60 protein-coding genes and 2 tRNA genes (1 of these 62 running past the window's edge) are annotated in these 57,671 nt (G+C 38.7%); 37 read left to right on the top strand and 25 right to left on the bottom strand.

What is annotated here, in order from left to right; all coding sequences use genetic code 11:
* Both ACW6QP_RS08265 and ACW6QP_RS08260 read left to right on the top strand, forming a co-directional pair.
* A protein-coding gene (locus ACW6QP_RS08265) for a hypothetical protein (protein WP_457910395.1) crosses the window boundary here: on the top strand, positions 1-1,217 show its 3' portion. It extends 85 nt beyond the left edge of the window; 1,217 of the gene's 1,302 nt are visible here — the last part of the coding sequence; the start codon falls outside the window, past its left edge; it ends in the stop codon at positions 1,215-1,217.
* Between the two features lie 274 nt (positions 1,218-1,491).
* On the top strand, positions 1,492-1,713 hold the full coding sequence (locus tag ACW6QP_RS08260; RefSeq protein ID WP_457910394.1) for a hypothetical protein: 222 nt from the start codon (positions 1,492-1,494) through the stop codon (positions 1,711-1,713).
* Between the two features lie 330 nt (positions 1,714-2,043).
* On the opposite strand, the gene ACW6QP_RS08255 is transcribed toward ACW6QP_RS08260, so the two are convergent.
* Both ACW6QP_RS08255 and ACW6QP_RS08250 read right to left on the bottom strand, forming a co-directional pair.
* The gene (locus ACW6QP_RS08255) at positions 2,044-3,315 is read right to left on the bottom strand and encodes an L-lactate MFS transporter (protein ID WP_457910393.1); all 1,272 of its coding nucleotides are present in this window, start codon (positions 3,313-3,315) and stop codon (positions 2,044-2,046) included.
* Between the two features lie 112 nt (positions 3,316-3,427).
* Positions 3,428-4,009 (bottom strand): C40 family peptidase, encoded by a 582-nt coding sequence (locus tag ACW6QP_RS08250; RefSeq protein WP_457910392.1) that lies wholly within the window; start codon positions 4,007-4,009, stop codon positions 3,428-3,430.
* A gap of 108 nt (positions 4,010-4,117) precedes the next feature.
* Between ACW6QP_RS08250 and ACW6QP_RS08245 the strand changes: the two genes are divergently transcribed.
* The 9 genes from ACW6QP_RS08245 (at position 4,118) to ACW6QP_RS08205 (ending at position 11,592) form a co-directional block, all read left to right on the top strand.
* Positions 4,118-5,386, top strand: a complete 1,269-nt coding sequence (locus ACW6QP_RS08245; RefSeq protein WP_457910391.1) for a chloride channel protein — start codon at positions 4,118-4,120, stop codon at positions 5,384-5,386.
* Between the two features lie 183 nt (positions 5,387-5,569).
* The gene (locus ACW6QP_RS08240; protein WP_457910390.1) at positions 5,570-6,430 is read left to right on the top strand and encodes a helix-turn-helix domain-containing protein; all 861 of its coding nucleotides are present in this window, start codon (positions 5,570-5,572) and stop codon (positions 6,428-6,430) included.
* A 192-nt stretch (positions 6,431-6,622) separates the two neighbouring features.
* Entirely contained in the window at positions 6,623-7,390 is a 768-nt protein-coding gene (locus ACW6QP_RS08235; protein ID WP_457910389.1) for a nuclear transport factor 2 family protein, read from the top strand.
* Positions 7,391-7,401: 11 nt separating this feature from the next.
* On the top strand, positions 7,402-7,905 hold the full coding sequence (locus ACW6QP_RS08230; protein ID WP_457910388.1) for a YybH family protein: 504 nt from the start codon (positions 7,402-7,404) through the stop codon (positions 7,903-7,905).
* Positions 7,906-8,115: 210 nt separating this feature from the next.
* Positions 8,116-8,418, top strand: a complete 303-nt coding sequence (locus ACW6QP_RS08225; RefSeq protein ID WP_457910387.1) for a hypothetical protein — start codon at positions 8,116-8,118, stop codon at positions 8,416-8,418.
* A 168-nt stretch (positions 8,419-8,586) separates the two neighbouring features.
* Positions 8,587-9,192 carry a hypothetical protein gene (locus ACW6QP_RS08220; protein WP_457910386.1) on the top strand — a complete coding sequence of 202 codons (606 nt, stop codon included), beginning with the start codon at positions 8,587-8,589 and terminating at the stop codon, positions 9,190-9,192.
* 195 nt (positions 9,193-9,387) lie between these two features.
* Positions 9,388-10,389, top strand: coding sequence for a thioredoxin-like domain-containing protein (locus ACW6QP_RS08215; protein WP_457910385.1), 1,002 nt, complete (start codon positions 9,388-9,390; stop codon positions 10,387-10,389).
* Positions 10,390-10,440: 51 nt separating this feature from the next.
* On the top strand, positions 10,441-10,965 hold the full coding sequence (locus ACW6QP_RS08210; protein ID WP_457910384.1) for a hypothetical protein: 525 nt from the start codon (positions 10,441-10,443) through the stop codon (positions 10,963-10,965).
* A 135-nt stretch (positions 10,966-11,100) separates the two neighbouring features.
* Positions 11,101-11,592, top strand: coding sequence for a DUF6252 family protein (locus tag ACW6QP_RS08205; protein WP_457910383.1), 492 nt, complete (start codon positions 11,101-11,103; stop codon positions 11,590-11,592).
* Between the two features lie 151 nt (positions 11,593-11,743).
* On the opposite strand, the gene ACW6QP_RS08200 is transcribed toward ACW6QP_RS08205, so the two are convergent.
* Positions 11,744-11,820: transfer RNA gene (locus ACW6QP_RS08200), tRNA-Arg, on the bottom strand.
* A gap of 186 nt (positions 11,821-12,006) precedes the next feature.
* Here ACW6QP_RS08200 and ACW6QP_RS08195 point away from each other — a divergent pair.
* Entirely contained in the window at positions 12,007-12,978 is a 972-nt protein-coding gene (locus tag ACW6QP_RS08195) for a type I phosphomannose isomerase catalytic subunit (RefSeq protein ID WP_457910382.1), read from the top strand.
* A gap of 13 nt (positions 12,979-12,991) precedes the next feature.
* Here the strand turns inward: ACW6QP_RS08195 and mgrA are convergent, their stop codons facing one another.
* The 7 genes from mgrA to ACW6QP_RS08160 form a co-directional block, all read right to left on the bottom strand.
* Positions 12,992-13,984 carry an L-glyceraldehyde 3-phosphate reductase gene (mgrA, locus tag ACW6QP_RS08190; protein WP_457910381.1) on the bottom strand — a complete coding sequence of 331 codons (993 nt, stop codon included), beginning with the start codon at positions 13,982-13,984 and terminating at the stop codon, positions 12,992-12,994.
* 15 nt (positions 13,985-13,999) lie between these two features.
* Entirely contained in the window at positions 14,000-14,887 is an 888-nt protein-coding gene (locus tag ACW6QP_RS08185; protein ID WP_457910380.1) for a serine hydrolase, read from the bottom strand.
* A 45-nt stretch (positions 14,888-14,932) separates the two neighbouring features.
* Positions 14,933-15,631, bottom strand: coding sequence for a purine-nucleoside phosphorylase (deoD, locus tag ACW6QP_RS08180; protein ID WP_457910379.1), 699 nt, complete (start codon positions 15,629-15,631; stop codon positions 14,933-14,935).
* A 9-nt stretch (positions 15,632-15,640) separates the two neighbouring features.
* Positions 15,641-16,279 carry a deoxyribose-phosphate aldolase gene (gene deoC / locus ACW6QP_RS08175; RefSeq protein WP_457910378.1) on the bottom strand — a complete coding sequence of 213 codons (639 nt, stop codon included), beginning with the start codon at positions 16,277-16,279 and terminating at the stop codon, positions 15,641-15,643.
* 73 nt (positions 16,280-16,352) lie between these two features.
* Positions 16,353-16,586 carry a hypothetical protein gene (locus ACW6QP_RS08170; RefSeq protein ID WP_457910377.1) on the bottom strand — a complete coding sequence of 78 codons (234 nt, stop codon included), beginning with the start codon at positions 16,584-16,586 and terminating at the stop codon, positions 16,353-16,355.
* Positions 16,587-16,634: 48 nt separating this feature from the next.
* Positions 16,635-17,078: a GNAT family N-acetyltransferase gene (locus ACW6QP_RS08165; RefSeq protein ID WP_457910376.1), complete on the bottom strand. Its 444-nt coding sequence runs from the start codon at positions 17,076-17,078 to the stop codon at positions 16,635-16,637.
* Between the two features lie 95 nt (positions 17,079-17,173).
* Positions 17,174-17,821 (bottom strand): fasciclin domain-containing protein, encoded by a 648-nt coding sequence (locus ACW6QP_RS08160; protein WP_457910375.1) that lies wholly within the window; start codon positions 17,819-17,821, stop codon positions 17,174-17,176.
* A gap of 224 nt (positions 17,822-18,045) precedes the next feature.
* Here ACW6QP_RS08160 and ACW6QP_RS08155 point away from each other — a divergent pair, with 224 nt between their 5' ends.
* Positions 18,046-19,311, top strand: coding sequence for a carboxypeptidase-like regulatory domain-containing protein (locus tag ACW6QP_RS08155; protein ID WP_457910374.1), 1,266 nt, complete (start codon positions 18,046-18,048; stop codon positions 19,309-19,311).
* Here ACW6QP_RS08155 and ACW6QP_RS08150 read toward each other — a convergent pair.
* On the bottom strand, positions 19,308-19,730 hold the full coding sequence (locus tag ACW6QP_RS08150; RefSeq protein WP_457910373.1) for a hypothetical protein: 423 nt from the start codon (positions 19,728-19,730) through the stop codon (positions 19,308-19,310). The two genes, ACW6QP_RS08155 and ACW6QP_RS08150, sit on opposite strands and share 4 nt — an antisense overlap.
* Before the next feature lie 18 nt (positions 19,731-19,748).
* Complete coding sequence (locus tag ACW6QP_RS08145; protein ID WP_457910372.1) at positions 19,749-20,123, bottom strand: hypothetical protein; 375 nt, start codon at positions 20,121-20,123, stop codon at positions 19,749-19,751.
* 199 nt (positions 20,124-20,322) lie between these two features.
* Between ACW6QP_RS08145 and ACW6QP_RS08140 the strand changes: the two genes are divergently transcribed.
* The 11 genes from ACW6QP_RS08140 to ACW6QP_RS08090 all read left to right on the top strand — a co-directional run bounded on the left by ACW6QP_RS08140 (position 20,323) and on the right by ACW6QP_RS08090 (position 33,029).
* A tRNA-Pro gene (locus ACW6QP_RS08140) sits at positions 20,323-20,396 on the top strand.
* Between the two features lie 252 nt (positions 20,397-20,648).
* Complete coding sequence (locus ACW6QP_RS08135; protein ID WP_457910371.1) at positions 20,649-21,851, top strand: site-specific integrase; 1,203 nt, start codon at positions 20,649-20,651, stop codon at positions 21,849-21,851.
* A 716-nt stretch (positions 21,852-22,567) separates the two neighbouring features.
* A complete protein-coding gene (locus ACW6QP_RS08130) occupies positions 22,568-26,182 on the top strand; it encodes a PAS domain S-box protein (protein WP_457910370.1) in 3,615 nt (1,204 codons plus the stop codon).
* 183 nt (positions 26,183-26,365) lie between these two features.
* The gene (locus tag ACW6QP_RS08125) at positions 26,366-27,085 is read left to right on the top strand and encodes a hypothetical protein (RefSeq protein ID WP_457910369.1); all 720 of its coding nucleotides are present in this window, start codon (positions 26,366-26,368) and stop codon (positions 27,083-27,085) included.
* Complete coding sequence (locus ACW6QP_RS08120) at positions 27,086-27,457, top strand: response regulator transcription factor (protein ID WP_457910368.1); 372 nt, start codon at positions 27,086-27,088, stop codon at positions 27,455-27,457.
* Between the two features lie 3 nt (positions 27,458-27,460).
* Positions 27,461-28,489: a HEAT repeat domain-containing protein gene (locus tag ACW6QP_RS08115; RefSeq protein ID WP_457910367.1), complete on the top strand. Its 1,029-nt coding sequence runs from the start codon at positions 27,461-27,463 to the stop codon at positions 28,487-28,489.
* A gap of 8 nt (positions 28,490-28,497) precedes the next feature.
* Entirely contained in the window at positions 28,498-29,958 is a 1,461-nt protein-coding gene (locus ACW6QP_RS08110) for a glycosyltransferase family 2 protein (RefSeq protein WP_457910366.1), read from the top strand.
* Between the two features lie 122 nt (positions 29,959-30,080).
* Positions 30,081-30,794: a LytR/AlgR family response regulator transcription factor gene (locus ACW6QP_RS08105; RefSeq protein WP_457910365.1), complete on the top strand. Its 714-nt coding sequence runs from the start codon at positions 30,081-30,083 to the stop codon at positions 30,792-30,794.
* Between the two features lie 198 nt (positions 30,795-30,992).
* The gene (locus tag ACW6QP_RS08100; protein WP_457910364.1) at positions 30,993-31,250 is read left to right on the top strand and encodes an STAS domain-containing protein; all 258 of its coding nucleotides are present in this window, start codon (positions 30,993-30,995) and stop codon (positions 31,248-31,250) included.
* Positions 31,251-32,276: 1,026 nt separating this feature from the next.
* On the top strand, positions 32,277-32,492 hold the full coding sequence (locus ACW6QP_RS08095) for a hypothetical protein (RefSeq protein WP_457910363.1): 216 nt from the start codon (positions 32,277-32,279) through the stop codon (positions 32,490-32,492).
* 174 nt (positions 32,493-32,666) lie between these two features.
* On the top strand, positions 32,667-33,029 hold the full coding sequence (locus ACW6QP_RS08090; RefSeq protein WP_457910362.1) for a PH domain-containing protein: 363 nt from the start codon (positions 32,667-32,669) through the stop codon (positions 33,027-33,029).
* Positions 33,030-33,358: 329 nt separating this feature from the next.
* Here the strand turns inward: ACW6QP_RS08090 and ACW6QP_RS08085 are convergent, their stop codons facing one another.
* From ACW6QP_RS08085 to ACW6QP_RS08060, 6 genes are all read right to left on the bottom strand, one after another.
* Positions 33,359-33,781 (bottom strand): hypothetical protein, encoded by a 423-nt coding sequence (locus ACW6QP_RS08085; protein WP_457910361.1) that lies wholly within the window; start codon positions 33,779-33,781, stop codon positions 33,359-33,361.
* A complete protein-coding gene (locus ACW6QP_RS08080) occupies positions 33,765-34,184 on the bottom strand; it encodes a GreA/GreB family elongation factor (RefSeq protein ID WP_457910360.1) in 420 nt (139 codons plus the stop codon). The genes ACW6QP_RS08085 and ACW6QP_RS08080 overlap by 17 nt, the downstream gene beginning before the upstream one ends.
* Positions 34,185-34,285: 101 nt before the next feature.
* Complete coding sequence (locus ACW6QP_RS08075) at positions 34,286-35,566, bottom strand: Glu/Leu/Phe/Val family dehydrogenase (protein WP_457910359.1); 1,281 nt, start codon at positions 35,564-35,566, stop codon at positions 34,286-34,288.
* Between the two features lie 12 nt (positions 35,567-35,578).
* Entirely contained in the window at positions 35,579-35,740 is a 162-nt protein-coding gene (locus ACW6QP_RS08070) for a hypothetical protein (protein WP_457910358.1), read from the bottom strand.
* Between the two features lie 171 nt (positions 35,741-35,911).
* Complete coding sequence (locus tag ACW6QP_RS08065; protein ID WP_457910357.1) at positions 35,912-37,228, bottom strand: sigma-54-dependent transcriptional regulator; 1,317 nt, start codon at positions 37,226-37,228, stop codon at positions 35,912-35,914.
* Positions 37,228-38,325, bottom strand: a complete 1,098-nt coding sequence (locus ACW6QP_RS08060; protein ID WP_457910356.1) for a sensor histidine kinase — start codon at positions 38,323-38,325, stop codon at positions 37,228-37,230. The genes ACW6QP_RS08065 and ACW6QP_RS08060 overlap by 1 nt, the downstream gene beginning before the upstream one ends.
* Before the next feature lie 257 nt (positions 38,326-38,582).
* Between ACW6QP_RS08060 and ACW6QP_RS08055 the strand changes: the two genes are divergently transcribed.
* Both ACW6QP_RS08055 and ACW6QP_RS08050 read left to right on the top strand, forming a co-directional pair.
* Positions 38,583-39,128, top strand: coding sequence for a hypothetical protein (locus tag ACW6QP_RS08055; RefSeq protein ID WP_457910355.1), 546 nt, complete (start codon positions 38,583-38,585; stop codon positions 39,126-39,128).
* 39 nt (positions 39,129-39,167) lie between these two features.
* Positions 39,168-39,677, top strand: a complete 510-nt coding sequence (locus ACW6QP_RS08050; RefSeq protein ID WP_457910354.1) for a gamma carbonic anhydrase family protein — start codon at positions 39,168-39,170, stop codon at positions 39,675-39,677.
* A gap of 2 nt (positions 39,678-39,679) precedes the next feature.
* Here ACW6QP_RS08050 and ACW6QP_RS08045 read toward each other — a convergent pair whose 3' ends face one another.
* The 4 genes from ACW6QP_RS08045 to ACW6QP_RS08030 form a co-directional block, all read right to left on the bottom strand.
* Positions 39,680-40,678, bottom strand: a complete 999-nt coding sequence (locus tag ACW6QP_RS08045) for a DNA adenine methylase (protein WP_457910353.1) — start codon at positions 40,676-40,678, stop codon at positions 39,680-39,682.
* Between the two features lie 23 nt (positions 40,679-40,701).
* Entirely contained in the window at positions 40,702-41,334 is a 633-nt protein-coding gene (locus tag ACW6QP_RS08040) for a hypothetical protein (RefSeq protein WP_457910352.1), read from the bottom strand.
* Between the two features lie 300 nt (positions 41,335-41,634).
* Positions 41,635-43,119: a S41 family peptidase gene (locus ACW6QP_RS08035; RefSeq protein WP_457910351.1), complete on the bottom strand. Its 1,485-nt coding sequence runs from the start codon at positions 43,117-43,119 to the stop codon at positions 41,635-41,637.
* 129 nt (positions 43,120-43,248) lie between these two features.
* Positions 43,249-43,632, bottom strand: a complete 384-nt coding sequence (locus tag ACW6QP_RS08030; RefSeq protein ID WP_457910350.1) for a hypothetical protein — start codon at positions 43,630-43,632, stop codon at positions 43,249-43,251.
* Between the two features lie 246 nt (positions 43,633-43,878).
* On the opposite strand from ACW6QP_RS08030, the gene ACW6QP_RS08025 reads away from it, so the two are divergent.
* Complete coding sequence (locus tag ACW6QP_RS08025) at positions 43,879-44,310, top strand: hypothetical protein (RefSeq protein WP_457910349.1); 432 nt, start codon at positions 43,879-43,881, stop codon at positions 44,308-44,310.
* A 10-nt stretch (positions 44,311-44,320) separates the two neighbouring features.
* Here ACW6QP_RS08025 and ACW6QP_RS08020 read toward each other — a convergent pair whose 3' ends face one another.
* Positions 44,321-45,511: an acyloxyacyl hydrolase gene (locus ACW6QP_RS08020; RefSeq protein WP_457910348.1), complete on the bottom strand. Its 1,191-nt coding sequence runs from the start codon at positions 45,509-45,511 to the stop codon at positions 44,321-44,323.
* Between the two features lie 259 nt (positions 45,512-45,770).
* Here ACW6QP_RS08020 and ACW6QP_RS08015 point away from each other — a divergent pair, with 259 nt between their 5' ends.
* Positions 45,771-47,051 carry a Kelch repeat-containing protein gene (locus tag ACW6QP_RS08015; protein ID WP_457910347.1) on the top strand — a complete coding sequence of 427 codons (1,281 nt, stop codon included), beginning with the start codon at positions 45,771-45,773 and terminating at the stop codon, positions 47,049-47,051.
* Between the two features lie 426 nt (positions 47,052-47,477).
* On the opposite strand, the gene ACW6QP_RS08010 is transcribed toward ACW6QP_RS08015, so the two are convergent.
* Complete coding sequence (locus tag ACW6QP_RS08010) at positions 47,478-48,134, bottom strand: LytR/AlgR family response regulator transcription factor (RefSeq protein ID WP_457910346.1); 657 nt, start codon at positions 48,132-48,134, stop codon at positions 47,478-47,480.
* Positions 48,135-48,194: 60 nt separating this feature from the next.
* Complete coding sequence (locus tag ACW6QP_RS08005; RefSeq protein ID WP_457910345.1) at positions 48,195-49,271, bottom strand: sensor histidine kinase; 1,077 nt, start codon at positions 49,269-49,271, stop codon at positions 48,195-48,197.
* A 213-nt stretch (positions 49,272-49,484) separates the two neighbouring features.
* On the opposite strand from ACW6QP_RS08005, the gene ACW6QP_RS08000 reads away from it, so the two are divergent.
* The 9 genes from ACW6QP_RS08000 (at position 49,485) to ACW6QP_RS07960 (ending at position 57,529) form a co-directional block, all read left to right on the top strand.
* Positions 49,485-49,895 (top strand): hypothetical protein, encoded by a 411-nt coding sequence (locus tag ACW6QP_RS08000; protein ID WP_457910344.1) that lies wholly within the window; start codon positions 49,485-49,487, stop codon positions 49,893-49,895.
* A gap of 62 nt (positions 49,896-49,957) precedes the next feature.
* The gene (locus ACW6QP_RS07995; protein WP_457910343.1) at positions 49,958-51,280 is read left to right on the top strand and encodes a serine hydrolase domain-containing protein; all 1,323 of its coding nucleotides are present in this window, start codon (positions 49,958-49,960) and stop codon (positions 51,278-51,280) included.
* Between the two features lie 488 nt (positions 51,281-51,768).
* On the top strand, positions 51,769-52,821 hold the full coding sequence (locus ACW6QP_RS07990; RefSeq protein WP_457910342.1) for a DNA cytosine methyltransferase: 1,053 nt from the start codon (positions 51,769-51,771) through the stop codon (positions 52,819-52,821).
* Positions 52,821-53,879, top strand: a complete 1,059-nt coding sequence (locus ACW6QP_RS07985) for an HD domain-containing protein (RefSeq protein ID WP_457910341.1) — start codon at positions 52,821-52,823, stop codon at positions 53,877-53,879. The genes ACW6QP_RS07990 and ACW6QP_RS07985 overlap by 1 nt, the downstream gene beginning before the upstream one ends.
* Positions 53,863-55,629, top strand: coding sequence for an ORC-CDC6 family AAA ATPase (locus ACW6QP_RS07980; RefSeq protein ID WP_457910340.1), 1,767 nt, complete (start codon positions 53,863-53,865; stop codon positions 55,627-55,629). Before ACW6QP_RS07985 ends, ACW6QP_RS07980 begins: the two co-directional genes overlap by 17 nt.
* The gene (locus ACW6QP_RS07975) at positions 55,613-56,572 is read left to right on the top strand and encodes a hypothetical protein (protein ID WP_457910339.1); all 960 of its coding nucleotides are present in this window, start codon (positions 55,613-55,615) and stop codon (positions 56,570-56,572) included. Before ACW6QP_RS07980 ends, ACW6QP_RS07975 begins: the two co-directional genes overlap by 17 nt.
* Before the next feature lie 56 nt (positions 56,573-56,628).
* Positions 56,629-56,877, top strand: a complete 249-nt coding sequence (locus ACW6QP_RS07970) for a reverse transcriptase domain-containing protein (protein ID WP_457910338.1) — start codon at positions 56,629-56,631, stop codon at positions 56,875-56,877.
* Positions 56,852-57,301 carry a reverse transcriptase domain-containing protein gene (locus ACW6QP_RS07965; protein WP_457910337.1) on the top strand — a complete coding sequence of 150 codons (450 nt, stop codon included), beginning with the start codon at positions 56,852-56,854 and terminating at the stop codon, positions 57,299-57,301. The genes ACW6QP_RS07970 and ACW6QP_RS07965 overlap by 26 nt, the downstream gene beginning before the upstream one ends.
* A gap of 75 nt (positions 57,302-57,376) precedes the next feature.
* Complete coding sequence (locus ACW6QP_RS07960) at positions 57,377-57,529, top strand: hypothetical protein (RefSeq protein ID WP_457910336.1); 153 nt, start codon at positions 57,377-57,379, stop codon at positions 57,527-57,529.
* Positions 57,530-57,671 lie beyond the last annotated feature (142 nt).

The raw sequence follows: 57,671 nt of genomic DNA, 5'->3' as shown, positions 1-57,671 counted from the left end.
CCGATTATTCCATAGAATCCAGTGATTATTTCCAGATTATTAGTACTTATTCGAACGGCTGGATAAAAGAGGCTAAACATATAGACAGCCAGGACCAACCCGATGATGAGTTCGAATATTACGAAAACGGGTATATAAAATCGGCTAAAATCTATTCCAGCACAGAGCAGCAGCATTTATATATGGAAGTAAGCCGAAGTGAAGACAATAAACCTCTTTGGTCCAAATATTATACCCGCGAAGGTGATCTTTGGTTTGAAACCGAATATGAAAATGGCCTGCCTTCAATAAAAAAAGTATATAGCGAAAAAGGCACCTCTGTATTTGAATATGAGGAAGGCGACCTGGCCGCTGTAGAATTTACCAGGACCGATAATAGCGCATCAAGTTTAACTGTTTTTGATAAAAATGCAGACACCAGAACAGTTAGCATCAAAAAAGACGGGGTGATTATTCTGAACCAGGTCTATCCCTATACCGAGGCTGTGGGTACCGGAATACTAACGAGCAACCAGGTTCCGCTGGCTAACCCATTTGATAATCCCGAAGGGAACTATCGTGAGATAGACGAATCTTTTTCTCATAATCCAAGCTGGCAGTACGATGCAGACCCTGTTGAGGAGATTCCGGTTTATAGGTATTTCTCTGACTTTTATTACGATCACTCCACTTTTGCAACGAAGTTCGCAGTAAACACAGAGCTCTACCAATCAATTATTGAGCAGTATCCGGTTACCGAAGATGAAGTTCTTACTTTAAACTATAAGTATAAGAAGGGCAGCAATTCTTTCGTTCCTGCACTCGAAGAGAGTCAAAGCCTTACTGAAGAAAGGGAGAATGATTCATCTCTTTTTGAATTAAAATACGGAAATGAGTACGTTGAGGAAGTTTATTACGGGAAAGTCATTTATATGATAGGAGCATTACGAAATATGCCTACCAATGAAAAAGCAGCCGGTGAAATTAAAAACCTGGCCCGGAAGAAAATGGGCTTTATCATAGACGGCAAAGATCAGCTAACAGCCGAAGAGGAGGAAGTATTAGACAAGGTGTGGTTTGAAGTGAAATTTTTCTCCACCTTGAAATCGCATCGCAACGGAATTGTATTGAATAATAACCTGGATTATAATGCAGTTATTCAGGAATTTCAAAATGCAGAATCTTCGATTATTCAACTGGAGTATGCCCCGTTTGAAAATTTATTTACTGGAAATTAAAATCAAAACTCTAAGCTATAAAAAAAGTCACCTTTCTGGTGGCTTTTTTATTTTAAATAAGCAACGAAGTACGAATAGGAAATTAAAAAAGATTTCTTCAGCAACATACATTGGTATTAGAAGGGCTTTTAGATTAGGTTCTGTACTAAAAAGTATAGTTTCTTTGAGAAGAATGAATTGGAATTTAATTGAGCCAGTATTTTAAACGATGAAAAGAATTTCCACTAAATAAGTTAGGAGAAGACTTCTTATTTTTGTTAGAAATGATAAGAGAATGAATATTCAAGCGGAGAAAATAGAATTGGCAAAAATGTTATTGAGTACTAACGATCCCAGGATAATTCAGTCTATCAAAGAAATTTTGAAGAAGGAAATAAATACTGATTTTTGGGAGGAGTTAACTTCCGATCAAAAGGAAGAAATCAAGCTTGCCAAAAAACAAATAAAAGAAGGCAAATCTTCAAACTACGAATCGTTTATGCGTCAACATAGATAATGAGTAGAAAGGTAATTTTTTCTCAATAATTTATTTACTCACATTTTTTGATACACGACAAAATCCGAAAAGTTTAAATAAAGATTTATTATAAGAATAAGGTTTTAAAAATGATAAGCACGCAAGACTTTATAAAATCAGAGCCCATATTTTTAAAGCTTATTTATTTGATCGGTTTAGCCTTGCTTGTAACAAATCTAATCCTGGCATTTATTTTTGATGTAAGGATAAATCCTCTGCGTTATACCGTTTATAGTATAGTAGTGCTATATTTCTTTAGAAAATATTACCGAGACCGCAAAGAAAAGCGCCTGGATCATAAGAAGTAATTTAAACCCTGACCTCATCGTTTTCCAGAGCTTGTTGTTGTTCTTTTTGAATTTTCCGCACATCTTTCTTTAGCAATAATGCGATTATAAATGCCAGAATAATGAGGCCGGTGAATACGTGGAAAACGGGAATATAGCTCCCGGTAAAAGCGTGGATCTGTGCCACCAGGGTTGGACCAATGAGTCCGCCCAGAGACCAGGTGGTTAAAAGATAGCCGTGTATGGCTCCGAGTTCTTTAGTGCCAAAAAGATCGGCGATAAAAGCCGGAAGATTTGAAAATCCGCCGCCATAGCAGCTTACCACCAGGAAGATAAGGATTTGAAAAAGCAGGGCGCTGGAGATATTAGGCAGACTTATAAAAGCCACCAGCTGAATCACAAAAAATATGATAAATACTACGGGCCGGGAGAGGTAATCTGAAGCCGCCGCCCAACCCAGGCGACCGGCTCCATTGAAAATTCCCATCAAGCCCACCATCACTGCCGCCGCAGCTGCAGTCATCCCGCCAATACTTTGTGCCATTGGGGAGGCCACCGAGATCATCATAATTCCGGCGCTGGTATTGATTAACATCATTGCCCAAAGCATCCAGAAATGTTTGGTGCGAACCGCTTTTCTGGCGCCAAGGTAAGCCAGGTCTTTGATTCTTTTTCCGGGGCCCGGGCCTACTGTCTCTTTCCAGCCTGCAGGTTTCCAGGATTTGGGTGGGGGTGCAATATACAGAGCCCCAAACATCATCAGAAGAAAATAACAGGAACCCAGGATATAAAAGGTGGTTGAGATGCTTAAAACATCCATCAAATAGGCCGCTACCGGCGCAGTGATAAGCGCTCCGGTCCCGAAGCCCAGTACAGCCATTCCGGTGGCCAGTCCGCGGCGGTCGGGAAACCATTTAACCAGGGTAGAAACCGGGGAGATATAACCTATTCCCAGTCCAACCCCACTTAGAAATCCGTAGTTAAAAATAAACAGGGGTAGAGAATCCAGGGAAACAGCCAGGCCCGAGCCCGCCTGGCCCAGTCCGAAAAGTATTGCCGCCAGGATAGCCGATTTCCTAGGTCCGCTTCTTTCTACGAATCTTCCGAAGACCGCAGCAGAGGCTCCGCCGAGAGTCATCATCACTGTAAAAGCCATAGTCACCGAAGCAACGCTCCAGTCCAGGGATTCAACTAAAGGAATTGTATAAACGCTATAGGCATAAGCTGCGCCAATGGAAAGATGAATGCAAATGGCCGACAGGGCGATCAACCATCTGTTTTTAGTAGTTTTCATAAGTAGGTTTAATAGAGATAAAGCAAAATATTTGTTTCAGCTTAATGATTGCCAAAAATTTTAAAGCTTAAGTACTTAATATTTTCCTGATTATCCTAATAATTTGAGAAAACTATAAATCCTGAAGTACCCGAACGGCTTTTACAAATCTCCGGATATAGGTGGGACTGGAGAGGCTGGTAGTAATCACTTCCATAGAATTACCCGAAGAAGCGTGAATAAATTCACTTGCGGTGCCATTCGCTTTTGTGACGATCCCAATATGGCCAATCGCGTTTCGGGTGGGACTTAAGAATAGCAACAAATCGCCTTTTTCGACTTCTGCAATCGGGATTTCCTGTCCAAAATCTTCGTAACCCGAAGTGCTTCGGGGAACTTCGATATCGAAATACTGATAAACATAGTAGACATAGCCGGAACAGTCAAAACCTTCAATTCCATTTCCCGCCGTAACATAGGGCGTGCCTAAAAGATCTTCACTGAAATCCACCAAACTGTCTCTAAGGCCGGGTTTAGATGCTACAGTAGTCATTTCAGAATCAGTTTCTTTAGGTTCCACTGTTGATTGAGGCATTGCCTTCTCAGGTTTGACTTCGGCTTCTTCTGTATCGAAATAAGTGATATAACCTACAGCAGAAAACAGCAGAATTAAAAAAATGATTTTGCCGGTATTTTTGAGCCTGTGTTTTTTCATCTGTTTAAATGTAGGTTTTTCCAGAAAAAATGAGGCAGGGCCGTTAAACTTTTGGTTCAGCAATTAATCTGTAAATTGCGGGCTTTAATCGAAAATTAACCCCGGAACGTGAAATTGCGACAAAAAAGAAGGCTGATAACTTATCTAAATATTCTGGATCAACCGATACGAATTAATCCATTTGTTTTTAGCCGAAGTTTTTTCCTCTGGGCTTTGCTGGGGTTGATCGGGGGGGTGATTGCCGGAGTCTACTGGATTATTCTAGAATATCTCACTCACAGTTTAGCTTTTTTTGAAGGCTGGCTGTTGATTCCGGTGATGGCAATCGCAGGACTCCTGGCCGGACTTATCATTCATTTTATTGGAGACCCGGGCGAGATACATCTCATAGTCAACAATATTCGATTTAATAAAGGCAGGCTGGATCCAAAAAACAATCCCTCTATGATTTTATCTTCCCTCTTATGCGTGGCATCGGGGGGAAGTTTGGGGCCAGAGGCGCCTCTGGTGCAGGTTACCGGCTCTACCGGCACATGGCTGGGAAAAGTTTTCAGACTGAAAGGAGAGGAATTAAGGTCTTTGAGCATCGCAGGGATGGCTTCGGGTTTTACGGCACTTTTTGGTGCTCCCCTGGGCGGAAGCTTGTTTTCGCTGGAAATTCTTCATCACAAATACGCGGTGGAATACTTTAAGGCAATTATCCCCGCCTTTGTAGCCAGCTCTTTTAGTTACCTCATTTTTGCCATTATAATTCATCTGGGACTTGGTCCCATTTGGGATCTATCGGCTTATGAATATTCAGGGGTTTTCGATTTTGGATATGCTGTATTTTTTGCGGTAGTAGGAGCCCTATTTGGATGGGGATTTATTTTTTGCACCAAATTCTTTAAAAGATTGTTTGAGCATCGCCCTCTCCCCATTTACATTAAAACCCTGATCGGCGGAATTCTATTGGGAATTATTGCTTTTTATCTTCCCATCACCCGTTATTTTGGTCATCACGAGATCAATGAACTTTTAAATTCAGGTTTTTCACTGGAATTTTTGATCGCGATTCTCATTTTTAAAATTATCGCCATATCTATCACGGTGACTTCGGGTTGGAGGGGTGGATTTATAATCCCGCTATTCTTTGTAGGAGCAAGCCTGGGGCTGATATTGCATCAACTTTTTCCCGGGATAAACCTGAGTCTGGCTATAGTGAGTTGTATGGCTGCAATCAATGCCTGTGTTACCCGCACGCCTATGAGTACCACGATCCTGCTGGCTACACTTACCGGTTTCGGGCATTTTATTCCCATACTTTTTGCAAGTCTCACCGGATACTTCCTGGCGCCCAGAATTCCGTTTATAGGCTCCCAACTAAAGGGAGAATAGCCCGGCCACCTTTAAAACCCAAAACTTTAAATTTTCCTATCTTGTAGGGCAGGCAGCTTAAGCCTATCCCGGCTGCTTAATAAAATACCCTGTTATCCCGGGTGTTTTAATGATAATGGGAGGAAAAATAGGGGGTGAAAGGCGTTGGGCACAAGGCAAAAAACGACTAAACGAAAATCAAAATTGAAAGAAAAGATTCAAAAATATGACTTTAAAAAAGGGCTTCCACAGGAGTTTGAAATCATAAAATTTGATTTACTTTTCAACGAGTTCTCTGAAGAATTAAAAAAACCTCATAGAGCGGAATTTTATCAAATATTTTGGTTTCAAGAAGGTAGTCCAACTCATATTGTTGACTTTAAACCAATAAAAGTCAATCACAACTCTTTATTATTTATCAATAAAAACAGTGTTCAACTTTTTGACACCAAAACAAAGTTTAAAGGAAAAGGAATACTGTTTACTGACAATTTTTTCTGCAAAACAAACTTTGACACACAATTCTTAAAAAGCACAATTCTCTTTAATGATTTGCTTTCTGTTGCTCAAATCAATATTTCAGATTCGATAATTGAGACAATATTTAGTCTACTTGAAACAGAAACAGAAAATCTAAAAGATGCATATCAAGCAGATATTATTAGAAATGACTTGCGAAATCTCTTATTGCATTCTGAAAGGGAAAGAAAAAAGCAAGGTTTTGTCGAATTAGAAAAAGACACGAATTTAGAGTTTGCCTTGATTTTTAAAGACCTTTTGGAAAACAATTTTATCGAACACAAAAATGTAGGTTTCTACGCAGACAAAATGAATATTTCTACAAAAAGGTTGAATCAAACGACTTCAAAGATATTTGGAAAATCGCCTAAAAATATCATAGACGATAGAGTTTTACTTGAATGCAAGCGATTATTGGTACACACCAATAATAGCATCAAGGAAATAGCTTATTTATTGGGATTTGAGGAACCAACCAACTTTATCAAGTATTTTAAGAAGCACACAGGCGAAACACCAAATTCCTTTAGCGAAAAATACGTTTAGGCTCAAAAGTATCATTCAAAGGCGTTTCTGTATCGCCCCTTTTCTTCTTCTTTGCCGCAACTTTGCAGTATCAAATTAAAGTCAATAAAAATGAAACAGATACTAATAAGTGCAACAGTAGTTTTAACAATGGGCTAGACTTCTTGTAATGGACAACAAAAACAAAATTTAGAAACTAAAAAAGAAGAAAAAATGGAAATTTCCAACAAACAAAAAGTAGTTGCTCTTTTAAAAAGCATTGAAACAGGCGAGACAGAACCTATTGGTTACATTAACCCTGACAAATATATTCAGCACAATTTAGGTGCCGCAGATGGGCTTGTGGGGTTTGGTGCATTATTGCAACAGTTACCGCCCAATTCAGCAAAAGTAAATACTGTTAGGGCATTTCAAGACGGAGATTATGTCTTTACTCACACCGATTATAATTTTTTTGGACCGAAAATCGGGTTTGACATTTTTCGCTTTGAAAACGGAAAAATTGTAGAGCATTGGGATAATTTGCAAGAAACCCCTGCAAATCCAAATCCAAGTGGACACACTATGATTGACGGTGCAACCGAAATCAAAGACCTTGACAAAACGGAAGCAAACAAAACCTTGGTTAGAAATTTTGTTGACGACATTTTAGTAAACGGAAGAATGGAAAAACTTTCCGGATATTTTGACGGAGATAACTACATTCAGCACAATCCAAATATTCCTGACCAACTTTCAGGACTTGGTGCAACACTTGAAGCCTTAGGAAAACAAGGCATCTTTCTGAAATATGACAAAATTCATAAAGTGCTTGGCGAAGGTAATTTTGTTCTCGTTGTTAGTGAAGGACACTTCGGAAAAGATTACAACGCTTTTTACGACTTGTTCCGAGTTGAGAACGGAAAAATTGCCGAGCATTGGGACGTAATTGAACCAATGACACCAAAAGAGAATTGGAAGAATAACAATGGTAAATTCTAAATCTTGCAGTTATGGAGAAGCTACTAGTAAAATTCATTGTAAGTATTATAATTTTTGGAACCTACGGCATTCAAAGTTTTGGGCAAACTTCCAATGAAGATGCTGAAAGAGATGCCATCAAAAGGGTACTTGATGACTATATGATTTCCATAAACGAAGCAGATACTGTTTTGGGAAGCAAAGTTTTTCTTACGAGTGAAAAGGTTAATTTTATTCATCCCCGCAAACATGAAATGGGATGGGAAAATATCAAAAGTGGTATTTATGGGATGTTTGGCAGTAGATTTTCTAAGCGGAATTTGAAGAGCACTGAAGAAATTATAACCTTCTTTGATGATGTGGCAATTTTGGAGTTCTACTGGGTTTTTGATGCCATATTTAACGATGAAGATGCCACCCCCCTTCAAACAAAGGGTCGTGAGACCCAGGTTTTGAAAAAGTATGGGGACGATTGGAAAATTATCCATGTTCATTATTCCAGTATGCCAGTTACAGGTGAAAGAGAAGGGTTTTGACTGGAGTTCAATTTCAATAATGGTTATACGTTAATCAAACTCTATTAACTTTAAAAAGCCTTGAAAATAGAAAGTCAGGGCTTTAGTTTATTTTTACAGACTGAACAACAAAAACTGTGATTCAAAAATTACTAGGACTTCTAATGTCTATAGTGCCATAACCCCGTGGTCTGAAAATTCGCCAGAAAAGATTTCATGAGGGGTCAAACTATGGGAAGTGATTTTGTGAAAATCAACCCAAACATTTCCTATCATATTGCTTTCACTTATATCCATATGCCCTGGATTAAAGAACGAAAAATAGAAAAAGTTCAAGCGAATGAAGATAATCTACTCCACTATTTACCAAATACCAAACGGAATTATTTTATTGATGCGAATGGATTAATTTCCAACAAAGAGTATAAAAGCTTTTTCGGATTAAATAATGATACAACGAATTGGTTTAACCAATTTGATGCTTTAATTTTCATTGGGAAAGGTATACGATCTAATTTTATTGAGTTAGAGTGAGAGAAGGGGTAGCGTTAGATAGAAAATAATTAACTTGACCAACGAACCAGGTCAAAGCTGACAAATTCGCGTACCGTGCTCCGCCAACTTGTGTTATGCGAGACCGTTGGCAATAATTATCTAAATAAAAATTCGGCTCACCAACCTAAAACTTAAACCTAAACAAATATGAAATTTATTATTCTTCTTATTACACTACTCTTTTCAATTTCAAATGCAATTGCTCAAGAAAAAGTTTTAATGAATATCGATTATAGTACAGATAGTCAAGATTTACAAACAATTTTAAGGTTTGAACAAATTAACCTGGCTAAATTCAATTTTAGTGGAAATTTAAAAGGGAAAGATTATACTATTAAGATAAATGAATATGAGAAAGGGGAACTAGTAAAAACAGACACTATCTTCTATAGCTCAGAAGACGATTATTTCAAAATAAAAAAAGACACTTTAAAATTAATATTCATAACTAAGAACACGAATGAAGAACTTATTTTCCAATTAAACGGTAACGGGTTCTCAAGTCCTAAAAGGAATTACGACATATCAGAATCGAATGGAAGATATGCTTATAAAGATTTCTTAGGTTCAGAGGATTCAAAAAGTTTTGACACGAATAGTTCATTTCCATTATTCACTATTATTACACCTACGGTGTACAAAGATGGATCCAAATCCTATTGCAGGGTTGCTCAATCAGGAATAAAGCCAGAAAATTTAGGTAAAGAATTCGATATTCCTCATTATTTCGTTGCTACAATGACTATTGAATAGATAAGGGTTGCCAACATTGTTCACCGCCAAAGCCGGCACCGTTAGTAAGAAGATAATTAACTTGACCAACAAACCAATACTAAACAGACATCCCGATAGCTATCGGGACGCGTCTTTTTTCCCGCGACTTATTATTATGCGCATCCATCTCCACCAGGGCCCGAAAAAATAAATCGTTTTTAAACTAAAAATATTATGATGAGAATTCTACTAATAATTCTATGTTTCTGCAGTTTTAATTTAAATGCTCAAAATCATCAATTTTCTCTAACTGGAAAAACTTCAACCCTGGAAGATGGAACCTATCTTTATCTAAGAGATTTGGTTACCGGGAAATTAATAGATTCGGCAAAAGTTGAAAATAATAGGTTCAATTTAGATACAGATCTTGAGAAATCTATGGTATTTGCTATGTTATTTACCCAGGATAAGAAGAATTTCACCGAGCTTTGGATAGAAGGAAATAAAATGACTTTAGATGCATCAAATACAGGTTTTAATAATGCAATTATAGAAGGTTCAAAAAGTCAGGAGTTATCTAAAAAAATAAGCAGCGAAGTTCACGCAAATATTGTTGATCTACCTACAGATACTATTAAGAAAAGAGAAATTAATTTTATAAGGCAATATCCCAATTCATTAGTGAGTGCATATTTTCTAAACGGCAACAGAAGAATGAGCCAGCAAGAAATTCAAGAGCTCTATTCGACTTTATCTACTGAGGTTCGTCATTCTGCAATAGGTGAAAGAATCGCTGATTTCCTGAAAAAAGATATTCCTGAAATAGGTGATAAATATGAAGACTTTCAGGTGCCGAATAAGAATCATAATCTTCAAAAAATTTCAGAACTCACCGGAAAATTAACCCTTATTCAATTTTGGTCATCTACATGCGGTGGAAGCCGAAAGATGAATTCAACACTGAAAAAAGTTTATAATGAATATCATTCCCAGGGTTTGAATATTATTAGTATTTCAAACGATGGTTCGAAATCTAGTTGGATTAATGCTATAAATGAAGATGATTTATCGTGGGCACAGTTAAGTAACTTAGAAGGCTGGAATGGAGAAGTTTTTAAAGCTTATGGCATTTCTTCGACTCCCTCAAATCTACTAATTGATGAAAATGGTATTATAATCGGCAAGAATTTAATGGGGGAAGGTTTAGAGAATAAAATAAAACAAAGTCTAAATTAGGGGCAGATCCGGTTTACATCAAGGTTAATTATAAGCATTAAAAACACAGAATTGAAATCGGAAAAATTACCTCTTGAACAAAGTTTTAATTTTCAGCAGAAAATAATTCTACTAGGTATAGCTTTAATTCCTTTGCTCTTTATAGTTGCAATGATAAAAATTCAACTTAATTGGAAAGGATATCTACTATATATTTTTTCACTACTATTACTTACTTATTTAATTTCCCTGGCCTTTTCAAAAAAAGGAATAATTAAAAAAGAAGATAACATCTACAAAGCAAAATTTTTTCAGGATTTTACCTTATTTAAAAGTAAAGTTGACTTAACTGATAGGCCGGTGGCTTCTATATTAAAATTTAGAAAAAGTCAAAAACTAGCATTTTTTTCCGTAGCACAGCCCGATTTAAGTGAATCTTTCAATTCGTTTGTCATATTCGTTTTGAATAAAACACACTATAAACGCGATGCTATAATGTATTTCAAGAAAGAAACATCAGCTAAAAAGGCCCTCGATTTTATAACTCAGGATTTCCCACTGCGACAGGAAATTTTTAGTCCAGATCCAAACCGATAGATACTTCAGCCATCAAGTATCCGGGCTAACTCAAGCTAAATCACCACCGAAAATTTTCACTATAACCCAGCCCGGCTCGATTTTGACGCAACCTTTTATTACCATAGACATCTAATAATAAAATCAAATTATTAGATGATGAAAAAGGTTATTTTTATTCCCTTGTTATTGCTATTAATTCCCGGAATTTTCTCCTGTAGTAAAAATGATGATGTTAATGAGGATGCAGAGTTTATCTCTGCCTCAATAAATGAAGAAGGCTGGCAGGGAGGAGCCCCGGAAGTTTACTTAGATCAGGATACCGATACATTAACCATACTTGGCTCAGGAGACGAACAGGTGGTTGTATTTAAAATTAAATTTAAAGAAGTAGGAACCTATGATTTATCGGGCTCACAGGCCAGTTATTATACAACTGTAGGTGGAGATGTGCTCACTAGCCTCTATAAACCCGACCCGGAATCTGACTCACAACTTACAATTACTGATTACAATTCTGAGAGTAATATCATTGCAGGTACTTTCAGCTCAATAATGCACCAGGAATACAGTAATCCCGAAAATGATATTGATCTCCTAAATATTACTAATGGAAAATTCAGAGGAACAATTGTAAACCAACCTTAATTATATTTGGCACCCTGCGGTTTCAGAGTTATCGCGTTGCATTTCTTCCGGCCACTGCTGGAAAAATTAAACAGGCTCCCCAATCCCGAATTCCACAAATAAAAAAGGAAATCCCTAAAACCAAAAAAGCCCGTTAATAACGGGCTTTTAGTGGTGATTGCGCCAGGATTCGAACCTGGGACCGCCTGCTTAGAAGGCAGGTGCTCTATCCAGCTGAGCTACGCAACCATTGCGTTTTGCGGTTGCAAATATAAGCCTCTTTGTAAATAAAACAACCTTTTTTTATCGAAAAATACAGGCAGGGCAGGGGCCTTGCCGCATTCACCTGATTTTCAGTAGTTTTTTCATTTTTTTCATCGCTGCTAAAAACGTATATTTATACTGCTTTTTTGCAACCGCTAACCAAACCACACAATGCTAGATTATCCTTTGAAATTTCAGTCCATTCTTAAGCAAAAAATATGGGGGGGTGAAAAGCTCAAAACCCTACTGCATAAACACTCTATTCACAAAAACATTGGGGAAAGCTGGGAAATTTCTGGTGTGAAAAACAATATCTCGGTGGTGGCCAATGGTTCCTTAAAAGGCACTACGCTCAACCGCCTTATCGAAAAATATAAGCAACTTTTGGTAGGGGAGAAGGTATTTGAAAACTTTGAAACCGAATTCCCGCTGCTCATAAAATTCATCGATGCTAAAACCGAACTTTCAGTACAGTTGCATCCAAACGATAAACTGGCCCAGCAGCGGCATAATTCTTTCGGAAAAACTGAGATGTGGTATATCCTGCAAGCCGATGAGGGCGCTAAAATAAATATTGGCTTTAAAGAAAGCATTAGCCAGGAAGATTATATCAAAAACCTGGAAGAGGGAACCATTACTCAGGTGCTTAATTTTGAGGAGGTGCATCCAGGCGACAGCTTCTTTATCAACACCGGAAAAGTTCACGCCATAGGAGCCGGGGTTCTCCTGGCCGAAATTCAGCAAACCTCCGATATCACTTACAGAATTTACGATTGGGACCGCACAGACGATGATGGGAATGCCCGCGAACTGCACACCGCCCTGGCCATTGATGCGATCGATTTCGAGAAAAAGGATGATTTTAAACTTACTTATTCGAAAGCAAAGAATAAGCCCAATCAAATCATATCCTGCAATTACTTTACTACCAACTTCATCCCGGTGAGCGGAAAACTGGTTCGCGATTACAACGAACTGGATTCTTTTGTAATCTATATGTGCGTATCTGGCGAAGCTGAAGTAAGACTCGAACGCAATTCAGAAAAAATCACCAAAGGTGAAAGTCTCCTCATCCCGGCTAAATTCAAACAGGTAACTATTAAGGCTGAAGATTGCGAATTACTCGAAGTTTATATTCCGTAGAAATAGCTCACTCCTACAATAAAATTTTATCGATTTCCTTTAACTCTTCCCCGCTAAAGTTGATATTTTCAATCGCCTTTAAATTATCCTGAAGTTGAGAAAGTTTACTTACCCCTACCAGCACCGAGGTAAGCCTGGCATCTTTTAAAAGCCAGGCCACGGCCATTTGCGCTAAACTCTGATCTCGTTTTTTGGCGATTTCATTGAGTTGTTTGATCTTTTGTACCAGTGCTTCGGTTATTTGAGATTCGTCGAGATAACTTCCCCGGGTAGCGGCCCGGCTGTCGTCTGGAATTCCGTTTAAATATTTATCGGTTAAAATACCCTGTTCCAAAGGTGAAAAAACGATACTCCCTAAACCTTCATCTTCCAGGGTTTTTAACAGATCATCTTCCACCCAGCGGTCTATCATATTGTAGCGTGGCTGGTGTATGATAAAAGGGGTGCCCTTTTCTCTTAGAAGTTTTGCTGCCCTGGCAGTATCTTTAGCCGAATATTGCGAAATTCCAACATACAGGGCTTTTCCCTGTCTCACGATATGGTCAAGGGCCCTCATAGTTTCTTCCAAAGGGGTATCGGGGTCGGGGCGGTGATGATAAAAAATATCTACATAATCAAGCCCCATTCGTTGAAGAGACTGGTCTAAACTGGCAATTAGATACTTTCGGGAGCCAAAATTTCCATAAGGTCCGGGCCACATATCCCATCCCGCCTTGGTAGAAATAATAAGTTCGTCTCTGTAAGCCTTGAAATCCTGAGCAAAAATTCTCCCAAAATTCTTTTCGGCCGAGCCATAGGGAGGGCCATAATTATTCGCGAGATCAAAATGAGTGATGCCGTTATCGAAAGCAGTTCTAAGAATTTCCCTGGCCGTATTCTGGTTATCGAAGTCTCCGAAGTTATGCCAAAGCCCTAATGAAATTAGCGGAAGAAGAATTCCGCTTTGGCCACAGCGGCGGTATTGCATTTTATCGTATCGGGAGTCTTTAGCTTTATAGGTATTCATTTTTTTTAATTTTAATTAGCCTTCATCGGCGACGAGATCATAAATCATTTTTGAAATTTCGGTGAGCATTTTGGTGCCGGCTTCCATATCTTCCATATTTTTTGATAGCAATACCAGCACATACTTTTGGCCGGTAGGCAATTCTATCAAAGCCGAATCGTGATGCACCCCGGTAATCCAACCGGTTTTATTGGCAATTTTAAGATCTTTGGGTAAAAGTGCAGGGATGAGGTCGGTATATTTTTGACGGTGTAAAATATCGAGCATTTCGGCATCGGCTTCGGGGTTTACCGCCTCTCCTTTGGCCAGCGCTTCAAAGATAAGCATAAGATCAAGGGCTGTGGTGGTATTGTTAAGACCTTTATCAAAAGCTTTCATATCTTCCACTCCCCGCAAGACCTGTATATCCATAGCCCCCAATTCTCGCATAGTGCTATTCACAGCATCGGCGCCAACCAGTTCTATCACGATATTGGTAGCCAGGTTACTGCTATAGATCACCATATCTACAACCAGGTCGTAAATACTGCGTTTTTGGCCAATTTGCTCATATAAATGGTCCCCGCTATCCCGGCCTAATTCCATAGAATAGGTACTGCCGTCTACTATACTTTTGAATTCATTTTTTACCAGCACCGAATCCTGTAACGAAAACTTTCCTGCAGTGGCCTGTTTAAAAATTTCGATCATAACCGGGGTTTTCATCGTGCTGGCCGCGTGAAATTTTTCTTTTTCATCGATTAATATCGATCTTTTTTCTCCGGAAATTTCCTGAAAGGCCAGGGCGTAATCTCCCTGATTTTGCTGAAAAACAGCCTCTATTTTTTGCTGAAGTTTTTCAGTTGAAGTTTGCGCCTGAAGCTGAATTCCCAAAAAGAGCAGGCTAATAAGAAGATATTTCATAAGAAAGCATTTAGAGCCTTAAAATATAGATTTTCCGAGGAAAAATTAAAGGCTTCCCAGTGCAATTTTTACCATTCGGTTAAAACTTTGTTCGCGCTCTCTGGCCGGCAGGTGCTTCCCGGTAACCAGAGAATCTGAAATGGTAAGCACCGAAAGGGCCTCAACATCATATTGAGCGGCTACAGTATAAAGACCGGCGGTTTCCATTTCAACACAAAGCACCCCATATTTTGCCCATTTTTTGTAAGCCAGCGGATCGTCTTCATAAAACTCGTCTGATGATAATACATTGCCTGCGCGAAACTCGATATTGTTTGCGCGGGCATATTCTACAGCCTTCATAAAAAGAGGGAAAGATGCCGTAGGAGCATAATCTGCATGGTTGAATTTGGCCTTGTTAAACCCGGAGTTCGAAGAAGCCGCCATTGCCAGTACCACATCATTAACCTCGAGATCTTTGCGATAGGACCCTGCAGAACCTACACGTATAAGCGTTTTTACGCCAAATTCCTGTATGAGTTCATTACAATAGATCAAAGCCGAGGGAATGCCCATTCCAGTAGCCTGCACCGAAACCTTTTTGCCTTTCCAGGTGCCGGTATAGCCCAGCATACCCCGAACATTGTTGTAGCAAACTGCATTTTCCAGAAAGGTTTCGGCTATCCATTTTGCCCTTAGGGGGTCGCCGGGTAATAAAACCCTGTCTGCAATTTCTCCTTTTTTTGCCTGTATATGTACGCTCATATATGTATTTTAAGAAATAATTGCCACTCCCGATGAGGTGCCAATTCGGGTTACGCCCAGTTCTAAATATTGTAAGGCGGTTTCCTTGTCTTTTATTCCGCCAGAGGCTTTGATCTCCAATTTATCGCCTACAACCTCTTTCATTATTCTCACGTCTTCCAGGCTGGCGCCACGGGAACCAAAGCCGGTTGAGGTTTTTACAAAATTGGCCCGCGCCTTCAGTGCTGCCTTAGAAGCCTGTTTTATTTCTTCCTGATTAAGATAGCAGGTTTCGAGAATTACTTTTAGAACTTTATTCCCGATGGCCTTTTTAATTTCATAGATTTCGGCTTCGATAAAAGCGAAGTCTCCGCTTTTCAGCATTCCCAGGTTAATAACCATATCGATTTCATCGGCGCCATTGCTTATGGCTTCCCGGGCCTCGAATACCTTGGATTGAGTAGTGTTAGCCCCCAGGGGAAAACCCACCACGGCAGCAAGTTTTACTTCAAAATCCCGCAATTGCTTCTTCGCCAGGTTTACAAAATGCCCGTTAACGCAAACGGCATAGAAATTATGGGAAACGGCCTCCCGGCAAAGTTTTTCGATATCGGCAGGGGTAGCGGTAGGCTTCAAATTGGTGTGATCTATATATTGGTTGAGTTGCATAGTTTAAATTTCGACGGAAAACAAAGTTAGGATTTTTCCGAAGAAAGAAATTATGACCGGGATCAGCTAATGCTTATTGCGGAAGTTTATGCTTGCGGGGACTATCGGCATACCAGTCTTTGAATTTTTTATCAGATTTATAGGTGCTGTCGGTAAGAATTTTATAGACGGTATAGATTAAAAGGCCCTGGCCCAGGCAGGTGAGGTAAAAAACGATGGGAAACTGAGCATTGAAAAATACGAGTACCACCAGAAGCACCAGGATAAGACTGGTAATTGAGAGCCATATTTTCCAGGAGTTTTTCATATCCCTTAAATTTACGAATCAGTTGTGGTACCAGCTCTTAAGACTTCGCTAAATTTTAAGGCGCATATAGTAAAGATCGAAATTTTTAGCCCAGTAATTTTGTTTGGTATGCTCGAGTTTAAAGCCTGCAGAAGCATAGAACTTATAGGCCAGTTGAGAGGTTCGAACTATCACCTGGTCTACCCGATTATCCTTTCTCAACTTTTGCAGTCTGTGTTCTAATAAGTGCCTGCCAAAACCCATTTTGTGGTAATCGGGATGAATGAGATCCCAGGAAATAACAGCCGTGGCAGGCTGTTCGTAATTTATACCTCCCGCTCCCAGTACTTTTTCTTCAGATTCAATAACAAAGTAATCTTCCAATTCATTTTCGAGATAATATTTTAAATCATTTTCTTCTGAAGGATCGAAGTATTCCGGAGCATTCAACCGAAAAATATCCAGGATTGCTGCCCGATCTTTCTGATCGTAGTTTCTAATATTTCCAGGCATAGAGAGATAAAATTAGAAAGATCTAAGTTAAATAAAAAAGGCTGAGGGAGACCCACAGCCTTTTAGGAAGCTAACAAAACAAATTTAATCTACTCTTAGTTAATAGGTAATAGTACCGCATCGATTACGTGGATAATGCCGTTTGAAGCTGAAATGTCGGCGGCGATGATACCGGCATCACTACCAATAGCCGAGATTTCTCCCATATAATTTACGCTAAAACTCTCTCCAAGCAAAGTTTGGATTTTCCGGTCTTTTTTAGGAGGCACTACGCTGTTAGATGCCCTGCGACCGTCGGTTACGTGGTACAAGAGCACATTAAGTACCAGTTCGGCAGGCAAATCGCGCACACTGCTAATGCCCAGTGCCCCATAAAGTTCTTCAAAAGCTTCGTTTGTAGGGGCGAATACTGTGTACTGGTCTTTGCCGGTAAGGAACAGGTTTACCAGGCCGGCATCTAATTCTTCATCTACATAAAGCAAGGCGTCTACCAGCTCATCAAAACCGGCCTCTATTGCAATTGCCGCGATAGGATCGGTGCCGCGTGCGTTAGCGGGTCTTTTCTGAGTACCGGTGGTGTTGTAGTCGAAAATTTCAAACAGGCTGTAATCGGCTACTGCATCTACTGCAGGCATTTCGTTTTCCTGTTGTTCGCAGGAAGCAAATAAAAGGCCGAAGGCCAGGATCGGAATAATGCTGAAAGCTCTTTGGCTTACAAACATTTTGGTAATTAGTTTTTTCATAATGATTTAAATTACAGTGAATTAATAGGTAGTAAATATAACAGATAAATTATTTTGTTTAATTTTACGTCATTAAAATTAAACAAAAATTAAGTGTTGTGCGGTTTTTCATTCAAATTACTTAAGCCGAATTTCAGCTTAGTCAAATCATAAAGCCCGCGAAATACATTGTATATATGCCCGAAATTCAATAACTTAGAAAGAACATTATAAAAACTATTGCCGTGAAAAATACAATTCAACTTATATTGATAATCAGTCTTGTAGTATTCGGATTTCAACCTAATCATCTTCAGGCGACCGTTTTATTACAGCAACAACAGGAATTTACCGAGTATAGAGGGAGTGTGGTAAACAATAATAACGGGAGAGGTATCGCCAATGCCCAGTTGGCGGTAGATGGCACCAATATTAGCACAATCACCAACAGTGACGGGGAATTTTCCTTAAAGGTGCCTAATAATCTTGGTCCTGCTACGGTAAGTGTTTCCAATCTTGGCTACCAAACCCGCACAATTTCGCTTGAATATTTCCAGGCTGAAGGTACCGAGATCAGGTTAGACGAACTGGTAGAGGAACTGGGGGAGGTGAGTATCTTTAGTGCTCAAAATCCGAAGAAACTGGTTCAGGAAATGCTACGCAAAAAAGGAGATAATTATGTAAATGATCCCGCGCTAATGACGGCCTTTTATCGCGAAAGCATTAGCCGCGGCCGGCGAAATGTTTCTTTGAGCGAGGCGGTGGTAAAAATCCATAAGCAGGCCTATACCACGGGCTCACGGGAACAAATTGAATTGGTGAGAGCCCGTAAAACAGCCGATTACGATCGCCTGGATACTTTGGCTCTTAAATTACGCGGGGGTCCTTATAATGCGCTTTATGTAGATGTGATGAAGTACCCCGATTTTCTATTCTACGAGCAGGATTTAGAAAACTACCGGTTTAATTTCGGTGAGCCAACCCGAATTAACGACCGCTATGTATATGTGGTAGATTTTGAAGATACCAATAAAAATTATCCCTGGTATTACGGCCAGTTATATATAGATGCCGAAAATCAGGCTTTGATAAAAGCTGTTCTCAATCTAAATGTCGATAACAGATCTGTGGCCTCGGGGATGTTTGTGAGCAAAAAGCCCGGCGGTACCCGGGTATATCCTATAGAAGTAAGTTATGAGGTAGACTATTATAACCGAAATGATAAATGGTATTTTGGCTATGCCAGGGCCAGCCTTTTATTTGTGGTGAACTGGAAGCGAAAACTCTTTAATTCCCGATATCTGGTAAACAGCGAGATGGCGGTTACCAACTGGCAACCGGCCACGAGTACGATTTCCAGGAACGATCCTAATGTGCTCGATCCCCGGGTGGTGATGAGCGATGATATTACAGGATTCTCAGATCCCGAATTTTGGGGGGATAACAATATCATAGAACCCGATAAATCGATTCAGAATGCTATAGAAAAAATAAGGCAGAATTTGGACTAATCACTCCACAGAGCCATATCCCAATTACTTAACTCAATCGCGAGATACGTAATCCCGGCGCCCAAAATAATGACAGTGGGAACCAGTATTGTGGCAGCACGATTCTTTAATTGAATTTTTTCAATTTCCTCCAAAGCGAGGGGAATTATAACTTTGTTACTATTTGGGACGGGTCGAACAACCCGACTTAATGCCTTTGCGGTGCTTGAATTAGAATTGGTATAGCCAAAAACAGAATCGGTCTGAGCTTCAATTTTACTAAAATATAGCACCTGTTTTGCTTGGGTTGTGACCTTTGTTTTTCGGGAAGCTTCTGCAGCCTGTTCAGCATTTACTAGCCTGGAGTGATAAATAGTGCAGGATTGCAGAAAGAATATTCCACAGAGCAGTATGATTCGAAGTGAATAAGATTTTCTCATAAGAATGTATTTAAGGGTTTACCAATCGCTGAACATATTATCTACTGCAATAATTCCCACCACCTGAGCCGCAATAAAAACCGGGATAAGGGTGGAAAGCGTTTTATTTTTTAAATGAATTCGGGAAACTTCTTCCTGCAATAAACTTTTTGTGCCAGGCCTGGTTTCAGAAATTTTTGAATTATGGATAGGTAAGCTGCCAATTAAAGTGTCGCCGTGTTGCTGAAGTTTGGTGAATTTATAAACCTGGTTTGTATGGGTGTGCAGCTTCATTTTACGCTGTGCATGTACTGCTTCCTCCACACTGGCATTGTAGGAATGATATACCGCGCAGGAGTTAAAACAAAAGAAGAAACTTAAAAGGGGCAACCAGCGGTAAACTCCATTTCTCATATAAATTTTGCGGGGAGCTACTTAAATTTACGAATATTAACGTCTTGCCTAAGCGAAAATCTGCTACCGGAAATTCGGTATTTTTAGCATACCTGCTGAAGATGAAGTCTTTAAAAATATACACCCTTATTGCCGCTGAAAATTTGAGGCAGAAACTTTGAAAATAGGAAATAAGACTGTTAATTTGCACATTCAAATTCGGGATGTGGCGCAGTCTGGTAGCGTATACGCATGGGGTGCGTGGGGTCGCTGGTTCGAATCCAGTCATCCCGACTTTTTAACATTTGGTTAAAGCACAAAATAAAGGGTAATTATATGAAAATCATGTAGTTACCCTTTTTTAGTGGCTATATTTTAACACAATTAATGTTAAAAAAATCGTGAGTTTAGCGTGAGTTCGTGAGTCAATCGTGAGTCAATCGTGAGCTTATTTTTTGTATCTTAGAACACCGATCCCTCTCATAGGAGCGTATTGGTAGTTTGATTTTCGTACCTGTAAACTATTGTTTAATTAAAGCATTACACATGCGTACAAATCAAACTTTCGCTATTTCTTTTTTCATTCGCAGAAAAAAGAGCCAACCCGACCTCGCCATTCTTTATGCCCGAATCACCGTCAATGGCAAATCACTAGAAATAAGTCTAAAACGTACTATTCCAATTAATAAATGGGATCAGGCCGCTGGTAAAATGCTGGGGAATAGCCCGGTAACCTACCAGATCAATAAAAAGATCGGAGAAACCAGATCCTTACTTCATCAGGCCTATGATAATTTACTTAAGGAGGATAAAATTATTACGGCACATTTAATTAAGACTCGGTTTTTAGGAACAGACCAGAAGCATCATTCCTTGAATGATTTATTGGAGTATCACAGTTCTAAAATGGATAAGGTCCTTAAATATGGAACCTTAAAGAATTATAATACCACAGAGGTTTATCTCAAAGACTATGTAAAAGCACAGTACAAGACGTCTGATATTTATTTAAAACACATTGATTATGAGTTCACCCTGGGCTTTGAAACCTATTTGAGTAACCTGAAGGGCCTGAATAATAACGGACTCATGAAACACATGGAACGATTTAAAAAACTAATGCGGCTTGCTGAACACCTGGACTGGATATCCAGGAATCCCACCAAAAGGTTTAAGCTCCGTTTTGATTCGGTGGATATGGTCTATCTTTCTAAAGGAGAGCTTGAGAAAATAAAAACCCATGAATTAAAAAACTCGACCTTAAGGTTAAACAGAGATATTTTTGTTTTTGCCTGCTATACAGGTCTGGCATATGCAGATGTAAAAGCTTTAAAGAAAGATAATTTACAAGTGGGTGTAGATGGTAAAAAATGGATCTATACCAGAAGGAGTAAAACCAATACGCCAGTAAGAATTCCGTTATTAGAAGAAGCGGAGAAAATTTTGGAGCGATACAAAGACCATCCTAAAGTGGAAAGGAATGAAATTCTGTTACCTGTCTATTCTAATCAAAAAACCAATCAGTATCTCAAAGAGGTCACTACAAAAGCTAAAGTAAAAAAGAAACTCAGTTTTCACACGGCCAGGCATACTTTTGCTACTACCGTTACCCTGGCCAATGGGGTTCCTATAGAAACAGTATCTAAACTTCTGGGACATACTAAACTTTCAACAACCCAGATTTATGCACGTGTCATTGATACAAAGATTTCTAAGGATATAGAAAGGCTAAGGAATAAATTAGAGTGATTGAATGCCAAGAATTAAGGGAAAACCCTAGCTTTTTGAAATTTGTTGAGCCTTTATCTTTATAAGTCCGAAAATAGTTTCATAAATGATCCAGGATTATTCACATATTTATCGAGGTATTATTTTAGCTCTAAGTGTGGTATTGGCAGTGTATATTGTATACCGCTTTTTTGGCTAAAATAATAGGTAGTTTTTAAAGATTAGTGAATACCTCAATTATGTTATGTCTAAATTAAAGGATACTAATCTCCCTCCGGTGGTATCCTTTTTTCGTTTTAATAAATAAAGCTTAAATAAAGTATTATTGAATTGAAATATAGATAACGATGCTCCCTGTACTTTCTATTTTTTGGTAATTTTTCTGAATGGAGAATACTATTTCCAATTGTGTATTACCGGCTTGAATGGAATTTCTTATTCTATTTACTTTATTTACTTAAAGTATTAACAGTGACAAATATTAGTTAAATTCAATTTAAATGACACAATTAAAGCTAATTTCCTTCTAGGATCATTCTTCTACCTATTCAAAATTCGTAGTATTAATATGTTATTATCCGCAAGGAATTTGATAATATTTTTACACAGCGTTTTTTGCTCTTATTCTAACTTTTTTATAAGATTATAAAAGTTTTAGGGATTATATAAAATAGAAAGTAACTAGATTTAAGGTTTTAATTGTTTTCTATTTAATATAATCGCTTTTAATAATAATTATGGCGCCAGAACATAACCTCAAGAATGAATTTTTCAATTTTCTTTCAAATAATTCATCACTATTAGAATGGCTTACTCAAGAGAGTCTGTGTGGAATCTGTGTTTTAAATGAAGAGTCACCCGAAGAATTATGGATGAATGAAGCACTGAAAAAAAAACTAGGAATTGTTGATTCTGATCCACCGCAGAAAGATAAAGCAACATGGTTTGCCAAGGAGATCAAAAGTAAGATCCTTGATTTCAGGCTCAACTCTACACAGGATGGTAAAAATGAAGAGGACGATTTAAAATTTAAACTATCTTCTGAGGAATTCCTTGGTTTTAGAGGGTCAATGAAGAAATTTAATTCGTCTGAGAATAAGCCATTATATATTTTAAGGATTACAGGTGGCAAGGAAAAAGATGAAACCAAAAAGCTTCTGGATATTGAATTGAGAAAGAACAGTAATCTCATGGCTATTTACCATGAAACCAATAAAATAGCTAAAGTTGGGGGTTGGGAAGTAGATCTTTTGAGAGAAAAAGTGGTGTGGACAAAGGTAACCAAAGATATCCACGAAGTTCCACAGGATTATGAGCCAAACCTGGCCGAAGGTATTAATTTTTACAAACCCGGTTGGAGCAGGGATAAGATTATAAAGCTTTTTGGAGATGCGGTTGAAAAGGGAATTCCTTTTGATGCTGAGTTTAAACTTATCACCGCGAACAATAATGAAATCTGGGTAAGGTCACTGGGTAAACCTGAATTCAAAGATGGTAAATGCGTACGCGTTTACGGCGCCTTTCAAAACATAGATGCAGAAAAGCGTACCCAGCTTGAATTTGAAAAGACCCGAGAACAATTCGAAATGATCTATAAGAATTCTTCGGTGGGTACGGTGCTGGTAAAACGTTCTGGCAAGTTATTACAACTAAACCCGGCTACCTATAGGATCTTTGGTTTTGATTTGAACGATAAAATGGAAGTCATGGAAATGACCTTCAAAGACCTGATACATCCTGATTCCCTCGAAGAGGCGTTGGTTTACAGGTGGAAATTGCTTAATGGTGAAATGGATAATTATCAGCTTGAATCAAAATATTATAAGAAAGATGGATCTTTGATCTGGTGCAGAACCAATACTTCTATTATTCGCTCTGAAGGAGATGGAGAAGACCTGGTAATTACCCAGGTGGAGGATATCACTGATAAGAAACAGCTTGAATTTGAAGCCAGCGAGAACGCTAAAAGGTTTAAGGCAGCCTTCGAGTATTCTCCAAACGGGATGGGAGTAGTGAGTATAGATGGGGAGTGGCTCATGGTAAATCAGAACCTGGCCAGCATCTTTGGATATACCAAAGAGGAATTTGTTCATAAAACTTCAAGAGACCTCACTCATCCGGACGATCTCTACAAAGATTCACCCCAGTTAAAGGCTCTTTTAAACCGAGAAATCGACACCTACAGTGTTGAGAAACGCTTAATACATAGAAGCGGGAAGACTGTTTTTGGCCTGCTGAATGTCTCTACTATTGTTGATGATTCTGGAAAGCCTATTTATCTTATTGGTCAGATCAACGATATTACCAAACGAATTCAGTCAGAAAGAGCTTTACAAAAAAGTTTAAATGAGCTGCAAAGTCTGCTGGATGCTACTACGCAAGTTTCGATTATACAAACAGATCTTAAAGGAGTGGTGCAGAAATTTAATAAGGGAGCTGAGAATCTTCTGGGTTACAATGCTCAGGAGGTAAAATATAGATTCAATGTAAAGGGATTGCATGAAGCTACTGAAGTTGAAGAAAGAGGCCGTGTACTCAGTGAAGAATTGGGAAAGGAGATAAGCGGTTTCGACGTCTTTACTTTCCAGGCTAAAAGAGGGCATTATGATTCCAGGGAGTGGACCTATATACGCAAGGACGGAAGCAAATTCCCGGTACAGCTTGTCGTAACAGCCATTAGGAACCATGCCGGAAGGATCACCGGCTACCTGGGAGTGGCCACAGACATTTCGCAATTGAAATTGATGGAAGTGTCGTTGATCAAAGCTAGAAAAAAGGCTGAAGCGGCCAATAAGTCCAAATCTGAGTTTTTGGCCAATATGAGTCATGAGATCAGGACTCCGCTTAACGGGATTATAGGTTTCACCGATCTCTTGATGCGGACCGAACTCGAGGATTCCCAGCAAAAATATATGCATACCATCTATAATTCTGCCAATTCCTTAATGGATATCATCAATGATGTGCTTGATTTTTCAAAGATCGAAGCTGGAAAGCTGGAACTGGCCGAAGAACGCGTAGATCTTATTGAACTTTGCGATCAAACCATAGATATCGTTAAACATCAGGCACATCAAAAAGGTCTTGAAGTTTTGATGAATATATCACCTTCCTTAAACCGGTATGTTTATACCGACCCCGTTAGATTACGTCAGATACTTACCAATCTGCTCGGGAATTCGGTAAAATTCACCAATGAGGGTGAGATAGAATTAAGCGTTTCGTCTAATGCCATAGCCCGGAATGAGAACGAAAAGATCTTCACTTTTGCGATACGTGATACAGGTATTGGGATCGCGCCCGAGAACTTAAAGAAGATATTTCATGCATTCGACCAGGAAGACGCTTCTACCACGCGCAAATATGGAGGCAGCGGCCTTGGGCTAACGATTAGCAATCAGCTTTTAAAGCTAATGGATAGCGAGCTTCACGTAAAGAGCGAGCTAGAAAACGGAAGTGTTTTCTCGTTCGAGGTAAGAATTAGAACTGATACGGAGATCAATTATCAGCCTTCAGAATCCAAAAGTAAAATAATAAAGAATGTTCTTATTGTTGATGACAATCTTAACAACAGGATGATCCTCAATGATATGCTGGAAGCGAACAGCATAGATTCTATTGCCTGTGAGAACGGGATAGAGGCTTTAAGTATATTGCAGGAGGGTGAAGAGCAGTTCGATCTGGCTATCATAGATTATAATATGCCTTATATGAACGGCCTGAGCCTAATAGAAGAGATCAGGAATAATTTAAAGATGTCTGCTGAGGAACTGCCTTTGATCTTATTGCACAGCTCTACAGAAGATAATGAGATACTGAATGGTTGTAGAGTTTGTGAGGTTAGATTTAATTTGACCAAGCCTATTCAAATACACACGCTTTACAGGATGATCGAGGCCATTGAAAATCCAGAATATATAATGAATATTGAGAAGAAGGAGTCAACAAGTGAAGTAGACCGTTCAAAGGCCTATAATATCCTCATCGTAGAAGACAATCCCGTGAATAAATTTCTGGCCAATACTATGGTTAAGAAGATCCTGCCCAATGCGAACCTTATCCAGGCCGAAAACGGGGAAGATGCCATAGAACAATTTAAGGACAATAAGCTGGATCTAATCTTTATGGATCTTCAAATGCCCATTATGGGAGGCTTTGAAGCGACTGAGGAAATCAGAAAAATTGAAGAAGAAAATTCTTACACCCCAATAATTGCACTTACGGCCCGGGCTGTTAAAAATGAACGCGAAAAATGCATAGAGGCGGGAATGGATGATTACCTCACAAAGCCAGTTATACTTGAGGATATAAAAGATTTGATCGATAAATACCTCACCGATTCCGCTGAATAATATCCAGAAAAGGTCCCGGCCTAATTGTGCCAATAATCTTTTTTTAACACCGTTTATAGAAAAAAAACCTTTTCTTTGAACTTAACTTTCTATTGTTCAGGCTTTGTGAACAATAGAAATATAACCAAAAACTAATTTATAAGCATATGAAGATAGGTTGGTAATTTCCCAAATAGACCCCTTATGACGAACCTAAAACTAACCCCATCCAGTTCAGTTTTGCTTATTGAATCATCATCCGATGAAGCTAATACGTTTGTTGAGGTCGTAAAAAAGAAATTTGGTATCACCAGGGTAAAAATTTTTGCCAATAGCTTTGAAGCCATTAAACACCTTCAGCAACACCTTCCCGATCTTGTGGTCGTGGAGGAAGCAGCAAAGCCTATGAATGCTGCGCAGACCACAGACTATATTAAGAAGGAACTCAAGTTGGAGCTCCCTGTCTATACAAGTTTGGCGAGGGGAAATCTGGAAGTTCAGAATTTTACTATAGAAAAACCCTTTTCGTCTGCATCTATAGATAAGCTGGGAGATTTCTTAGAAGAAAAGGCTCCAAAGCCGTTAGAGCCATTATATTCTCTGGATTATCTTTATGACCTTTCAGATGGGAATATGGATTTTGTTTACGAATCCCTGAAAATTTTTAAGACTTCTGTGAAGGCCCAGCTAACCGAACTTGAAATGGCCTGTAAGGATAACGATCATCAAAAGGCGGGTAAAATTGCGCATAATATCAAGCCTTCCTTTGAAATGATCGAAAATCAGGAAGGTGCCGAAATATGTAATAAACTTACTTATGAACTAGAAGATAATTCACTTTCAGAACTGGTTTCGAGACTTCAGGAACTCTTTGATAAGATCATAGTTCATCTCGATACCGATTTGGCCCCAAATAATATTTAGATGGAAAAGATTTTAGTAATAGAAGACAATCCCATGGTTATAAAGTCCCTTGAGTTCAAGCTTAAAAGGGATAATTACGAAGTGGTAATGGCACATGATGGCCGTGAGGCCATGTCCCTCCTTAACGAACAAAGGTTTGACCTGGTACTTACAGATCTCATGCTGCCATTTGTAACGGGTACCCAGTTAATTCAGCACATAAAAACAAATTTTCCGGAAACTCCGGTAATAGTACTTTCCACTTCCAAACAGGAGAACATCATCATGGATGCCTTTAACCTGGGCGTGGACGATTTTATAACCAAACCCTTTAATCCCAATGAACTATCACTGCGGGTAAAGAGGTTTTTAAAGAAATCCTATTCAAATTAATATTTGGAAGCCATTTTCAGAAATATCGCCGAACAGGGTAGCTGGGTACTAAAGGTAAATCTCTTATTTACCATCGTCTTTTTATTGGTCACTTTTGGTTTTGCCTGTGCCATCTTTTACCTGCGTTTGAGTAAACTGGTTCGCAACCGGAAAATCGATAAATATAAGGAGCTCTATTCCGATTTTATTACTCGTTATCTTTTTGATACCGATACCCTTTCGGAAAATGAGATCGGGGAATTCAAGAAAAACTATATTACCACAGCGCTGGCAGAAAAGATCGCGATCAAAGTAATTCTTATTTTCGAAGAGAATTTTAAAGGAGAATCCAACGAAATGCTCAAGAAGCTTTTTCTCGATTGGAAACTTATAGATGTGGTGGAAAAAGACCTGAAAAGCGGGAAATGGTACCGCATGGCCAGGGCTACGTATGTCGCATCTGAGCTTAACCTGAAAAGGCTTAGCCCCTTAATTGAAAAATATCTGGATGCTGAAAATGACGAGTTAAGACAACAGGCCATGCTTTATTTCATCCAGCTGTCGAATAGTAGGCCACTGGACTTTCTGGATAGTATAAAGAAGCCTCTTACCCTTTGGGAGCAGATCTATATAGAAGAATGTCTTAAAAGCAATTATAAGGGCGATATTCCCGATTTTTCCAACTGGCTCTCCAGCAGTCTTGACAGTGTACAGGAATTTTCAATTAAAATGATCGGGGAATATAATCAGTTCGAAAATATTTCTGGTCTGCTCCCTTTTTTAAGACAGGAAGAAGATAACCTGAAAATTGAAGCTATTAGAAGCCTTTCTCAGTTAGGGTATGCAGACTTGATAGATCACCTTAAAAAGATCTTTACAGGAGAATCTTCAAAAGTTAAGGCCTTCATTTTAAAGACTGTAGGTAACATTTCTTCGTTTGAGGAACTAAGGGAATTTGAACCTCTTATTCCAAAATCTGACAGGGCAACTCAACAGGTTTTCCAGAAGCTCCGGTATACTTCTCACAGAGAACTTTCTGTTTATGCGGTTTAAATAATATATTGCAGAAGATTGCAATTTTAGCCAAACAGAAGATCGATTTGAATATTCACCAGATTACCGAAATTGCCAGCTGGTTATTTTTAATTTATGGGATTGTAATTTGTACAGGTTACAGTTTTGCTGCGATCTTTTCTTTTCTGGAGATACGGGATTATAAACGAAAGAACAATTACCAGGCAGAGTTTGCACTTTTACAATCCTCTAAACTGCCTACAATCTCGATATTGGCCCCGGCCTATAACGAAGAGGCCAACGTGGTGGAGAACGTTAGATCTTTATTAACCCTAAATTATCCTTCTTATGAGATCGTTATCATAAATGACGGCAGTAAAGACGACACCCTGCAAAAGCTCATCGAGACCTTTAACCTAAGGAAAATAGATTTTAAGTACCATCAGTTCATAAAAACTCAGGATCTTAAAGGCGTTTATAAATCTGGAAACGAATCTTTCAAGAACCTTACCGTGATCGATAAAGTGAACGGTGGAAAGGCCGATGCCCTTAACACCGGGATAAATGTTTGCGATAATGAGATCATTTGTTGTATAGATGTAGATTGTGTTTTAGAACATGATGCCCTTCTCAAATTGGTAAAACCATTTTTAAATAACCAGGAGAGAGTTATCGCCTCGGGAGGGATCATAAGGGTGGCGAATTCCTGTATCATTGAGGATGGGAGGATTATAGAAGTGAAACTGCCCGATACCTTTGTTGCCAGAGCCCAGATAATCGAATATTTCAGGGCGTTCCTGATGGGAAGAATGGCCTGGTCCAGGTTAGATGGTTTACTTCTTATTTCGGGAGCCTTTGGGATGTTCGATAAAGAAATCGTGATAAACGCCGGAGGCTATGATCATAATACGGTTGGGGAAGATATGGAACTGCTGGTGAGAATGAGGCGCCTTATGAGAGAGAAAAAGATTTCTTATAAGGTAGGTTTTGTACCCGATCCCTTATGCTGGACTGAGGTGCCGCAAAAATGGAGAATACTGCACCGCCAGCGAAATAGATGGACCAGAGGTACGGCAGAGACATTATGGATTCACCGAAAGATGCTTTTTAATCCGAAATATGGGGTGCTGGGTATTCTTAGTACGCCTTACTGGTTCTTTTTTGAATGGATGGCCCCGCTCATTGAATTTTTGGGAATAATATATGTATTATACCTGTTTCTTTTTAAAAGTGTAGACATGCAGGTTTTCCTGATATTCTTTGGGGTTGTTTATACCTTTGCATTGCTGTTTTCCATTACATCATTATTCTTTGAAGAGTTTTCCTTCCAGCAATATAAGAAACCCAAATATATCCTGCGTTTACTGGGCACGATACTTTTTGAACCGCTCATATATCATCCTTTTGTCATGTGGGCCTCGGTAAAAGGAAACTGGGATCTGATAAATGGGAAAAAAAGCTGGGGAGCCATGGGTAGAACAGGTCTCGGAAAAAAAACAAAAGTTTAATATTTTTTTAAACCTAAGTGTTATAACAAAGACAATGTATTTACGTAATTTCATGGACGCCTCAAAGTAAATTCTCTATATATCTATTGATATCTGAGGAATTTTGCATAAATCAATACCAGATGAATTGTATTATAGTCGATGATGAAGAATTGCCCAGAAAGATTCTGCAACAGTTAATCAGTATGCAGCCATCACTGGAACTTGTTGGAGTTTTTGAAGGTCCCCTGAAAGCACTCAAATTCATTAATAATACAGAAAAAGCTATAGACCTTATATTTCTGGATATTATGATGCCAGATTTTTCGGGTTTTGACTTTTTAAAAACCATCAAATCCAGTCCCGATATAATTCTGGTATCCTCAGATGAAAAGTTTGCGTTGAATGCCTTTGAATTTGTAAATGTGACCGACTATCTGTTAAAACCTATTCAAAAAGAGAGGTTTGAACGTGCTATTGCCAAGCTTGATAACAATCAGAAAAAAAATGAATTGAAGAAGGAAAGAGACAGGCAGGCCGAAAATGAGAATGAACTTTATGTGAATGTAGATAAAAGACTTGTAAAAATTGATATAACAGATATTGAACTGGTAGAAGCGAAAGGTAATTTCATCCAGATCAAAACTTCAAATAAAGATTACCTTATTTACTCTTCCCTAAAGAAAATCGAAGCCAAACTACCATCTTCTTCCTTCTTAAGAGTTCATAGATCGTTTATTATCAATTTTAAAAAGATCGTAGATATAGAGGATAATAGTATCTTGATAAATAAACAGGTCATTCCAATTAGCAGGAGATATAAAAGTCAGTTACTTAGCCAGTTAAATCTTTTGTGATTGCCGTTTAAATAAAAAATCACATCTTCTATCTTCTAAATTCATCCTTTAAAATAATAATTTAAAGGGCCGGACAGTCTGTTCTTATTTTTGTTCAGAACCTGTAAGGCAAGGAATTTTTTTCTTCGCATTCCCTACAAATGCAGCCTTACAGTTCTTTAATATAATATTGGGGCAATGGTAATAGTCTAGGAAATTATGATAAAACTTGTAGGTGAATTAAATTCGAAAAATGTTTCTGAGATCGAAAATAGACTCAACGAAAGTCTGTTAGAATACGAATCATTAACAATAGATCTAAATGGTCTTGATCTAATAGATATATCGGGGATTTTTATGCTATCGACTTTTCAAAGGACTGCCAGGCGTAATCGCAAAAAAGTTATTTGTTTACTTAATTCTTGTGAGAAGATCATGGTAAATCCTATGGGTATTAAAGTTCCTGATTTAGAATAAGGCAAAATAAAATATTTAAAACTAAGGTGGCGAAGCAAGAGGATAACACGCTGCGCGATGTTATGGTCAATCCCCCCTTAGTTTTTAGTTAGTTTTGTAGTCATTTAAACCCAAATCCCACGATTTCAAAATTTCAGAAAAAACTTTTTTACGAAAAAATGCTCCCAGCCCAGTAAAACCGTTAACTTTTTTACTAAAAAATCAAAATTTGAAAGTTTTCTTCCAAGATTTTATTTTTCCTTTTGCGAAATATCACTAAGCATTTACATCTTTATTTTCACCTGGATTCAATATTATAAGATCTACTTCCAAATTTGATCACATTCCCTTTTTCGGACAAAGGAACAAATTTGGAATCGGCGGGGTGCATAAAGCCGATTGCATCTATTTATAACCCCTTTTTCCGATTCCAAATCTATAAATGTGTTTGGCCAAAAAAGGGGAATGTGAAGGCTCTAAAAGAAGTAAGTGGTATTATAAAGATTCCATTGCTCAGAAAGGTTTCTACCAAATTAAAAAAGGGAGAACGCTCAGGATAAAAAAAGTAAATGGTTTTTACTATTTTTGAAGGGTACAGAAGTATCAAATTACTTCAATGCGTTCTAATGATATTGTGAGTTATTCGTGAGTTCTAAAACTTGGGATTACATGAAAGCCTATAATTACTGGGTGTTTGAGAATCTTCTATTCGTCCAGTCATCCCGACAAGTTTAAAAGTGATGTGAAAGCATCACTTTTCTTGTTTTTAGGCATTCTGAAGTTGAAAATACAGCAGGATAGATGCCAGATAAAAACCTGCATTTTTTGAATTAAAACTCTGGCTGAAAATTAGAAAAGATTAATCCGTTTTTCAATAAATAGCTAGGGTTTGCTGCGGGTTTCAGAAAATAAATATCTTGAAATCAATAAATTACAGCATAGGGCTCCCGGCCATCTTTAAAAATCTAAGCCCCGGGGCTTAAAAACTGGCAAATTATATTAAATTTTCCTATATTACCCAGTCATTTTTAATTGTAAACTACGTAAATGGGCAGACCTTCTACACAACCTAAAGATCTTAGGGACGGATATTACATTGAGGTACGAAATAAAAATCAGAAAAACGGAGTTAAAATTCGTAGAGATACCTTAGATCAACTACGTCTTGCTATCGAAGAATATAAGGAGAGTAAAGAGGTAATCATATTGGGAAAATCTGAAAACGGGAAAATGAAAGAGATTCCCGAGCTTGAGAAGGATTAATTTTTTAAGCAAATTCTGTAAGTCATCTTTCCTGGGCAGCAGGATTTTCATTGCCAATTTTCACTAAAAATAAATTCAGTTAGAATTTACGGAAATCCGTATTTTTTAATGAGATAGGCTTTATAACTTGCCTCATAATATCTACCCGTACTATTTCGGGTAGATTGCCATTGTATGAGCGCAGTTATTGATACATATCAAATTACCCCCGAGGGCCTTAGCCATCGCTTTAGGCATATATTCATTTCGAATGAATCGATAGAACTTTGTTTTAAACTGGTGAAAGACATTTTTATTTTTACCAATTTCAGACTTATTGTAGTGGATGTTCATGGCATAACCAATGCAAAAATTGAAATTCAATCTCTACCATATAGAAATATTTCCCGGATTTCTACTGAAGCCAAAGGAATTTCAGATCCCGATGCCAATTTAAAAATCTGGACTACTGAAGCTACCCCCGTACTCGAAAGGCGATTTAATAAAATGGTGAACATCTACGAAGTTCAGAGGTTTTTGGCTGAAAAAATGTTATAAAACCTCAACTTCCCAGAATGAATTATCCTTTTGTTCCCTATGGAGTCTTACTGGTTTTTGTAATATATATTCTATACATAATATTCATCCAAAAAGATTTTTACAAACTAAGGGAAATGATTTTTCCTGCAATCTGTTTCATTCTTCTCGGTGCCGTGGTATACCTTTTCTTTATTTAATAAAAAAAGCCCGGGTACCCCCGGGCCTTAGCACCCTAACAAAAGACCGCCTGAATTGCCATAATTGCGGAGGTACGTTAGGTTTTAAACTCACACAATTTCAACCATTATTTTTAAATTAAGACAACAGGCGGCCTACTTTTAATATTTTTAAGCGAGGTATTTTTTAAATCCGTTATACAGGAACTCGCGTATTTTATATTTAAGCGACTGGAATTCCCCAAAATGCTTCTCCAAAACTTTTTTCAACAATAAATGATCCTGCAAATAGTGGTTTTCGCAAACCACATCTTCGCATTCTTTTACCCCCTCTATCTTGGTTTGATATTTCAAAAGCGTATGCCTTTGAAAACTATTTTCTTCTTTTAATAGCTCAATCTGGTTTAGCAAAAAACCGGCATCCTGTTTATTTTTCTTTAGATCTTCAACTATCCCCGATTTCAATAAATCCCTGTAGAAATCCAGTTCAGCTTGTATGTGTTCCAGGCTATTATTCCAGTGTGCCACATCGGGGGAGATGTTGAGCATCACTACTTCATCTTCGCGGTGGTGGTTTTCAAATTCTAGCTTCATACTTCAAATTTTCATCTAATTGTTTTACATCTTCAATAAGGATCTGGCTTTCTCCCGAGGGGAAGTGCCAGGTAATTTCATCGCCGGCAGCATATCCAAAAAGAGCCAGTCCCATGGGAGCCAAAATCGAAATTTTGTTTTGCTTTATATCACTCTTTTCGGGGGTAACCAGCATATAGTCGCGACTTACATTAAAGGCTGTTTTGATGCGCACGGTAGAATTAAATCGCACCACATCTACCGGCATTTCTGAATTTGGGACGAGTTTGGCTGTTTGTAATTCAACATGTAGCTTTTCAATGGAACGTTTATAATTCTCATCTTTATAATATTTCGCCATTGAAATTATCTTCTTCAATAAGTCGTGTTCCTTTTGTTCTATAATAATTACCCCGTATTTCATAATATGTGCTCGTAGACGAGATTTAAATGCTTAAAGGCCGGCCCGGATCCCGAAAATTATTTTTCCGGAATTCAAAGGCCCGACCATTTGGCTATTGATTCTTATGGGAAAATACCCCTTTGCTTATAAGCGGTTTCGATTCGGCTCATCGCCAAAATGTAGGCGGCAGTTCGCCAATCGGTTTGGCGGTTTTCTACCTCGTTTTGAACTTTTTTGAAAACCTGAAGCAATTTCTTTTCAATTTTCTCCATTACTTCCTCCATCTCCCAAAGTTCACCGTTGCGGTTTTGCAGCCACTCGAAATAACTTCCAATCACACCACCCGAGTTGCATAATATATCGGGGATAATGGTAATCCCGTTTTCCAGGAGAATTTTTTCACCCGCCGCATCGGTTGGACCATTGGCACCTTCAGCTACAATCCCGGCTTTGACTTTAAAGGCATTTTCGGCGGTGAGCTGATTTCCAAGCGCGGCCGGGATTAAAATATCACAGTCCAAACCGAAAAATTCTTCAGGATCAATTTCAGCAGCACCTGCAAATCCGGCGATAGAACCTTTTCTTGGGCTGGAATGCTCATAAAGATCGCCTACCGAAATTCCATCGGCTTTATAAAGCGTGGCGTGAGCATCCTGCACCGAGATAAGTTTCGCACCTTCTTCTACCATAAATTTAGAAGCCCAATACCCCACATTTCCGAAGCCCTGAACGATAAAAGTTTTATTCTCCAGGCTTTGATCTCTTGATTCCAAAAGAGCCTTTATAGTGAGGTATACGCCAAATCCGGTGGCGCGGTCACGACCTTCCAATCCGCCTGAACCTACAGGTTTCCCGGTCACCACGTGTTGTACTTGCGAACGTTCTGAAGGTGAAATGGTAGACATATAGGTATCGGCTATCCAGGCCATAGTTTGCGCGTTGGTGTTCACATCGGGCGCGGGGATGTCGTGTTCGGGTCCAATGTTTTCTCCCAGGGCGTAGGTGAACCTGCGGGTGATTCTTTCCAGTTCGGCATCCGAATAATTTCTGGGATCCAATTGAATTCCTCCTTTAGCTCCACCATAAGGCAGCCCGGCCAATGAGGTTTTCCAGGTCATCCACATTGCCAAAGCTTTGGCCGCATCTACATCTACTGTGGGATGGTAGCGAAGTCCGCCTTTGTAGGGGCCCAGAGCGTTGTTATGTTGCACGCGGTAACCCGTAAATACTTCAACCTCGCCATTGTCCATTTTTACGGGAAAATGAACGATGATTTCGTTATTGGTAATCCCTAAAATTTTACGAATATTAGGATTGAGATTAATGAGTTCGGCAGTATTGTTAAACTGCTCCATCACCGTATTGTACATACTTTGTTTATTCACTTTTTCTTGAGTTATCATATTTGTTAGGGTTTAAAGAAAATGTTCACAATGCATTTTTCTATGAGCTTTCCACTTGCAATCCTGGCGCAGGTCGCAGTTAAAACACAAACTCTTAAAAACTTCGTTTCCGGCCGAATCCAGAAAATCTGGTTTTTCGGCAACTTCAAACACAGGTGCTTCAGAAATGATCATAGGTTTACTTTTGTTTGATTCCTTTAAGTCAAAGCCTGTGCCCCGTAGCTAAATTTTTTTCAAGTTAAGGTAGAATCTGCTGAAGATCAGTGATTTACTTATTAAAAATTTTTACTGAAGAGTTTTTGTGCCGGGACGAAACTCCCCGGCCGGGAGCTATTCCCCCGTTTTTTACTGAAGTTTTTGCCGCAATGTTTTGCGATCTATGCCAAGAATTTCGGCGGCCCTGGTTTTATTGTTTTCTACTGAAGCCAATACCTTTGAGATGTATTGCTTTTCCATCTCTTTTAGCGAAACAAAACCGCTATCTGAAGCCGGAACTTTACATTTTAACCAGTCTGGCAATTGAGCTACGTCGATTTGTGATGCGCTCATAATCACTGCCCGTTGAATCACATTTTCGAGTTCCCGAATGTTTCCGGGCCAGTCATACCGATGCAAAATTTCAAGGGCGACTTCGCTTAACTGCATATTTTTTTTCCCGAACTCCCGGCTGTATTTTCTCAGAAAATTTTCTGCCAGCAAGGGGATATCGTCTTTACGCCGGCGTAGGGGAGGAGTATTGATCTCGATTACGTTTAAGCGGTAATAAAGATCTTCCCTAAAACTGCCATTTTTTACCATTTCCAATAAACTGCTGTTGGTAGCGGCAATTACTCTAAGTTGTACTTTTTCGTTTTCCCGTGAGCCTACCCGGCGAACTTCTTTTTCCTGAAGCACCCGTAATAAACTCACCTGCACCGCCGGCGATGCTGTTCCAATTTCATCCAGGAAAATACTCCCGCCATTGGCAGCCTGGAAATATCCCGGCCTGCTTTCGTTGGCTCCTGTAAAAGCACCTTTCACATAGCCAAATAATTCGGCCTCGAGCAGATTTTCGGGAATGGCGCCACAATGCACGGCAATAAACGGATTGGCGGCAAAGCTTCCACGATAGTGTATAGCTCTGGCCACCAGTTCTTTTCCCGTACCGCTTTCACCCTGGATAAGCACCGTAGCCCGGTTATTCTTTACCCGCTCGATAATATCTTTTATTACCTCAAATTCTTCAGAATTTCCTATCATCCCGGCGTATGAACTTTCGCTGGGTTGAGGTTTCCCGCTGCTTTTTACAGCCTTTTCAGGTAGGGCTTTCGCAACGCTGTCAAGCAATTCCTGTCTGGTAAAAGGTTTGGTGAGATATTCTACCGCTCCCGAGCGAACGGCTTCCAATGCGCCATCGATAGAAGGAAAACCCGTAATCACCAGTTTGGGCATTTCAGGGAAATGTTCATTGGTATATTTTACCAGTTCCATCCCGTTTAGGCCGGGCATTTGAAGATCTGTAATAAGCAATTCTACCCGGCTAAATTTTAAGATATCCAGGGCCTCGTGTACCGAGGAGGCTTTATACACGTGATAATTTGCCGCCTTAAGATTTCGTTGTAAAACCTCCAACATATCAAAATCATCGTCGACTATCAGAATATTTTCCTTTCGAAGGCTCATTAAAAACGAATTGGTAAACTTATTTTAAACCGGCTTCCCCGGGGGGAATTGTCAAAGATAGCAATCTCTCCCTTATGGCCTTTAATAATTCCGTGAACCACGCTAAGGCCAAGGCCAGAGCCGTCACCCGCAGGTTTGGTGGTGAAAAACGGCTGAAAAACCTTTTCTTTCTGCTCATCGGGAATGCCTACACCCTGGTCGCTGACTTCTATGAAATACCAGTCTTCGGAATTGCTGATTTCAATTGTTATTACTGAATTCTTCGGCGAATGGTAAATGGCATTTATAATTAAATTAAACAAAACCTGGGTGAGCTGTATAGGGTCTACCTGGGCTTCTAAACTGGAATCCTGAATATGAAATTCATAGTTAAGCCCCGCCTTTCGGAAGTTTGGCTTTAGCAAAGCAAGCGCCTGGGTAACCACAGGTTTTATCTTTATCGCCTGGATATTCTGCGGCATTTCACAGGCGAAAAACATAAGTTTTTTCACCACTTCCCGGGAATAGATCGCTGCTTTTATAATTTTTTCGGTGTCTTTATGAATTTGAGGATCGGCGGCTTTTTCTTTGATGAATTCAGCAAAACCTAAAATGTTACCTAAAGGGGTATTTAATTCGTGGGCAATGCCTGCGGTGATCTCTCCTAAAATCGCCAGCCTGTCGTTACGCTCGGCAGTTTGCTGCAGAATTTCCTGTTTTTTACGGGTTTGCAATCTTTCAAAAAACAGGCTTATTTCATAGGCTACCTTATCTAGCAATTTTTGTTCTTCGATCAAAAAATGACTCATTTCCAGGTCGCGGGCAGGGTAGTGAACTTTTAGAAATCCGCCTGGCTGCTCGAACAAATTAATTTTGCTCTCCTGAAAATGAGAATTTTCAGGTATTTCTGAAGTTTTTAAATGATACTCCTCGATCTCTATTTCTACCACCGCATACTCCGGAAACCGCCAGGCCTGTTTTAAAATCGTGTTGATGCGCAACAGCGTTTGCCCGGTATCTTCGTTATGCTCCCTGATTGCCGAAGAAACCTCATATAAACAGGATAATTCCTTTACCCGTTCTTCTAATCTTTCTTCAATTGAAATTTCTGTACCCATTCTAATAATTTCCAGGCAATAAAGTTAGGGGATATTCCATAATTCTGAAATTTGTAATATTTCCTAAAGGCTACTCACTTCCGAAGAACCAGGGAAATCGCTATTTGCATTAGTATGTAACATTTCTGCTGAAAGCACTACTTATAGATATCAAAAAACTTCCGCTTTATCCTTAAATCCCTAAACTTTCAGATAGAGAACAGGCCCGAATCAGGCCCTGGAATTCCGTATAAAAATTCTAAAATTTAAACCTGCTTATGAAAAAGTATTACCTGATTATCATGTTATTAAGCCTGGCTTTTACCACAAGTGCCCAGCAAAATCAAGACAGAAATCTCGACAATTTCGGAAGAGTGAATCTCGGTTTTCAGGGAATTGGATTTAGTTACGAATTACCGGTTTCCAACAAATTTGTTTGGGTGAACAGCTTAGGTGCCGGCGGCGGAATGAGCGTGCAAAATGGCGTGAATTATGGCTTTGACTTATTTAGACCTACGGTAACCGTCACTTCGGCCTTGAGATTTGTTTATAATATCGATAAAAGGGCGGCCAAAGATCGTTGGGTGGAGAATAACGCTGGAAATTATATTGCATTCCAAAACAAATATAACTTTAGAAACGCCGGATATTCTGCAAATAACAGCAGTTTGCTGGCTGAAATTCACTGGGGAATGCAGCGCAATATGGGATCGAATTTTCTGTTTAATTTCCACCTGGGAATAGGAGCCCTTCGGGATTTTGATACCAATGCCTGGGGAGCCTCGCCTACATTGGGGTTTAGTTTTGCCTACAGGTTATTCTAAAAAATTTGTTTTTAAGTAAATTGCACTTAAAAATAGAATATGCCATTAATACTTCCGGTAGAAGATAAATCCCCACAGTTTGGAAAAGACTGTTTCCTGGCCGAAAATGCCACAATCGTGGGTGACGTAATTATGGGTGAGCAATGCTCGGTTTGGTTTTATGCGGTGATTCGCGGGGATGTAAATGCCATTCGAATTGGTGATAAAACCAATATACAGGACGGGGCTGTGATTCATTGTACCTACAAAAAGGCCGCAACTTTTATCGGCAATAATGTGTCTATTGGGCATAATGCTATAGTTCACGGGTGCAGGGTTAAAGATCACGCGCTTGTAGGAATGGGAGCTATCGTGATGGATAATGCCGAGGTTGGAGAACATTGCATCATCGCGGCCGGGGCGGTGGTTCTCGAAAATACGATTTGCGAACCCGGCCATATTTATGCCGGCACTCCCGCCCGAAAGGTGAAAAAATTAAGCGAAGAGCAAAAACAAAACCTGGAGCAAACTGCCAAAAACTATATTATGTACAGCGGCTGGTTTAAATAGGTTTATTTTTCGAGGATGTGAAGATATTCCTGTGTGCTGCTGGCTTTGTGATTTCTATTCCCGGTACTGTCGGCCTTGAAGCGCTGATAATTCTTCGAGACTACATCATAGCGCCCGTATTTTTGCATTATTTCCCGAATTTGCTGCAGAGGCATCAGGCCCTCATTGTTATAGCTTAAAAAAATATACTTAAACCTGGCCCGGGAAATAAGCTCCTCAAAAGTTTTTGCCACTTTAGGTTTGCTGCAGTAATCAGATTTTTTGTAGCTGCGCAATCCCGTTTTCCCTTTCGGAATAAAATCATCATAAATGGCTATGGTATTCAGCAAATGATAATTGGCACCGTATTGGCGGGCATTATAGGGCGGGTCCAGGTAAAGAATATCGCCATCAATCTCACTGATCAATTGATTCGCATCCCGCTGAAAAACCCGATGTGGTTTGTCATTGATCTCGAATTTTGCAGCTTCCAGGTTTAATTTTTTCTGTGCCGTTTTTTTCAAATCTTTTAAAAAAGCCCCATAAACTGAAGCGGTATTCGCCACTTTATCGGCGCTTTCCAGCAAACTTGCCAGGAGAAAATAATACATATCTGCATCGATTTCTCCGGTTTTTTTCCAGGTTTCGATTTGTTGACGAATAGCATCGATTTTCTCCGCGTTTTCATCTGAAAAATACCGGCGTTCGCCCTGGCCCTTCAAACTGTAATTGGCATAAATAAATCCTTGTTTAGGCTGAAGCTGATTCAACTTTTCCAGGAAAATTTCTTTACTGGGCAGGGGGAGGTGATTCCCTATATAATTTCGGTTTAACACAAAGCTATAGTATTCCAGGTCATTGGCGGTGACTTGCTTTACGCGGGTTTTAAAGAGCCGGCCAACGATACCTGTTCCGGCAAAGAGATCGCAAAACCGCATTTCAGAAAGTTCCTTTCCGGCCACATTTTCGATATTTTCAATCAAAAATCCTGAAAGCCTGTTTTTGGAACCTATATAATTCATAGCTACAAAAATAGCAGGAAAATTCACTTTTCAGAGCATAGCCAAATAATATCGGAAACTACCGTTTTGCCTTCTATTTTTAGCCGAATAAGATTTTCGAAATGAAACATACTCATATAAATTTCAATAACCTGATTCAAGAGAAGGAGTTCCGATTTTAGCCGCCAATGTTGCCCGCCGGTTTCATAAAGGACAAGAAATAACCTGTTCGAATAATGGCAGCGCGACTCCGGGCTCTGATTTTTATACAGCCAGGAAATCAATTTTTCTTTTTTCAGAAATGCTTCATCAAAACTCCCGGGATATGCTTTGGGAAATACGCTGGTTTTATGATCGAAAGGAATCCCGTGAATTCTGAAATCTACGAGTTTATGGTAAGGGTTACTCTCGGCCTGTACGCCCGCCTGCCGACTAAAAATTTCCTGTACGGCTTTGGCAGACCAGAAGTTGTACCAGCGGTTTAGGGCATAATTCTTTTGCAATGGTTCGAGATTTTGGACTTTTTCTTCCAGCTCCTGGAACTGGCAAATTTCATAAATGAATTTAGTTTGTTTATCCAGCTCATCATTTTGCCTGCAAACCCAGTGGTAAGGGTAGGCGTGTCGCTTTCGCAGTTCGGTTTGTAATAGTTTAAGGTCCATAAGCTTCTTCTGCAAGACCTAAATTTAATTTTCTCTTTCAGGGAAACTTACAGCTGAAGTTGTATTGGGGGAAAACAAGTATAGTGGGAGCAGATTGGTTATGGGTTAAGTCTTAGGCGTTAGCTGGTCAAACGGGCAACAGGCAACAGAAAAATTAACGCACTGTTAAGCCCGTAACCCGAATTATCCAAAGCGCCAAAAATGGAACGCTGATTACTCAGATTTTGTAGATTAGTTAGGGGTTAAATGTTAGGGTTAGGTGGCCAAACGGGCAACAGGCAACAGACAACAGAAAAATTCCCGCAACCCGAATCCCTATTCCTTCAAAGAAGGCAATTCATCGATATACATACGTTGGAAGCCAGGTTCATTCATACCGCTTTCGCCTATGGTTTTAAACCTTTCAGCAGCTTTTCTTTCGGCGGGTGAGGCTTGTTTTTGAGCTTTGCCCAACATATGGTTTAAGGCAGCCTCCAGAAGAGGTTCAGTAGGGTCGCCCAATTCACCCATATTTTCAAGATTTTCTGAAATTTCCACTCTGGGTGGCAGTCCGTTTATATAATCGGTTTTCCCGTTTGCATTAGCCGATTTAAATACCAGGGGTTGCAGGGCATAGGTATGATTTTCATTGGCATTGGATTTTGAAAAATTAGGACTGTCATAAAGGGTTACCGAAGCCTGAAATTTCCCGGTGGTAGTCTCTCCAACCTGGATTACGTCGATATAAGGATCAAGCCCGTTGATTATCAATTCGCTGGCCGAGGCTGTACTATTTGTGGTAAGCACATAAACCCTGTTTAAGTTTAGGCTGTTTATAGCGGCCCCGCTCCTAATTTTTGCGTCAAACCGGTTAAGCAATTGTTCGGGATTATTGGCTTCAAAACTATCCTGGTAGTCCTTATTCCACTGCTCTTTCAGGAAAATTTCCCCTTCAAATTGACCGGTGATCATACTGGCCAGATCTACCGCCGAAACTACAGATCCGCCGCCATTGTATCTAAGGTCCAATACCAAGTCGTCTATACCTTCTGCCTTAAATTCGGCAAAAGCAGCGTTAAGTTCATCGTCGAAATTGGCAGTAAAACTGTTATACATCAGGTAGGCGACTTTTTGGCCTTCCAGATTTAAAACTTTCGATAGATGTACCGGGTTTTCGGTGTATTGAGAGCGGGAAAGCTCGGCCGTTTCATCACTAAGTACTATGCTTCCGTTTTGAACTTCTCCAATATTGATAGTTAGGTTATCGGCTTCAAGCAAAGAGACATAATTGTTCAGCGTAAGTTTTTGGCCGTTTACTTCAGTAAAAATCATTCCGCGTTCAAGGTCTTCAGCAGCAGCCGAAGTCCCGGGAATTATATATCGAATAAATCCGAATACATTGTTGGAATTTGAAATTCTTCCCAGTCCGAATTCCATTCCGGCGGTACTACTGCTCACCCCGTCAAATCGGTCTTCCAGCGCATTATAATCATCTGTTATAAAGCTAAAACGATCTTCGCTGTAGGTTAAGGCATCGAATAGCGCTTCAGGAGAATTATATTTATTCAAAAATTCATACTTCTCCTCTTCAGAAGAAAAGAAATTATTGGCAAGACTGGAGACCTGGGCTTTATACAAGTAAATATCGTTCATTCCCCGGTAAATAAAACCTTCAATTTCAGGCTCCTCGTTTGAGGAGGCCTGATTCTCTTCGGTTTCTTCGGGCTCTGTTATATTATTAATCAGCTCTTCATTTTCCTTTTCACAGGAAATAAAGGCCAAACTTAGTAGACTAAAAATTATGCTTATTTGAATTCTCATTTTGAGGCTTTTTTGGTGGATATATTGGCAGAATTTGTAGGAAATTCTTTCTCTTCGGCTTAAAAGGTGCAGTAATTATGCCAGAAAACCCTGAATATGAGTATTTAAGACTTGTTGAGGGGGTAAATATTAAGAACGCGAGGCTTTTCTATAATAGAATTTTGAATTTCGAACCAACCAAAGCGGAAAACTAATCCCGCTTTGCTCGAAATTTCCCTTTATGACTTTATCTTTAGCAAAATATTCCCCTTCGAACTCTATATCGGCTTCATTAAACACCAGCTTTAAATGCGAATTTTCGATATTGGTGGTATCGGCTTCCAGCTCTTCAATTTCGTGGGTTTGACTGTTGAGATATGAAGTATAGATTTCCTGCTCTTTTTCAATGCGTACACTTAGAGGCACCTCGGCTCCCAGGATGTATAAACTGCCTTCCCAGGAACCGGTAATATCCTGTGAATAAATGGGAAAACTAAGTAAAACAAGAAAAAATATAGTGAGAATGTTCTTCATTAGACTGGTATGGGCAACTTTTAATTTTTGACTCTATCTTTAGTAAATAGTTTAATTGGAGAGCCGTTTAATTTCAATAAATCCGGAATTATCCCGATGATTTCTTTTTCGAATTAGTTAATCAACTGTCAAAAGACTATCTATTGGTTAACCCCCGGGCAGATTTGTTACAGTTTGAATCCTGCTTTCTATGACCCCTAATGATTTGAATTGTTTATTTTTGCCCTTTCAAAAATCCCAGCAGAAATGACCGAAAAGGATTCAGATCAATTAAATGAGACAAATTCAACAGAAGAAAAAAATAAGGAAAACCTTCCGAAGCTTTATTCGAAAAGGGTGATTTACGTTTTTTCTATCTTGTTTTCTCCCATTTTCGGCACGGTGATTTTGATGAGTAATCTTAAGCAAATCGGGCAGAAACAGGCCAGGTGGGAGGTTTTGCTCTTCGGAATTATTTTCACAATAGGTTCAGCCTTTAGTTTGAGGAATATTGAACTGCAAATGAATTTTGGCCTGCTCATCAATATTTTAGGAGCCGTTATTTTAAATGAATTTTTCTGGAATCGTTATATAGGGCGAGAGACCGAATTCACCAAAAAAAGCTGGGTAAAGCCGGCGCTTATTTCCGCAGCTATTTCCCTTCCCTTTATCTATCTTGTGCTCTCCCAAATGCCCTAAGGGCTTGTAATTATTTTCGTTTCTGAAAGCTGTAAACCAGCCTGAAATCTACAAATTCGGCCACGTGCCGGTGGGCCAGTAAATTAAAACCAGCACTGAAACTATGGCTTATGCGATACTGAAGTCCCCAGCGATGAAAAATCCGGTCGTAGTAGGGAGTTTGATCAAACACATACACCCCCAGGCGCTGACTAAACTGAAACCTTCCCAACAAGAATTCGTGACCCACCAAAACCCCGGCCTTTACGGGGCTGGCATCGAGCTCATCCCGCCGCAGATTGACTTCCAGCTCCTTATCATAATAAGCTTCAGCTCCCAGGCTAAGCATACTCAATCTGCCCACCTGTTTGGCAGCCTGTATCGCAATTCCGCCCAATGCATATCGCACGCGTTCGCCGGAATCGTCATAGGATTTACGAAAACTACCCAACAAGGCAAAATCATAGCGGGGAGAATAATCCTTCCAGAATTTATCTGAAGTTCGAACTCCTGTATACCAGGGCCGGGATTCAGGTTGATAGCTTAAGGCAAGTCCCGCTGTGGGCCAGTTAATACCTTTGTTAGGTTGACGGGTGCCTCCATTTGAAATATGCTGGTAATTGATAGTGGGATTAATCCATAATTTATCTGAAACCTGCAACCAGGCGCCAATTCCAACCAGTAAATAAGCACTAATATGCCTGCTGTAAGACTGATTCCCGGGATTGTTTTCGCTGTGGTATGGATTGCTGAGGTATGAAAATCCGCCGGCGCCTTTAAAGGAAAACAGAAAAGCATCGCTGATTCGGTAGGTAGGTTCCAGGAAATAGGCCGCAGTCCCGCTCTTCCCCAGAACTTCCACATCATAGTCATAAAAGGCCAGCAACAGGCCCTGCCGCGGATAACAGTTGCAAAGGGCATAGGCGGCTGCGTCGTTGCGTTGCCAGGCAATTATGCTTTCAATTCCAATAGGTCTTGCGCCACTGGTATTTTGAACTTCTTCCGAATGTGCAAATATGGTCCCATATTGAAGCCCCAGGCCATAGGATAAAAGTGACTTTCCTTTTTTTATTTCTTCGGAAGCTTCACTTTGCGAATAAACCTGGGAAGTAAAAACCAAAGCCAGGCTTGTAAAGCAAATATTTAAGGCTGAAGCCCAGGGACTGAGAAGTATTTTTAAATATGCTTTTAACTTTTTAACTGCCGTAGACCTTCCATTCATCGTGAGATAAAAATAAGCAAAAATTGAGGCAAAATTTCAGTTGTCAATCAGAAGCTGATATTTTATGAGTGCAATCCCGGTGCAGAATTCATCCTAAAATCTATAGTATTATTTAAACCAAATTTTGTCACGAATGCACCAATATTTTGGTCGAATTGGAATTGTTACGAGAAAACAGGGCTGGAGATAGGGCTAAAGTGATAATTTACCTCTAACTTCATCTTCAAACTTTATATTTTTATTATCTGAATTTCAGGCTATGAAAAGAATTTTTTTCTATTGTTTGCTGTTTTTTAGCATAGATTCCTATTCTCAAAACTGGCAAAACCTTATGGTCGATGAAGAGGTAGAGGAACGACACGAAAACGCTCTGGTCCTGGCGGGAGATAAATTCTATCTTATTGGTGGACGTGGTAAAAAGCAACTGGATATTTATGATACCAAAAGTCAAAATTGGTCTAAAGGCAGCCAACCACCTTTTGAAATACATCATTTTCAGGCGGTGGCTCTTGACGGATTAATTTACGTTCTTGGTGCATTTACCGGTGGCTGGCCCTATGAAACTCCGTTAAACCATATTTTGATCTATGATCCTGAGGCCGATGTTTGGATAATTGGTGGGGAAATTCCTCAAAACCGAAGACGGGGTGCTGCGGGGGTAAGCATTTACAATCAGAAAATCTATATTTCCAACGGGATTATTAATGGTCATAGCTCAGGCTGGGTGAACTGGCTGGATGAATTTGACCCTTACACCAATACCTGGAAATCCCTGCCCGATGCTCCCCGGGCCAGGGATCATTTCCAGAGTATAGTGATAGATGATAAACTTTTTGTGGCTGGCGGAAGAAGGTCGGGCAGCATTACCGGCGATGGTTTTGCCGGAACGGTTAAAGAAACCGATGTCTTTGATTTCAGCAAAATGCAATGGGAAACCCTGGCCGATATTCCCACCCCAAGGGCCGGTACTGCCACGGCTGTTTTTGACGGAAAACCGGTTATCCTCGGGGGAGAAAGCAATACTCAGGAAGCAGCGCATTCAGAAGTTGAAATTTTTGATGCGGAATCGAATTCCTGGAGTTCACTTACCGAAATGAAGGAGGGCAGACATGGAACTCAGGCAATTTCTTTAAAAAATCAGATCGTTATTGGTGCCGGAAGTGGAAATCGGGGAGGAGGGCCCGAACTTAATTCGTTCGAGATTCTTTCGGAACATAATAAGCCAGATTTTAAATTAAAGCCCTTGAAAAAAGGAAAATTGGTAGCAAGCCCTCAGGAACTGGTTTTCAAGGAGAATGCTGAAGTTCTCGAACTGGAGATCAGCAATATCGATGGGAACCAGGCTTTGATCCTGAGTTATATCCTACCAGATAACGGAGAATTTGAAATTAAATCAGCTTTCAAAACTCCGTTAATCATCGCTCCAGGGGAAAGTATAAAACTTGAGATAAGGGTGAAGGAAGCTAAACCCGGTGAAGCAAACTTAATTTTTAAAAGCCCGGGGCAGGAGCCTCGAACTATTAAGCTTAAAAGGATTTAGTGGCAAACTCCCTAAGTTGAGTAATATATTCTAAAGGCTTGGAATTTTTGGAAAACGCTGAGAAGAGTAAAGATTTAAGATTTATTTTTTTATCTAGTTATCGCTCCGAAAAAATATTGTGCGAAGCGAAAACAGATATTAATTGAGCGTTACTTCAATTAAACCTATTGTCAGGTCGAGTTAATTTTTTAGACCGGCAGGAAGAAGAAATTTGTATCGAGACCGCTCAATAAGACGAAGGTTCTCGATACATTTTTTCTCTTTCGTTGTCGCTGCATAGAAAAAACACTCGAAACGAAACTAGGTATTAATTAATGACTTCTGATTTAATTTGCTTTATTACTTCCCAATATTACCTAATTTTAATAAAAATAATGAAATAGAAATTTCAAACTGCCTTATTAATCTTGCCAGTTTTTTAAACCATTAATCCATCGTCCATTTTTCCAGTTTCTCCAATACTGAAGATTTATAGCTTCTGCTTATAGGGATGGATTGCCCTGCTATTTCCAAATATTCACTTGTATACGATTCCACGCCTTCTAGAGAGACAATGAAGGAACGGTGAATTCTAATAAATCTGGGATAGGGCAATTCTTTTTCTAAGTTAGTTATAGTTTCACGAATCAAGATTGAACCGCTTCGGGTGTGAATTTTAAGGTAATCGCTCAAACTCTCTATAAAATGAATATCCCCAAAATTAACTCTGATTCTCTTTCGGTCGGCACGTACAAACATAAAATCCTGCGGTACCTCATTTTCAGATAAAAATCGCTTCTCTCTTTTATTAAAATGAATACTCGAAAATGCATTTACAGCTTTTAAAAGGCGTTCAAAAGAGATAGGTTTCAATAAGTAGTCCACAGCTTGTAGATCAAAACCATCTACTGCATATTCCCGGTAAGCCGTGGTGAAAATGATCTTAATTTCCGGATTGATCGATTGGGCGAAAGATAAGCCAGAAATCTCAGGCATATTGATATCCAGGAAGATGAGGTTAACTTTACTCGCATTGATTAAACCAAAAGCTTCTCCAGCACTTTCACAGCAACCCAAGACAGTCAGATAGCTTATTTTTGCCAAATGTGAAGCTATTATTTCCCTGGCCGTGGGTCGTCATCTACTATGATACAGGAAATTTTTTTAGCCATGATGGTTTATTTTTACATGGTTTAAGGATAGTTGAGCTTCAAAGCTTTTTCCTGATTTGTTCACGGAAAACTTACTTCGCTTCGGATACAATAGCTGTAAACGTTTTGCAAGATTCTTCAATCCGAGGCCGTGTCGGGTTTCCTGTTTTTGATCGTCTCTTATGGAATTTTTAATGGTAAACAAAAGTTTTTCCTCGTCTAAAAGTAGGCTTAAACATATCTTTAGTTTCCCGTTTACTGGCTGCCCATGTTTAAAGCTGTTTTCCACCAACGGTATAAGTAGCATAGGTGCAATTTCAATGTTCTTATTAATATGAGGTAGCTCCCAATCTATAAGCAGATTATTGGGAAACCTCATTTGTTCCAGGGCAATATAATCCTTTACATGGTCAATTTCGCTGCTCAGGCTCACCAGAGGTTTATCTGCCTGGTATAACAGATAATCCAAAAGCTTTGAAAGTTTTAAAATCATATTGGGTGTCTCCTCACTTTTTTTGAGAGCGTGGCCATAAAGTGTGTTGAGTGTGTTGAAAAGGAAGTGGGGGTGCACCTGCATTTTCAGATAATGCAGTTCTTGTTCCTTCAGTTTTAGCTGCGCCTCCAGGAACTTGTTCTCCAGTGCCCGATTTTCAGTTAAAGAAGTATAATTCAGTTTTAGGAGGATGAAAGCGCTCACCAGTACGACTATGAGATAAACTAGCAACATCATGGAAAGAAGGCTTCGGTAAGGAGCGGGCATATCGTGATAATTCATATTCATGATATAAACGAATCCGTAAAAAATGGATAGTGTAATGGCAAAAGCAGAGAGTACCAGCGTATAGAAAATATATAAGGTAAATAACAGATACTTCTTTTTTAATAAGAAGCTAGGAAGGAGGTAATAAATCGTAGTGTAGGTGGTGGCGATAGTGACCGGCAGGAGGAAGATCGCTAAGGAGCTGGAGGATAGTAGATTTTCAAAAGGCTCACCTAGAAAATAGGTGAAAAAACAAAGCACCAGTAACCAGAAAAGGCTGTGCAGCACAATTTTTCTCCAGAAGATATGTGCAATTGTTCTAACGGTCATAGAAACTACAATATCTAATTTATTTCAGAATTTTATTACTATTTGCGATGAATTACGGTTTTTTATCTCTATTTAGCTTTTTAGGTTGAGGAGACAACGATAAGTGGCACCAAACCTGCTAAAAAGGGAGGGAAACCGGTAATCGGTATCTTTATAAGATCATCGATGGGAATAAGCAGTAGATTTGACTACGAAAAATGAAAAATCAATATTATGATATTAGCACTGCAACAGCAGACGCAGAGAGGTTTTATTGAAACAGTAGCCCAACGGTTTGAAGAAGGTGGTTATTTTATAATGATGCTCATCTTTATCGTATTGCTTCTGGGGATTTTTCTTCTGGCTAGGGGAATTTATTTTTGGGGTAAGAATAATCCAAAAATTGTAAGGATCATCATTCTACTCAATTCTGTTGGACTATTTGCATTGGTTTTGGGGGTTTTCGGACAATTGATCCAACTAATTGAGACTCTAGATTATCTGAGTTCCTTTGAAGATACTACTCCGCAGGATTTTGCCAATGGTCTTAAAATAACCATGTTACCAACGCTCTTTGGAGCTTTCGTTTTCTTATATACACGGTTTTCTACTATTATGCTCAACTGGGTAAGACCGGTTAAGTAATAGCCGAACAAACTCCCCATTTGATAATTCTTACAGATGTCACTTTTAAATAATCAACTATTATGAAAAAATTTATCGCAATACTACTCCTGATTCCAGAATTGCTTCTACAAGCTCAAACGCAGAATGAAATCACAAAGCTGGATAGTTTATTTGACCAATTAGAAGCGAATGATCTTGCAATGGGAAGTATCTCTATTTTATCTAATGGGGATGGTGTCTACAGTCGTAGCATAGGATATGTAGATTTAGAAAACAAAATTCCGGCGAATAGTAGTACTGCATACAGAATTGGATCGATTACAAAAACCTTCACGGCAGTTGTGATGATGCAGCTTATGGAAGAAGGTAAACTCAAACCAGAGACTAAACTTGCGGAATATTTTCCGAAGGCACCAAATTCAGATAAAACTACCATTGAACAGTTATTGAGACATCAGAGCGGACTATTTAATATTACAGATGAGGAAAATTTCAGAGAATGGATGGTGAACCCGCAACCCAGAACAGCGATGCTAAAGCGAATTATAAAAAACGGAAGTATCTTTATACCTGGGGAAAAAACCGAGTATTCCAACACCAACTATTTGCTTTTATCTTACATAGCCGAAGATATTGAAGGTAAGAGCTATGCTGAAATAGTAAAGCAAAGAATCAATGATGAACTCGATTTGAAACATACTTTTTATGGAGGAAAGATAGTTCCTGAAGAGAACCAGGCCAGATCATATGCCCATACCGATGCCGGATGGGAAATAACACCCGAAACAGATATGAGTGTCCCAATGGGAGCAGGTGCCCTGGTATCGACACCCGAGGACCTGAACAGGTTTTATTGGAATTTATTCGAGGGAAATTTGGTTTCAAAGACGTCGCTTAAAAGGATGCAAACTATTGAAGACGGAATGGGCCTGGGATTACTAAAGTTACCGCTCGATGACTATGAAGTTTACGGTCACAACGGTGGAATAGATGGTTTCTCATCTATTGCTGTTCATCTTCCAAATAAGAAAATCACAGCAGCTTTTATCTCTAATGGAACATATTACCAAATTCATAATCTTTTAATTGGAGCATTAAAAATTATATTAGGACAGGAGTATGAATTGCCTGAAATATCGGCCACTATAACATTAAATTCAGAAGACCTCGAGAAATATCTCGGCACCTATAGTAGCCCCGACCTTCCGATGAAGATTAATATCTCCCGGGACGAAAATACCTTAATTGCCCAACCCACAAATCAGCCTCCTATATCCCTTAAAGCCGTAGGGAATGATATTTTCAAGGAAGAGCGTCTAATGCTTAAACTCACCTTTTTCCCAAATTTAAATAAGATGTTGTTGGAGCAGGGAGAACATAAAGCCGAATTGAAAAGGGACTGAGATTTATAATAAAAAAGGTAAAGATTTGTTGAGATCATTTGCCAATACAGAAGTTTTCAATTCCCGGTCTTGTTGGGCTCAGCGAAAATCGAGGTGGAATCCAGGTACAAACGCATTTTTATCCTTTCAATTTCCTAAAATTCATATTAGCAAAAACAGATTCTTCTAAAACACCTTGTTTCAAAATATATCCTGTACTTTGATCCTTTTATTTTTACCACAAGTAATAATAATTTTAGAGTATAGCCATGGAGAATCTGAGGGTACCTCAGAGTATAAACCTAAATGCTTTGATTGTTCTAAAAGATATATTATATATTTGAACTTAGGTTATGGGGATTTAATTATTAAAAATTGTTCGGTTATAAGAATTGCCTAAGTCAACTATTTGGAATGCTTTATTTTGGCTATATGTATTCCATTAGCCTAATTCAACAAGAGTGTAAATGAAAAATAAATTTTCTATATCTAAAAATGTCAATATTTAAATGATTGGTATAGAGGTGTTTTCCGGTCCTGGAGGGATGGGTCTAGGAGCCAAAAATGCAGGGGTTAAAGTTAAAATTGCCGTTGAGAAAGATCTTAAAGCTGCGGAAACGTATTTAAAAAATCACGTAAATACAACTGTAGTAGTCGATGACGTTAGGAACATTCAAAGTTTTGATTTTGAGAGAACTGGTGAGCAGATTGTAATGTTTGGAGGGCCCCCATGTCAAGGTTACTCTAATTCTAATAGGAAAACAAGGTCCAATAAAAATCCGAAAAATTGGTTATTTAAGGAGTTTATTCGCTGTGTTCAATTAGTTATGCCTGATTGGGCGATAATAGAAAATGTACCAGGGCTAAAAAACATGGATAAAGGTTTTTTCCTAGAAGAAATATGCAATGAATTTCATCAAATAGGATATACACCAAATTTTAAAATATTAAATGCAGCTGATTTCGGCGTTCCTCAAAAAAGAGAAAGAATTTTTATCGTTGCTTCAAGAGATGGTATAGCCTTCGAATTTCCGGAAGGTAGTTTTAAGAATAATCATATAACCGTAGGAGAAGCACTTGAGGATCTTCCTCCCCTTATGAATGGTGCAAAGATTGAGAAAATGTCCTATGGCAAGAAGGCAATATCGGATTATGCGAGAAAAATGAGAGGTAGGCGAAGAAAGGTAACTCAAAATTATGTTACACAAAATTCTGAGCTTGTTATTCGAAGATATGAGCACATTCGACCAGGATCTAACTGGAGAGATATACCAAAAGATTTAATGAGTAATTATAGGGATCATTCTCGTTGTCATCATGGAATTTATAGACGTCTAAAAGAGGAAGAGCCAGCTCATGTTATAGCCAATTACAGAAAAAGTATGCTTATTCACCCAACTGAAAATAGAGGTCTCTCACTTCGGGAGGCGGCACGATTACAATCTTTTCCAGATGATTATTACTTCATGGGACCTTTAATTTACAAACAACAGCAAGTGGGAGATGCCGTTCCGCCACTGCTAGCTGAAGCAGTATTTAATAAAATTAACGAAATAGTTTAATGGAATTAAGTAATAATACCCTTGAGGGATGGTTGGAAAATGCTACTGATGAACTCTTTCCACAAGGAAAAAAAATAAATTTTTATACCCATTACGATAAATTAAGGTATTATTTAAAGGAAAATGTACATAATCAGGTAGAGTTTGGGGCAAATCTTAAAAACCCAGAATACCTTTTAAATGATCATGGTCCAAACCATATAGAAACGGTTATAAGTAGAGCTTCATATATAGTTGAGTCTAACTGCTGTAATCTAACGCCCTATGAAGTGTATATTTTACTTTGCGCTATTCAACTTCATGATGTAGGAAATATTTTCGGTAGATATAAGCATGAATTGCAAGCAAAGGAAATAATGAGAGAAGCTCAGGGAATCTGTGGAAGGGATACGGTAGAGGCAATGAGAATAAAAAAAATTGCGGAAGCTCATGGTGGGAAATTGGATAGTGGAGGTAGGGATAAGATTTCTTTACTCACCCTAAAAGAATCAACCCGTGATGGAGGTAAAATTCGTCCCCAATTACTCGCCGCCATATTGAGATTTGCTGATGAATTAGCAGATGATAAAGGAAGATCCTATGGGACCTTACTTATGCAGGGAAAAATACCCAAATATAGTGAAGTATTTCATGCATATGCAATGTGCTTGGATTCAGTTGCTGTTAATCATGAGGAAAAATCAATTGACTTATTTTACAATATTCCAAAAGAATTTATTTCCAGAATTTTTTATTTGAAATCCGGCGATGAAGAAAAAGAAATTCTACTTATTGATGAAATCTATAATAGGATATTAAAAATGCATTATGAAAGATTATATTGTAGTAGATATTTCAAGGATCAAGTTGAAATTGAGAAGATTAATGTAGAAATCCAATTTTACAGTGAGAGTTTGGAAGAACTATTTCCTAAAATTTCCTTTGTTCTAAAGGAAAGGGGATATCCTCTTTCAAACTTAAGTATTTTTGATATGTGTGAAGAATTGAGGGATCATGAGCATAATGAGATGGATGCAGAATATATTAAAAGAAAAGTCTTAGATGAAAAGTCCGTTTGAATACACATCACCTGAAGCCATTTCGGCAAATGATATTATTGATTTATTTGTACCAGTTTTTGGAGAATACTTAAACATACCCAATGTAGGACATACTTTTGTCAATGGGCCAAGGGGATCAGGAAAGAGTATGATTTTTAGGTATATGAGTCCTGATTGCCAGATGATTGTTCAGAGTAAAAAAGTACATGAACTGGGCTATTTTGGCATTCATATACCCGTTAAGGAAGGTCAACTTGACAAAACAGATTTAAGCCTCCTTAATGGTAAGCATGGTGAGCTGCTGCTCAATGAGCATTTTATGGTTATAAACTTTTCAATTAAAATTTTTGAAAAGCTTTCAGAAGTTGAGTTTGTAGAGGATCCAGATCATTTAAATGAGTTAAAGGCATTTTTCAAGGACGACTTAGATGAAAGTTTAAAATTTGCAAGGTGGGATAAAGAGTATAGTGTAGATAAACTAGAAAGGATTTCCGACATTTTTAAATTCATCAAAAAGATTTTTTCTGAGATTAATAGAGAATTTAGCTATAATTTCATTCCAAATTTATCAGACATGGATGGTTCTAAAATTATGTATCAAGGACCAATATGTTTATTCAATGATTTTCTATATGATATCCTTAAAGGATTGAAGTCCTTAAGCTTTATGCCGTCTGCCCCAATATACCTATTAATCGACGATGCAGATAATTTGAATGAAATTCAGACCAAAATACTAAATACTTGGGTGTCTTCGCGAACTTCTAAACATGTCAGTTTTAAAATTTCAACCCAGCTTAAGTATAAAACTTTCAAAACAATCAATAACTCAAGGATCGATACTCCTCATGATTATTCTGAAATTAATATTTCTGATATATATACCTCTAAAAAGGGATTATATAAAGATAGGGTAAAGCAAGCTGTTGAAAGAAGATTAAAAAAATATGGATATTCTGAGTATGATCCTAATTTATTCTTTCCTGAAGATAATAATCAGGAAGAAAAAGTAAAGGTTCTTTTCCAAGAATATAAAGAAAAAGCAAATTACGATTATGCTTACCGATATGCGAGAGCAGATTTTATGAAATCTCTTAAGGGAAATCTTAATACTTACAGCTATGCGGGTTTTAACAGTTTGGTTAATATTTCTTCTGGAGTGATGAGACATTTCATTGACTTTGCTCACAGAATGTTTACTCATCAAGCAACAAAAAGTGGAGAAGAAGTATCGTGTATTAGTGCGAATGTCCAGGATTCCGAGATTAAGGAGTATTCAGCATGGTTTTTCGATGAAAACTTTACCAAGCTAAGAGAGGATTCTGATAATTCGGAGGAAGAAAGTAATGATTTTGATAAGCTACGAAATTTAATAGAGGCTCTTGGTCAGACGTTCCACTTAATTCTATTTTCTGAAGCAAAAGAAAGAAGAGTTTTTTCATTTGCACTTCAGGATGATCCAAGTCCTGAACTTAAGCGTATTTTGAAGCTAGGGGTAGAAAACGGATATTTCCATAAATCCCTTATAGGTAATAAAATGGGTACTGGTAAGGCTCAACTTTATATATTAAACAGGTTACTTGCGCCTTATTTTAAACTTGATCCGACAAGTTTTGCTGGTTATAAGTTTGTAACTTGTGATGTGCTTGAAAAGGCATTAATTAAGCCTAACACTTTGATAGGAAAAATCAAGACTAAAGGAGTGGATTCTGTAATGGATAATCCACAGAAATCTCTCTTTAACGATCATTATGATGGGAACATGTAAAAAAATTCAAGCAAGCGATCTGAAAGATTTAGTTAAGCCTGATATTATTTTATGTTCGGCTAGTTTCGAAGAAAGAAGTTTTGCATTTACAGAAGAGATACAAGATCTGAAATTTAAAAAAGCTTTTATTTTTCAAATAATAGACTTTGACTCTAAAATTGCTCAGAATACGGAAAAAATTAAGGATCTTTTAAAATGTCAGAATACTAGAATTGTTGATTTAAAAATTAATGACCCCAAACGTTCATTCTTAAATATTTATCATAACATTAGTGAGATTTTTCAAGGTGAAGGCAAGAATATAACTATAGATGCAACAACATTTACACATGAATGCTTATTAATGCTATTAAGAATTGTAAAAAGATTCAAGCGAACGGAAGATGTAGTAAAGTTTTATTATAATGGTGCAAGTCAATATTCTTTCAATGAATTAAATAATAATGAGAAGTGGTTGACTAAAGGAGTAAAGAGCACAAGATCTATTATTGGATATCCAGGTTATTCCGATCCTTCAAAGAAAAATCATCTGATAATTTTATTTGGGTTTGAAAAAGAAAGAAGCTTAAGACTAATTGACGAATTCGATTACGATGTTATTTCTTTAGCTTATGGAAGTAGAGAAAAATCAATAACACCAGAACATCAAACATTGAACGAACAGAGACATGATGAAATACTTAGTTTACATAGTAATGCAAAAAAGTTCAATATATCTTTAGTAGATCCTATTTTTACAAAAAATCAGATTCTAGATTATGTTCAGAATTTGGATGAAAATATTGTTATTGCTCCGATGAACAATAAGCTTTCTACAATTGGTGCTGGCCTAGCCGCAATTGAAAATCCTTCAATACAATTATATTATTTACAGCCAAATGTTTATAACACAAAAGGATACTCCAAGAAAGGTGATTGTTTTTATGTTTGGGACATGAGATAGTATCTTTTTTCGGGTTCAGACCAAACCGCAATGCCCATCAAGCCGTAGCACAAAGCGTGGACAATATCAATTATGGTTACCAAAACGTTGTCGATATTGATTTAAAGAGCTTCTTTGATGAAGTAGCCCACGATGTGCTATTGGAATTAATATTCAAGAAGGTGAAATGCCGGGCTACTTTAAAGTTATTGCGGTCATTTTTAAGAGCACCGATACAAATTAACGGGAAGTTGCATAAACGCAGGAAAGGAGTTCCGCAAGGTTCCCCCCTTAAGCCCTTTGCTTTCCAATATCCTGCTCAATGAGCTAGACAAAGAACTGGATAAGCGAGGACACCGCTATGTAAGATATGCCGATGATTTTAGTGTTTATGTTCGGAGTAAACCCGCTGCGAAACGCGTAGGCAACAGTATCAACAAATTTCTGCGGGATAAACTCCGGCTTCCAATCAATAGGAAGAAAAGCGGAATACGCAGGCCTTCAACCTTTCAGGTACTGGGATTTGGTTTTGTGCCAACCTATAGGAAAGGAGAAAAAGCAAAGTATCAGCTTGTGGCCGAAGCGTCAAAATGGAATTTATTTAAGGTAAAACTTAATTATATTACCAAGAAGACCATTCCTGCAAGCTTTGAAGAACGTATCCACAGAATCAACTTATTGCTAAGGGTCTGGATAATTTACTTCAAACCGGCATCCATTCAGGGAAAGCTTAAAAAGCTGGAAGAATAGCTACGGAACCATTTACGGTATTGCATCTGGCACCAATAAAAAAAGCCCGAACGAAAACGGAAAAACCTTATTCGGTTGGGTATAAATCCAGATCAGGCCTATGCCTGGAGTCGTACTCGAATGGGCGGCTGGGCTGTAGCTCAAAGTCCCATTCGGCGTACCACCATCACCGTAACACCCTTAAAGATGAAAGGTTATGTTAGTCTAATTGAATATTACAATCGATGAGTTTCACATATCGAACCGCCGTGTACGAGACCCGTACGTACGGTGGTGTGAGGGGTGTACTCCGTTGAAATAGACACGATAAAATCTGACAGTTAAGGATTATATTTAAAGAGTTGAAACAAGAAATATTAACCCTTAAAAC

This window comes from Salegentibacter haimaensis (genome assembly GCF_054121495.1).
The sequence above is the reverse complement of the archived record's forward strand: the minus strand, read 5'-3'. Positions and strand labels throughout refer to the sequence as shown.

What these genes read in the sequence shown, in the direction of transcription:
- ACW6QP_RS08260 (WP_457910394.1), top strand. Translation starts at nt 1,492, where the DNA reads ATGAATATTCAAGCGGAGAAAATAGAATTGGCAAAAATGTTATTGAGT.
- ACW6QP_RS08255 (WP_457910393.1), bottom strand. Translation starts at nt 3,315, where the DNA reads ATGAAAACTACTAAAAACAGATGGTTGATCGCCCTGTCGGCCATTTGC.
- ACW6QP_RS08250 (WP_457910392.1), bottom strand. Translation starts at nt 4,009, where the DNA reads ATGAAAAAACACAGGCTCAAAAATACCGGCAAAATCATTTTTTTAATT.
- ACW6QP_RS08235 (WP_457910389.1), top strand. Translation starts at nt 6,623, where the DNA reads ATGGAAATTTCCAACAAACAAAAAGTAGTTGCTCTTTTAAAAAGCATT.
- ACW6QP_RS08230 (WP_457910388.1), top strand. Translation starts at nt 7,402, where the DNA reads ATGGAGAAGCTACTAGTAAAATTCATTGTAAGTATTATAATTTTTGGA.
- ACW6QP_RS08225 (WP_457910387.1), top strand. Translation starts at nt 8,116, where the DNA reads ATGGGAAGTGATTTTGTGAAAATCAACCCAAACATTTCCTATCATATT.
- ACW6QP_RS08220 (WP_457910386.1), top strand. Translation starts at nt 8,587, where the DNA reads ATGAAATTTATTATTCTTCTTATTACACTACTCTTTTCAATTTCAAAT.
- ACW6QP_RS08215 (WP_457910385.1), top strand. Translation starts at nt 9,388, where the DNA reads ATGATGAGAATTCTACTAATAATTCTATGTTTCTGCAGTTTTAATTTA.
- ACW6QP_RS08205 (WP_457910383.1), top strand. Translation starts at nt 11,101, where the DNA reads ATGATGAAAAAGGTTATTTTTATTCCCTTGTTATTGCTATTAATTCCC.
- ACW6QP_RS08195 (WP_457910382.1), top strand. Translation starts at nt 12,007, where the DNA reads ATGCTAGATTATCCTTTGAAATTTCAGTCCATTCTTAAGCAAAAAATA.
- mgrA (WP_457910381.1), bottom strand. Translation starts at nt 13,984, where the DNA reads ATGAATACCTATAAAGCTAAAGACTCCCGATACGATAAAATGCAATAC.
- ACW6QP_RS08185 (WP_457910380.1), bottom strand. Translation starts at nt 14,887, where the DNA reads ATGAAATATCTTCTTATTAGCCTGCTCTTTTTGGGAATTCAGCTTCAG.
- deoD (WP_457910379.1), bottom strand. Translation starts at nt 15,631, where the DNA reads ATGAGCGTACATATACAGGCAAAAAAAGGAGAAATTGCAGACAGGGTT.
- deoC (WP_457910378.1), bottom strand. Translation starts at nt 16,279, where the DNA reads ATGCAACTCAACCAATATATAGATCACACCAATTTGAAGCCTACCGCT.
- ACW6QP_RS08170 (WP_457910377.1), bottom strand. Translation starts at nt 16,586, where the DNA reads ATGAAAAACTCCTGGAAAATATGGCTCTCAATTACCAGTCTTATCCTG.
- ACW6QP_RS08165 (WP_457910376.1), bottom strand. Translation starts at nt 17,078, where the DNA reads ATGCCTGGAAATATTAGAAACTACGATCAGAAAGATCGGGCAGCAATC.
- ACW6QP_RS08160 (WP_457910375.1), bottom strand. Translation starts at nt 17,821, where the DNA reads ATGAAAAAACTAATTACCAAAATGTTTGTAAGCCAAAGAGCTTTCAGC.
- ACW6QP_RS08150 (WP_457910373.1), bottom strand. Translation starts at nt 19,730, where the DNA reads ATGAGAAAATCTTATTCACTTCGAATCATACTGCTCTGTGGAATATTC.
- ACW6QP_RS08145 (WP_457910372.1), bottom strand. Translation starts at nt 20,123, where the DNA reads ATGAGAAATGGAGTTTACCGCTGGTTGCCCCTTTTAAGTTTCTTCTTT.
- ACW6QP_RS08135 (WP_457910371.1), top strand. Translation starts at nt 20,649, where the DNA reads ATGCGTACAAATCAAACTTTCGCTATTTCTTTTTTCATTCGCAGAAAA.
- ACW6QP_RS08130 (WP_457910370.1), top strand. Translation starts at nt 22,568, where the DNA reads ATGGCGCCAGAACATAACCTCAAGAATGAATTTTTCAATTTTCTTTCA.
- ACW6QP_RS08125 (WP_457910369.1), top strand. Translation starts at nt 26,366, where the DNA reads ATGACGAACCTAAAACTAACCCCATCCAGTTCAGTTTTGCTTATTGAA.
- ACW6QP_RS08120 (WP_457910368.1), top strand. Translation starts at nt 27,086, where the DNA reads ATGGAAAAGATTTTAGTAATAGAAGACAATCCCATGGTTATAAAGTCC.
- ACW6QP_RS08105 (WP_457910365.1), top strand. Translation starts at nt 30,081, where the DNA reads ATGAATTGTATTATAGTCGATGATGAAGAATTGCCCAGAAAGATTCTG.
- ACW6QP_RS08100 (WP_457910364.1), top strand. Translation starts at nt 30,993, where the DNA reads ATGATAAAACTTGTAGGTGAATTAAATTCGAAAAATGTTTCTGAGATC.
- ACW6QP_RS08095 (WP_457910363.1), top strand. Translation starts at nt 32,277, where the DNA reads ATGGGCAGACCTTCTACACAACCTAAAGATCTTAGGGACGGATATTAC.
- ACW6QP_RS08090 (WP_457910362.1), top strand. Translation starts at nt 32,667, where the DNA reads ATGAGCGCAGTTATTGATACATATCAAATTACCCCCGAGGGCCTTAGC.
- ACW6QP_RS08085 (WP_457910361.1), bottom strand. Translation starts at nt 33,781, where the DNA reads ATGAAGCTAGAATTTGAAAACCACCACCGCGAAGATGAAGTAGTGATG.
- ACW6QP_RS08080 (WP_457910360.1), bottom strand. Translation starts at nt 34,184, where the DNA reads ATGAAATACGGGGTAATTATTATAGAACAAAAGGAACACGACTTATTG.
- ACW6QP_RS08075 (WP_457910359.1), bottom strand. Translation starts at nt 35,566, where the DNA reads ATGATAACTCAAGAAAAAGTGAATAAACAAAGTATGTACAATACGGTG.
- ACW6QP_RS08070 (WP_457910358.1), bottom strand. Translation starts at nt 35,740, where the DNA reads ATGATCATTTCTGAAGCACCTGTGTTTGAAGTTGCCGAAAAACCAGAT.
- ACW6QP_RS08065 (WP_457910357.1), bottom strand. Translation starts at nt 37,228, where the DNA reads ATGAGCCTTCGAAAGGAAAATATTCTGATAGTCGACGATGATTTTGAT.
- ACW6QP_RS08060 (WP_457910356.1), bottom strand. Translation starts at nt 38,325, where the DNA reads ATGGGTACAGAAATTTCAATTGAAGAAAGATTAGAAGAACGGGTAAAG.
- ACW6QP_RS08055 (WP_457910355.1), top strand. Translation starts at nt 38,583, where the DNA reads ATGAAAAAGTATTACCTGATTATCATGTTATTAAGCCTGGCTTTTACC.
- ACW6QP_RS08050 (WP_457910354.1), top strand. Translation starts at nt 39,168, where the DNA reads ATGCCATTAATACTTCCGGTAGAAGATAAATCCCCACAGTTTGGAAAA.
- ACW6QP_RS08045 (WP_457910353.1), bottom strand. Translation starts at nt 40,678, where the DNA reads ATGAATTATATAGGTTCCAAAAACAGGCTTTCAGGATTTTTGATTGAA.
- ACW6QP_RS08035 (WP_457910351.1), bottom strand. Translation starts at nt 43,119, where the DNA reads ATGAGAATTCAAATAAGCATAATTTTTAGTCTACTAAGTTTGGCCTTT.
- ACW6QP_RS08030 (WP_457910350.1), bottom strand. Translation starts at nt 43,632, where the DNA reads ATGAAGAACATTCTCACTATATTTTTTCTTGTTTTACTTAGTTTTCCC.
- ACW6QP_RS08025 (WP_457910349.1), top strand. Translation starts at nt 43,879, where the DNA reads ATGACCGAAAAGGATTCAGATCAATTAAATGAGACAAATTCAACAGAA.
- ACW6QP_RS08020 (WP_457910348.1), bottom strand. Translation starts at nt 45,511, where the DNA reads ATGAATGGAAGGTCTACGGCAGTTAAAAAGTTAAAAGCATATTTAAAA.
- ACW6QP_RS08015 (WP_457910347.1), top strand. Translation starts at nt 45,771, where the DNA reads ATGAAAAGAATTTTTTTCTATTGTTTGCTGTTTTTTAGCATAGATTCC.
- ACW6QP_RS08005 (WP_457910345.1), bottom strand. Translation starts at nt 49,271, where the DNA reads ATGACCGTTAGAACAATTGCACATATCTTCTGGAGAAAAATTGTGCTG.
- ACW6QP_RS08000 (WP_457910344.1), top strand. Translation starts at nt 49,485, where the DNA reads ATGATATTAGCACTGCAACAGCAGACGCAGAGAGGTTTTATTGAAACA.
- ACW6QP_RS07995 (WP_457910343.1), top strand. Translation starts at nt 49,958, where the DNA reads ATGAAAAAATTTATCGCAATACTACTCCTGATTCCAGAATTGCTTCTA.
- ACW6QP_RS07990 (WP_457910342.1), top strand. Translation starts at nt 51,769, where the DNA reads ATGATTGGTATAGAGGTGTTTTCCGGTCCTGGAGGGATGGGTCTAGGA.
- ACW6QP_RS07985 (WP_457910341.1), top strand. Translation starts at nt 52,821, where the DNA reads ATGGAATTAAGTAATAATACCCTTGAGGGATGGTTGGAAAATGCTACT.
- ACW6QP_RS07980 (WP_457910340.1), top strand. Translation starts at nt 53,863, where the DNA reads ATGAAAAGTCCGTTTGAATACACATCACCTGAAGCCATTTCGGCAAAT.
- ACW6QP_RS07975 (WP_457910339.1), top strand. Translation starts at nt 55,613, where the DNA reads ATGATGGGAACATGTAAAAAAATTCAAGCAAGCGATCTGAAAGATTTA.